The organism is Enterobacter cloacae (genome assembly GCF_011078175.1).
GTDB lineage: Bacteria > Pseudomonadota > Gammaproteobacteria > Enterobacterales > Enterobacteriaceae > Enterobacter > Enterobacter cloacae_Q.
The window spans coordinates 1-57671 of sequence record NZ_JAALCJ010000011.1; the positions used below are offsets into that span (position 1 = coordinate 1).

At 52.1% G+C, this 57671-nt stretch carries 55 protein-coding genes and 1 pseudogene (1 of these 56 running past the window's edge); 48 read left to right on the top strand and 8 right to left on the bottom strand.

Features of this window, described 5'->3' with window-relative positions:
• The first annotated feature begins 60 nt into the window (after positions 1 to 60).
• Positions 61 to 1617, top strand: a complete 1557-nt coding sequence (locus G6Q29_RS19365) for a methyl-accepting chemotaxis protein (protein ID WP_053897648.1) — start codon at positions 61 to 63, stop codon at positions 1615 to 1617.
• A gap of 147 nt (positions 1618 to 1764) precedes the next feature.
• On the opposite strand, the gene G6Q29_RS19370 is transcribed toward G6Q29_RS19365, so the two are convergent.
• From G6Q29_RS19370 to repA, 4 genes are all read right to left on the bottom strand, one after another.
• Entirely contained in the window at positions 1765 to 2544 is a 780-nt protein-coding gene (locus G6Q29_RS19370) for a Y-family DNA polymerase (protein WP_108970993.1), read from the bottom strand.
• Positions 2544 to 2969: a translesion error-prone DNA polymerase V autoproteolytic subunit gene (gene umuD / locus G6Q29_RS19375; protein ID WP_045325066.1), complete on the bottom strand. Its 426-nt coding sequence runs from the start codon at positions 2967 to 2969 to the stop codon at positions 2544 to 2546. Before umuD ends, G6Q29_RS19370 begins: the two co-directional genes overlap by 1 nt.
• 69 nt (positions 2970 to 3038) lie before the next feature.
• Positions 3039 to 3653 carry a DUF2913 family protein gene (locus G6Q29_RS19380; RefSeq protein WP_032440595.1) on the bottom strand — a complete coding sequence of 205 codons (615 nt, stop codon included), beginning with the start codon at positions 3651 to 3653 and terminating at the stop codon, positions 3039 to 3041.
• Positions 3654 to 4743: 1090 nt separating this feature from the next.
• On the bottom strand, positions 4744 to 5610 hold the full coding sequence (gene repA / locus G6Q29_RS19385; protein ID WP_022650061.1) for a plasmid replication initiator RepA: 867 nt from the start codon (positions 5608 to 5610) through the stop codon (positions 4744 to 4746).
• 762 nt (positions 5611 to 6372) lie between these two features.
• Here repA and G6Q29_RS21900 point away from each other — a divergent pair.
• From G6Q29_RS21900 to G6Q29_RS19615, 46 genes and pseudogenes are all read left to right on the top strand, one after another.
• On the top strand, positions 6373 to 7056 hold the full coding sequence (locus G6Q29_RS21900) for a helix-turn-helix transcriptional regulator (RefSeq protein ID WP_265937801.1): 684 nt from the start codon (positions 6373 to 6375) through the stop codon (positions 7054 to 7056).
• Positions 7057 to 7508: 452 nt separating this feature from the next.
• Entirely contained in the window at positions 7509 to 7769 is a 261-nt protein-coding gene (locus G6Q29_RS19395; protein ID WP_022650064.1) for a helix-turn-helix transcriptional regulator, read from the top strand.
• A gap of 285 nt (positions 7770 to 8054) precedes the next feature.
• A complete protein-coding gene (locus G6Q29_RS19400) occupies positions 8055 to 8564 on the top strand; it encodes a transcription termination/antitermination NusG family protein (RefSeq protein WP_032623570.1) in 510 nt (169 codons plus the stop codon).
• 234 nt (positions 8565 to 8798) lie between these two features.
• The gene (locus G6Q29_RS19405; RefSeq protein WP_022650066.1) at positions 8799 to 9470 is read left to right on the top strand and encodes a hypothetical protein; all 672 of its coding nucleotides are present in this window, start codon (positions 8799 to 8801) and stop codon (positions 9468 to 9470) included.
• 21 nt (positions 9471 to 9491) lie between these two features.
• The gene (locus tag G6Q29_RS19410; protein WP_022650067.1) at positions 9492 to 10118 is read left to right on the top strand and encodes a hypothetical protein; all 627 of its coding nucleotides are present in this window, start codon (positions 9492 to 9494) and stop codon (positions 10116 to 10118) included.
• 73 nt (positions 10119 to 10191) lie between these two features.
• Positions 10192 to 10698, top strand: coding sequence for a hypothetical protein (locus G6Q29_RS19415; protein WP_022650068.1), 507 nt, complete (start codon positions 10192 to 10194; stop codon positions 10696 to 10698).
• Positions 10699 to 10712: 14 nt separating this feature from the next.
• On the top strand, positions 10713 to 11810 hold the full coding sequence (locus G6Q29_RS19420; protein ID WP_032623573.1) for a toxin co-regulated pilus biosynthesis Q family protein: 1098 nt from the start codon (positions 10713 to 10715) through the stop codon (positions 11808 to 11810).
• Positions 11810 to 12247 carry a type IV pilus biogenesis protein PilM gene (gene pilM, locus G6Q29_RS19425; RefSeq protein ID WP_022649971.1) on the top strand — a complete coding sequence of 146 codons (438 nt, stop codon included), beginning with the start codon at positions 11810 to 11812 and terminating at the stop codon, positions 12245 to 12247. Before G6Q29_RS19420 ends, pilM begins: the two co-directional genes overlap by 1 nt.
• Positions 12248 to 12261: 14 nt before the next feature.
• Positions 12262 to 13938 (top strand): PilN family type IVB pilus formation outer membrane protein, encoded by a 1677-nt coding sequence (locus tag G6Q29_RS19430; RefSeq protein WP_022649972.1) that lies wholly within the window; start codon positions 12262 to 12264, stop codon positions 13936 to 13938.
• Position 13939: 1 nt separating this feature from the next.
• Complete coding sequence (pilO2, locus tag G6Q29_RS19435; protein ID WP_022649973.1) at positions 13940 to 15244, top strand: type 4b pilus protein PilO2; 1305 nt, start codon at positions 13940 to 13942, stop codon at positions 15242 to 15244.
• The gene (gene pilP, locus G6Q29_RS19440; RefSeq protein WP_022649974.1) at positions 15228 to 15743 is read left to right on the top strand and encodes a type IV pilus biogenesis protein PilP; all 516 of its coding nucleotides are present in this window, start codon (positions 15228 to 15230) and stop codon (positions 15741 to 15743) included. The genes pilO2 and pilP overlap by 17 nt, the downstream gene beginning before the upstream one ends.
• Positions 15744 to 15745: 2 nt before the next feature.
• Complete coding sequence (locus tag G6Q29_RS19445; RefSeq protein WP_022649975.1) at positions 15746 to 17305, top strand: GspE/PulE family protein; 1560 nt, start codon at positions 15746 to 15748, stop codon at positions 17303 to 17305.
• On the top strand, positions 17298 to 18392 hold the full coding sequence (locus G6Q29_RS19450; protein WP_032623575.1) for a type II secretion system F family protein: 1095 nt from the start codon (positions 17298 to 17300) through the stop codon (positions 18390 to 18392). The genes G6Q29_RS19445 and G6Q29_RS19450 overlap by 8 nt, the downstream gene beginning before the upstream one ends.
• Positions 18393 to 18405: 13 nt before the next feature.
• Entirely contained in the window at positions 18406 to 19020 is a 615-nt protein-coding gene (locus G6Q29_RS19455) for a type 4 pilus major pilin (RefSeq protein WP_022649977.1), read from the top strand.
• An 84-nt stretch (positions 19021 to 19104) separates the two neighbouring features.
• Positions 19105 to 19587, top strand: coding sequence for a lytic transglycosylase domain-containing protein (locus G6Q29_RS19460; protein ID WP_045261878.1), 483 nt, complete (start codon positions 19105 to 19107; stop codon positions 19585 to 19587).
• The gene (locus G6Q29_RS19465) at positions 19572 to 20246 is read left to right on the top strand and encodes a prepilin peptidase (protein WP_022649979.1); all 675 of its coding nucleotides are present in this window, start codon (positions 19572 to 19574) and stop codon (positions 20244 to 20246) included. The genes G6Q29_RS19460 and G6Q29_RS19465 overlap by 16 nt, the downstream gene beginning before the upstream one ends.
• On the top strand, positions 20243 to 21577 hold the full coding sequence (gene pilV, locus G6Q29_RS19470; protein ID WP_032627586.1) for a shufflon system plasmid conjugative transfer pilus tip adhesin PilV: 1335 nt from the start codon (positions 20243 to 20245) through the stop codon (positions 21575 to 21577). The genes G6Q29_RS19465 and pilV overlap by 4 nt, the downstream gene beginning before the upstream one ends.
• A 577-nt stretch (positions 21578 to 22154) precedes the next feature.
• A complete protein-coding gene (locus G6Q29_RS19475; RefSeq protein ID WP_301741653.1) occupies positions 22155 to 23318 on the top strand; it encodes a site-specific integrase in 1164 nt (387 codons plus the stop codon).
• A gap of 19 nt (positions 23319 to 23337) precedes the next feature.
• Positions 23338 to 23814, top strand: a complete 477-nt coding sequence (locus G6Q29_RS19480) for a hypothetical protein (protein ID WP_022649982.1) — start codon at positions 23338 to 23340, stop codon at positions 23812 to 23814.
• A gap of 146 nt (positions 23815 to 23960) precedes the next feature.
• Positions 23961 to 24797, top strand: coding sequence for a hypothetical protein (locus G6Q29_RS19485; RefSeq protein ID WP_022649983.1), 837 nt, complete (start codon positions 23961 to 23963; stop codon positions 24795 to 24797).
• A gap of 105 nt (positions 24798 to 24902) precedes the next feature.
• Entirely contained in the window at positions 24903 to 26108 is a 1206-nt protein-coding gene (locus G6Q29_RS19490) for a conjugal transfer protein TraF (RefSeq protein WP_022649984.1), read from the top strand.
• Between the two features lie 108 nt (positions 26109 to 26216).
• Positions 26217 to 26633 (top strand): hypothetical protein, encoded by a 417-nt coding sequence (locus tag G6Q29_RS19495; protein WP_123839394.1) that lies wholly within the window; start codon positions 26217 to 26219, stop codon positions 26631 to 26633.
• Positions 26634 to 26703: 70 nt separating this feature from the next.
• A complete protein-coding gene (locus tag G6Q29_RS19500) occupies positions 26704 to 27177 on the top strand; it encodes a DotD/TraH family lipoprotein (RefSeq protein ID WP_022649985.1) in 474 nt (157 codons plus the stop codon).
• On the top strand, positions 27174 to 27980 hold the full coding sequence (locus G6Q29_RS19505) for a type IV secretory system conjugative DNA transfer family protein (RefSeq protein WP_022649986.1): 807 nt from the start codon (positions 27174 to 27176) through the stop codon (positions 27978 to 27980). Before G6Q29_RS19500 ends, G6Q29_RS19505 begins: the two co-directional genes overlap by 4 nt.
• A gap of 12 nt (positions 27981 to 27992) precedes the next feature.
• Positions 27993 to 29153 (top strand): plasmid transfer ATPase TraJ, encoded by a 1161-nt coding sequence (gene traJ, locus G6Q29_RS19510; RefSeq protein ID WP_022649987.1) that lies wholly within the window; start codon positions 27993 to 27995, stop codon positions 29151 to 29153.
• Positions 29150 to 29437, top strand: a complete 288-nt coding sequence (locus tag G6Q29_RS19515) for a hypothetical protein (protein ID WP_022649988.1) — start codon at positions 29150 to 29152, stop codon at positions 29435 to 29437. Before traJ ends, G6Q29_RS19515 begins: the two co-directional genes overlap by 4 nt.
• A 71-nt stretch (positions 29438 to 29508) precedes the next feature.
• A pseudogene (locus tag G6Q29_RS21905) lies at positions 29509 to 31779 on the top strand (LPD7 domain-containing protein); the annotation flags it as partial.
• A 1289-nt stretch (positions 31780 to 33068) separates the two neighbouring features.
• Positions 33069 to 33419 (top strand): hypothetical protein, encoded by a 351-nt coding sequence (locus G6Q29_RS19525; RefSeq protein WP_022649990.1) that lies wholly within the window; start codon positions 33069 to 33071, stop codon positions 33417 to 33419.
• 89 nt (positions 33420 to 33508) lie between these two features.
• A complete protein-coding gene (locus G6Q29_RS19530) occupies positions 33509 to 34126 on the top strand; it encodes a DotI/IcmL family type IV secretion protein (protein WP_179297403.1) in 618 nt (205 codons plus the stop codon).
• Positions 34127 to 34136: 10 nt separating this feature from the next.
• On the top strand, positions 34137 to 35117 hold the full coding sequence (locus tag G6Q29_RS19535; protein ID WP_022649992.1) for a DotH/IcmK family type IV secretion protein: 981 nt from the start codon (positions 34137 to 34139) through the stop codon (positions 35115 to 35117).
• Entirely contained in the window at positions 35117 to 36424 is a 1308-nt protein-coding gene (traO, locus tag G6Q29_RS19540) for a conjugal transfer protein TraO (RefSeq protein WP_022649993.1), read from the top strand. Before G6Q29_RS19535 ends, traO begins: the two co-directional genes overlap by 1 nt.
• The gene (traP, locus tag G6Q29_RS19545; RefSeq protein ID WP_022649994.1) at positions 36408 to 37178 is read left to right on the top strand and encodes a conjugal transfer protein TraP; all 771 of its coding nucleotides are present in this window, start codon (positions 36408 to 36410) and stop codon (positions 37176 to 37178) included. Before traO ends, traP begins: the two co-directional genes overlap by 17 nt.
• Entirely contained in the window at positions 37178 to 37702 is a 525-nt protein-coding gene (traQ, locus tag G6Q29_RS19550; protein ID WP_022649995.1) for a conjugal transfer protein TraQ, read from the top strand. The genes traP and traQ overlap by 1 nt, the downstream gene beginning before the upstream one ends.
• A gap of 34 nt (positions 37703 to 37736) precedes the next feature.
• Entirely contained in the window at positions 37737 to 38141 is a 405-nt protein-coding gene (locus tag G6Q29_RS19555; protein WP_022649996.1) for a DUF6750 family protein, read from the top strand.
• A gap of 183 nt (positions 38142 to 38324) precedes the next feature.
• Positions 38325 to 39050: a hypothetical protein gene (locus tag G6Q29_RS19560; RefSeq protein WP_063864836.1), complete on the top strand. Its 726-nt coding sequence runs from the start codon at positions 38325 to 38327 to the stop codon at positions 39048 to 39050.
• A gap of 86 nt (positions 39051 to 39136) precedes the next feature.
• On the top strand, positions 39137 to 42190 hold the full coding sequence (locus tag G6Q29_RS19565; RefSeq protein ID WP_022649998.1) for a hypothetical protein: 3054 nt from the start codon (positions 39137 to 39139) through the stop codon (positions 42188 to 42190).
• Positions 42187 to 42759, top strand: a complete 573-nt coding sequence (locus G6Q29_RS19570; protein ID WP_154590113.1) for a conjugal transfer protein TraV — start codon at positions 42187 to 42189, stop codon at positions 42757 to 42759. Before G6Q29_RS19565 ends, G6Q29_RS19570 begins: the two co-directional genes overlap by 4 nt.
• Before the next feature lie 12 nt (positions 42760 to 42771).
• The gene (traW, locus tag G6Q29_RS19575) at positions 42772 to 43974 is read left to right on the top strand and encodes a conjugal transfer protein TraW (RefSeq protein WP_022650000.1); all 1203 of its coding nucleotides are present in this window, start codon (positions 42772 to 42774) and stop codon (positions 43972 to 43974) included.
• Entirely contained in the window at positions 43971 to 44513 is a 543-nt protein-coding gene (gene traX, locus G6Q29_RS19580; RefSeq protein WP_022650001.1) for a conjugal transfer protein TraX, read from the top strand. Before traW ends, traX begins: the two co-directional genes overlap by 4 nt.
• 57 nt (positions 44514 to 44570) lie before the next feature.
• Positions 44571 to 46730 (top strand): DotA/TraY family protein, encoded by a 2160-nt coding sequence (locus G6Q29_RS19585; protein ID WP_022650002.1) that lies wholly within the window; start codon positions 44571 to 44573, stop codon positions 46728 to 46730.
• Positions 46731 to 46791: 61 nt separating this feature from the next.
• The gene (gene excA / locus G6Q29_RS19590) at positions 46792 to 47424 is read left to right on the top strand and encodes a plasmid IncI1-type surface exclusion protein ExcA (RefSeq protein WP_022650003.1); all 633 of its coding nucleotides are present in this window, start codon (positions 46792 to 46794) and stop codon (positions 47422 to 47424) included.
• Between the two features lie 320 nt (positions 47425 to 47744).
• Positions 47745 to 48953, top strand: coding sequence for a hypothetical protein (locus tag G6Q29_RS19595; protein ID WP_022650004.1), 1209 nt, complete (start codon positions 47745 to 47747; stop codon positions 48951 to 48953).
• On the top strand, positions 48934 to 50190 hold the full coding sequence (locus G6Q29_RS19600) for a hypothetical protein (RefSeq protein ID WP_126530067.1): 1257 nt from the start codon (positions 48934 to 48936) through the stop codon (positions 50188 to 50190). Before G6Q29_RS19595 ends, G6Q29_RS19600 begins: the two co-directional genes overlap by 20 nt.
• Positions 50191 to 50193: 3 nt before the next feature.
• Positions 50194 to 52494, top strand: coding sequence for an F-type conjugative transfer protein TrbC (gene trbC, locus G6Q29_RS19605; protein WP_022650006.1), 2301 nt, complete (start codon positions 50194 to 50196; stop codon positions 52492 to 52494).
• A gap of 73 nt (positions 52495 to 52567) precedes the next feature.
• A complete protein-coding gene (locus G6Q29_RS19610) occupies positions 52568 to 52837 on the top strand; it encodes a hypothetical protein (RefSeq protein ID WP_022650007.1) in 270 nt (89 codons plus the stop codon).
• A 133-nt stretch (positions 52838 to 52970) separates the two neighbouring features.
• Positions 52971 to 53174 (top strand): hypothetical protein, encoded by a 204-nt coding sequence (locus G6Q29_RS19615; RefSeq protein WP_123839396.1) that lies wholly within the window; start codon positions 52971 to 52973, stop codon positions 53172 to 53174.
• A gap of 66 nt (positions 53175 to 53240) precedes the next feature.
• On the opposite strand, the gene G6Q29_RS19620 is transcribed toward G6Q29_RS19615, so the two are convergent.
• Together G6Q29_RS19620 and mobA are read right to left on the bottom strand one after the other, a co-directional pair.
• Entirely contained in the window at positions 53241 to 55940 is a 2700-nt protein-coding gene (locus tag G6Q29_RS19620) for a relaxase/mobilization nuclease domain-containing protein (RefSeq protein ID WP_022650008.1), read from the bottom strand.
• A gap of 21 nt (positions 55941 to 55961) precedes the next feature.
• Complete coding sequence (mobA, locus tag G6Q29_RS19625; RefSeq protein ID WP_022650009.1) at positions 55962 to 56297, bottom strand: plasmid mobilization protein MobA; 336 nt, start codon at positions 56295 to 56297, stop codon at positions 55962 to 55964.
• 230 nt (positions 56298 to 56527) lie between these two features.
• Here mobA and G6Q29_RS19630 point away from each other — a divergent pair, with 230 nt between their 5' ends.
• Positions 56528 to 56836, top strand: a complete 309-nt coding sequence (locus tag G6Q29_RS19630) for a hypothetical protein (protein ID WP_022650010.1) — start codon at positions 56528 to 56530, stop codon at positions 56834 to 56836.
• Between the two features lie 91 nt (positions 56837 to 56927).
• Here G6Q29_RS19630 and G6Q29_RS19635 read toward each other — a convergent pair whose 3' ends face one another.
• Both G6Q29_RS19635 and G6Q29_RS19640 read right to left on the bottom strand, forming a co-directional pair.
• Positions 56928 to 57494 carry a DUF5983 family protein gene (locus tag G6Q29_RS19635; RefSeq protein ID WP_022650011.1) on the bottom strand — a complete coding sequence of 189 codons (567 nt, stop codon included), beginning with the start codon at positions 57492 to 57494 and terminating at the stop codon, positions 56928 to 56930.
• A gap of 82 nt (positions 57495 to 57576) precedes the next feature.
• Positions 57577 to 57671, bottom strand: partial view of a hypothetical protein gene (locus G6Q29_RS19640; RefSeq protein ID WP_022650012.1) — the 3' portion only. The gene runs 148 nt beyond the window's last position; 95 of the gene's 243 nt are visible here — the last part of the coding sequence; the start codon falls outside the window, past its right edge; the stop codon is at positions 57577 to 57579.

Genomic DNA, 57671 nt, shown 5'->3' on the forward strand with positions numbered 1-57671 from the left:
GTCACGCTGAAAATGCCGGCCTTTGAATGGGTTCATGTGCAGCTCCATCAGCAAAAGGGGATGATAAGTTTATCACCACCGACTATTTGCAACAGTGCCCTTTCGACTACCTCCCCTCAAAGCCATATCACGTACGTTAATCCTGACTTCATTAAAATCAGTGGTTTCACTGAGGAAGAACTATTAGGCCAGCCTCACAACATCGTAAGACACCCAGATATGCCGCCTGCTGCATTTGAGCATATGTGGAGTACATTAAAATCTGGCCGCTCATGGATGGGGCTAGTAAAAAATCGCTGTAAAAATGGCGACCACTATTGGGTAAGTGCTTATGTAACGCCAATAGCTAAGAATGGTTCGATTGTTGAATACCAGTCTGTAAGGACCAAGCCTGAACCTGAGCAGGTTTTGGCTGCGGAAAAATTATATGCTCAATTGAGAAGCGGGAAGGCCGCGAGGCCGAAATTGGCTGCTAGCTTTTCCGTGAAAATACTCTTGCTCATATGGGGTAGTATTATATCAAGCGCAATGGCTGCCGGCATGCTTACTGATACATCAATAAGCAGCTTATTGTTAGCCACTTTAATGTCAGGAAGCTTAAGCTCTGTTAGTGTTTTGGCTATTCTCTCTCCTCTTGGAAGACTGGTTGAAAGAGCCAGGAATATTTCCAATAACCCATTAAGTCAATCCCTCTACACTGGGCGCACCGATGAGTTTGGCCAAATAGAGTTTGCTTTACGAATGATGCAAGCTGAAACAGGCGCCATAGTAGGTCGCATAGGTGATGCATCAAATCGGCTTAGCGAACACACCCGAGGCCTACTAAAGGATATTGAGTCAAGCAATGTACTTACAGTTGAGCAGCAGGCAGAGACAGATCAAATAGCAACGGCAGTAAACCAAATGGTGGCAAGCATTCAAGAGGTTGCGAGCAATGCACAGCATGCTGCAGATGCGGCCGGAAGAGCAGACACTGAGACGGCATCTGGCCAGCGTCTGGTAGCCCACACAAGCCAGTCAATCACTGCCCTTGAAGGTGAAATTAGGCAAGCCACTCAGGTTATTCATGAGCTTGAAGGTCAAAGTAACGAGATATCAAAAGTTCTTGACGTTATACGAGGGATCGCCGAGCAAACGAATTTGTTGGCACTCAACGCAGCAATTGAGGCCGCGCGTGCTGGTGAGCAGGGGCGTGGTTTTGCTGTTGTCGCCGATGAGGTTCGCAGTCTTGCTGCTCGCACACAGCAATCGACAACGGATATTCAAAGCATGATCAGCGCTCTACAAGAGCGAGCGCAATCCGCTGTTACAGTCATGGAGCAAAGTAGTCGGCAAGCGCACACGAGTGTAGCTCACGCAGAGGAAGCAGCTACAGCTCTTGATGGAATTGGCCAACGCGTTAACGAAATTACCGACATGAACGCGCAAATAGCGACTGCGGTCGAGCAGCAGGGAGCAGTAAGTGAAGACATAAACCGCAGTATTATCAATATACGCGATGCTGCTGATACCAATGTACAGACCGGGCAGAATAATTTGCAAAGTGCGAAATCTGTCGCTCAGTTAACTAGCGCTCTGAGCGAACTGGCAAAACAGTTTTGGGAAAAACGAGGATAACGCTTTTCAGTATCTCGACAGGGATAACTTACTTTACCATCGGTTATCCCTTTTAGCCGCACAAATTTTAGCCATGGCTTTTCAGGAAGTCAGGGCTATCAGAATGGCCTTAGAAAGCCTAGTCAAAGAGCTGTCACGAGAACACCGTTAGCTTAGCGTACGATTTTTTCCGAATTCTGCGGTTCCCCCAATTTGCTGTTTGGTTGCCGGGTTTTCATCGAGGCCAAAGCAGATTTCGCCACGTAACTCCCGCACCGTTCTTTCCAGCGTCACACTGAAATTACTCCGGATAAACCGGGTATCAGCCCGCATCAGATCCAGCGCCGTTCTGATCCCCATCGTTTCAAGCCGCGCTGATATGCGCCTTCCCACTCCCCAGACTTCGGCCGCAGGCAGAATGGCCATCAGTTTATGCAGTCTGCGCTCGTCAGTCAGGGCAACCACGCCCCTGGTGGCTGGCCAGGTCTTGGCGGCGTGATTACACAGTTTTGCCAGCGTTTTGGTAAAACTGACGCCCACTCCACAGGTCAGCGTCGTATGACGTTGCACTTCACGCCGCAGCTGATGCCCGAATGCCTCCAGGTTCATTGCCGTTTCCATCCCACGACAGTCCACAAAGAGTTCGTCAATTGAATACTGCTCCACACGGGAAGACAGCGATTCCACTACCGCCGCAAAACGCGCTGACATGGAGGCATACAGGGTGTAGTTTGAACTGAATACGGCCACGTTATGCGCTTCAATAAGCGGCCTCGCTTTGAAATAGGGTTCCCCCATTTTCAGTCCTGCCAGTTTTGCAAGCCGGTTCCGGGCCACGATCGCCCCGTCGTTGTTGCTGAGGCAACATACCGCACGGCTGGCCAGGTCAGGCCGGAAGGCACTCTCACAGGCGGCATACATGCCGTTTACATCAATGAGGGCAAACACTACAGATGTCTCATCACAGAATGGCTGACAACGCCCCACAGCTGCACGGTGTCACTGTCAGGATCGAAATAGAGCGGGCTGTAGGCAGGATTCATTGGCATCAGGCAGGGGCGGGGGTGCAGCAGCAGTCGCTTCACGGTAAATTCATTGTCCACGGCGGCAATCACAATACTGCCGTGCTCAGGCTCCAGGGCGCGATCGACAACCAGTACGTCGCCATCGTGAATCCGGGCGTCTTCCATGCTGTTGCCTTCCACACGCAGAAAATAGGTTGCAGAGGGATGTCTGACGCAATATTCATGCAGGTTCAGATCCTGCTTTTCATATCCAGCTGCAGGAGATGGAAAACCTGCAGGAATGCGTTCTGTATAGATCGGCCGGCCCGGCAGCAGCGTGTCGGGTCGGGGCTCAATGATAGTAAGCATGTCATACACCCTCCTCTTTACTGTACATATAAACAGTATATACAGTTTTAGCGAAGGGGGAAGGTGGGGCTAAGGTGCGCTGTCGCGCGGCTTAGCCGATCGGGCCAACAATCGGTGCAGATAAGTCAGGGAGGCATCACCTTCAGGCTGCACCTGCCAGTCACTGCGGATAAACAGCGTCACCAGTCCCGGTACATTCCCTGTCAGACGCACCAACAAAGGATTTATCTGTCGGCCGTCGTCGTCAAATGCGGCATCGAGACTGGAGCGTGAAAGATAAATGCCGTTCACGCCGGCATTCAGGGTTACGGCATTCCGGCCGGACCATTCCCGGTCGCTTAACACACGGTAATTCCAGTTCATAGCCTTCGCTGCCTCCAGCGCATGGTTCAGCCGGAACAGATCATTTTGCTCAGACAACTCGCCGGTACAGGAATGCCACAGGTAATTCAGCTTACTGGCCAGCTGCGCATTGACGCCCAGCTGACGGCCCTGTTTAAGCAGCCACTCAATGTCGGAAGCGACATCGCGCGAAAAACGACGTTGTCTCAGCGCGGTCGCCAGCCAGCGGGTGAGAAAGAGATTTTCCTGTGCCGGTGACACCACGTCACCGTTCTGCCTGGCTAAGGCCAGCGCCACCAGGGCACACCACGCCAGATGGGCCGATTTTCCTGACTGATTCACCGCGGGCTTTTTTCCTTTGTTCAGGGGAATGAATATATCTTAACCGGAAGCGGGTCTTATCCGGAACCGTTGACCCCGGATTGAACATCAGGCCCGGACTGGCGAGCAGTGCGCAGCCAGTCTTCTGAATGCCGCTTTGCGGCATGGAGGCGCCAGATGAATTTAAGCAGGGCTCAGTCGGTTAGTGGCGCCGTCGCCCGGCGAAGCCGGTTACCGTTTTGAAAGGTTCTACCTATCCCATCCCTCGCCCTGTTAAGCCATACCCGCTAAATACGGCATAGAGGCTTCTGTGCGCGGTCGGAGTGGTCACGACAAGGCGAAGCCGCAGTCGGGGCGTATCTCCGCGTTAGCGGGCCGTCAGGGCCGCTTACGAGCGTGTATTCCTGGCTTACCGCAGTCGAACTTACAGCGGTCCAGGAATCTAGTTACAACATCCATCATTAAAAGCGATGTTGTTCCGGGCCTTCGGCCCGGGCGGCGGCGCTTTTCAGTGGTGGGTTTTTTGTGGGGAGCTGAGGATCCTAGGAGTAAGTGGTCGACTGTTGCTGTTGTAACGTTCTGAACCCTGCCCGCCATTTTTGGCGGGTGCTAACTCTAGGCGCAAAGCGCCTGAACCGAACCGGCGCGGACTTTGTCCGCTGCAAGGGCGGGCGTTATACACATGTCCACAGGACAGGTGGCGAATAGGTTTTATTTTTAAATGTAAGTAATGACTGAAGTTTAAAAGATAGGAGATCAGAAGTTTAAAAGGATCATCGCGGTTTGTAGAAATTCCTTATTGTGGTTTAAAAAGCATCCATCCAGTAGCTTATCACTTTAGCCTCTTGTGGTTTATGTGGATAACTGGATGAAAACCTAAAAGCGGTGAAATATTGGGCGTTCGGTCACAGAAATATGCGGGCAACAAAAGAAGAATTTTGGTTAAGTTTAGAAAACCCGGCATCAGCAGGACATGTTTGTCATTCAGGTCCCCGACGGGGGCCTGAAACAGGGGCTGAAGAAGGTTAACACGGCAATAAAAGCCGAAAAGTGGGCAGGCGTAAACCGATGCCAGGGCACCAGATTCAAAAAGGCAGCGTATTAGCTGGCGTTAGGTTGTGACCAGCAATGCATCACCAAGTCGTGCGTAATGGCCACGCGAAAGCTTCATTCGCTCCGAGACACGGCGTTCTATCTCTGCCCGAACCGCATCAAGATTACCGAAGAAGCGGCCTTTCCTGATTTCTTTTTGGATTTGCTGGCGAACCAGCAGCTCGATCTCTTTGCGCGTTCGCGGAGCGTCCTTACGCGCCCTGTGACGTTTCATGCCGTGTTCATAGCGTGACTTGTGGTACTGACGGAAGCGTTCACGAACGAATGACCAGGCCGCACTGATAAGTTCATCAGCACCGGCGCGAGGAAGCCCTTTCTTCTCACGCTGCTTATTTTCCCACTCAATACGGCTGCGGCGCGCAGCAGCAACGGCTTCTTCAGACACCCCAAGCACCTGCCACATCAACGGTGTGAAAGTGATGTCTGTGGGGATATTACAGCCAATTTCTTTATCGTATTCGGTGTTATAGGTAATGAGGTTCAGCTGAGCGAGAAACTTCAGGGCACCCGTCAGACGGGTGATCGACAGACGTTTTTTTTCTGTGGCCAGTCCGCAGCGAATGCTCATGGTAGTGAGCGATGAACCAACGCGATTAGCAAGGGGATTAAAATAGTGACACATTGCCTGTACGGATGCTTCCAGTGCCCGTATGCGTAACACTGGCGGGCGCTTTTTGCGCTCACCACGGGCGATCAGCATAGCAACCAGTGCCTGGAACTCTGCACGCTCAGTGAAGCCAACAGCTTTCTCGCGAATTTTTTCACAGAACGGAAGGGTTTTCTTTCCCTTTTCAGGAATGAAAACTGGATTCGGATTTTTTACCTGACGGTAAAGTGTAGTGGTTTCGGAATTCTGCTTACTCACCACTTCCTGCGCTTATGTTGCACAGAAGGAGTAAGTACGGAATCTCTTGTCTTTTTTCGCGCACGGGTTATACTCCCATACAGAAGCAACAACTTCTGCATGATTTGTTAAGGACCCCGTTAATCTCGCGATGCCGCCAAGTATCTAAGATTATCGGGGTTTTTGCTTTTCTGGGCTTTGCTAACTAACCACCCAGAACCTGCCACCTTCTTCGGCGTGACAACCTAATAAATTCATTTAGAACAATAAGTTCTCCGACTTTATCACCACAACAATGCAGGATCAATTTTTAGGATCTATCCGGCAGCAGGATCAAACATCACCTCTGGAGCGATGCGCTTCTGCGTCTCGTTTTAAGCTTTCGAACAGCTCAAGTGGTACAAGATAAAATGCCGGCGCGCTACGGTTCAGAATAGCAATAGCATCACCCTCTGCTGACTCGACAGTCCCTAACGGATCCCTTTTGAACTCCGTGATACCAGCGACTTTCGTGCAATGTATCGGATGTGCCATAACTCCTCCTGATTTACAGATAGCACCTACGAATTATTGTATCGTAGCATACAATCAGACACTTAAAAGCATCATTAACTAATATTATGATCGCAGATCAAATCCAGTTAAGTGTCGCCTTACATGATATAGTACATCAACACACAGAATATATCTCTAAATTTCAAATACATACGGCTCTTAGTGGATGATGTCTAAACTCGTTTCTTCAAAAAAAAATTCCAACTCGCTCCCCAGGTTTTAAACCTGATATCCAACAGCAGAGAACCGATGACAATCAAGAACGGCAATCTGCAGTATGTAGCGGTAAACCAAGCTTTTCTTCGATTATTAAAACTCCCCAACGATTATCCGATTGTAGGAAAAACGTTGGACCAGCTCCCTACCTCCTTAGCTTACCTCTCACAACGAATACATAAGCAGGAGGAACTCGTTATGGAACATGAAGATAAGTTTTCTTCAATCGTTACGCATCCAATAGGTGAGAGCAACTCCATACATGCCCTATGCTTCGAATCTAGACCCTATTACGACGATGACGGGATCTGCTCAGGAACGATGCTTCAAGTTAGGCCTGTTGATATTTTTGGGCCAGACAGCTTGCTATCGGGAGACGTTCCCAAATCGTTGGTATACAGGGTACCGTCTGAGATATTCACAAATGCTGAATGGGAGGCCATCTTCTTAATCTCTCTAAAATACAGCAGGAAAATGATGTCTCGAATATTAGGAACCTCTCTTAAAGCGGTAGAACACAGAATCAGCCGATGCCTGCAGAAAACCGGGACCTCGTCTGGAGCCGAACTATTAGACTTTTGCAAAAAGAATAACTGGGATGCATATGTTCCCCCTCGTTTTTTAAAGCCTCGGTTTCGACTATTCAGAGCTGCTCCTGATGCGTATCTAGTTGACTCATCACTAAGCAGACAGTAGTCTTCAAAGGTCACAGTAAATCCTGTGATCGGGCGTGAGAACCCGTATCTACACGTGCACATAGACACGCACAAGCGTGTTTTTTTGTGTACTGAACCAGCACATCTTCGTAATGGCGGTTCAGGTAGGGCAACCGTAAGGTTGGCCGGTACCGTGTAGGCCGGTTTCTCACCCCTGCCTGGGCTGCCACCAGAGCGTGAGAACTCCTTGGTAGCCGACATAGTATCTACACGGGAGCTTCATCTATGATGTGCAAGAACCTATCAAAAATTTCTATATCCCCCTTAGCAAATGAACATGCCTTTATAGGCCTAGCTGCTAAAGCTCACCCTCATCAGAAATCCTTCGCCCATACCACATGTCGCGACAAGGTCCATGGGGTTTCTCCCCATTAAAGGGGATGCATATTGCGCGTAAATTTACTACGTATAGATTTGCTAGGGGACTTAACGATGATTAATGAAAACACTATTAACGCCCTGCATAGCGTATTTCCTGAGCTTTCCAGAAAACAGTTAGAAATCGTTACTCTGTATGCTCACGGTAATGCATATGAGACAATCGCTGACATTTGCAATATTTCTGTTGAGACAGTCCGCTCGCATCTGAAGCGAAGTACTAAAGCTCTGAACTTAAAAAGTAACGATGCAATGCGTGCAGTTATATTGTCACGCTCATACTTTTTCATGATTTCATTGATGATCACAAATTAATCAAAAAATGCACCCTTGAGGGTGCATTTTTAGGATTCAGCCTATTTACACTTTACTTCATTATACAGAGAAACAAAAATACGCACAGTTCCTTAAGTATTGCCGCCAATTTTACTTAAGGGACTAACCTACAAGAGCATCCTGAGCCATGAAGGCGCTCGAACTACAGCATGCAAACTTAAGTGTTTGTTAGTAAGACTGTTTCGCCTTCATGGTTGAGTATGTTCGACCCCATTGAACTTGAATTATCCTTTCATGGATCAATTCTGCGCGAAGCGTTCAAAAATGAATATTGAGACTGTATGTAACCAACAATGGTATCTTGCTCTCTATATTACCGGGGGCAAAAACCGCGAGAACTTATTCGACTGGCTACACGACAGGAGAATAACTCCATGGACACCTTTATCCTTAACGCAAATACGGCGTGCGGATGCCCCGCATGTTTTCAGAAAAAGGATCTCGGCCGTTTTCCCAGGATATTTCTTCCTTAAGGCAGATTTCGAATCACAGAAAATAGATATGATTCGGGCGCACTCTGCATTCTGCGACTTTGTGAAATTCGGCAGTAAAATTGCCCCTGTGAATACAAGGGTAGTCGAAGCATTAATGAAGAAATACCCCGACCCGACTCATCACCCTGCTGCAAGAGCTGAACTCGAAGCGGCATCAGATATCTGGCTGACAAAAAGCCAATACAAACGCCTTACGCAGTTAGATAAAACGGATCATCCCATATCCCGGACTGCAATGCTGTTCGATATGATCACCCATGCTGATGCGTGGGGATTTTAAAATGTACTTAACCGAGCCTCTTAAGCTGGTTCAAACCAGTTTTACACCATCCCTTTAGTTTCCCCCGTTCACGGGGGCTTTTTTTCACCGTTTTCCGGCAATGACGTCTGGGCTGGCCCTGCCCAATGAACACCCTCTGTTCCTGTAGCCAGCCTGCTTTCAGGCTTCTTTCATTCTGGCGGAATGAAGGTACAGACGTCATTGCCAGAAACCGGAACCAGAGAGAGACAAACCATGCAATCCACCCAGGAACAGGTCAGCCATCTCTTGTGGTGCATTCTCGTAGCCTTACGTACGGCAGTCGAAAACCATCACATAACCTCAGAGCGTGGCAAACGTAGATTCATCACAGAATGGCTAAGCGGAGCACGAAGAATACCAACATTCAAAGGGATGAGTAGCGAGTTTATGACTATCCGGCAGTTGCTCGAAAACGAACGAAATCGTCCCATTGATGACGTCCTGACTGCGCTCTGGACCAACGCTGTTTCAACCGGGAACTGTGATCTGTTTCGTTTTCGGGCAGTTCTTAATTCACTTCTCGGCCTTGGCTGGAAGCACTGCCTTTGCCCCTGGCCTGAGCAGGTTGTAACTGAAATCATGGAACGCCAGCGAAATCGTAAGAACCACATCCTACAGTTCACCCGTATGGAAGAAGCATTTACCGCGACAGGCTCAATGGCTTCCCCCGTCACGCTTCAACTCCTCCTGAAAAAAAATGAAGATGATGAGGTAGAAAAGTCTTTCTATCTCGATCGTTTCTCTGTTGTCCGTGGCCGCGATATCTCACTACCCAAAGCCACTCTTCGCACACTCTATATCGGACATCACACACTGCCGGAGTCAGCATGGGGTGCCCGTGAAGGCGTCCGCTACGGAGATGTATGGCGCCCTGACCTTCATTAATCTTTTTGCCGAGGCTTAATCATGAAAACGCATACATTGGGCGTGCTATGTTCCCTGCTGGCGTTATATGGCTGCAACGGAGCTACTACTTCAAACCAGGCTCATCACCGTAATGAAATCGGGCAGTATCAGAAAAACGAAACTGCATACATTCCTGTCAGAGCCAGTATTTACGAGCTTTCCACTCCCGTAACGCCTGAACTAAAGGAATTGCTTGAACAGCCAGGTGCAAAAATATCTTTAAGACCGGTCAGCGCTTCACTGGGAGACGAACTCACGGAACTGGTCGCTAAAGGGGACGTCAGACTGCTCTACGATATGTCAGGAGTCACAACCAACAACAAGGCATTACTTTTCTCTGTTTCAAATTACTCCGCTCAACAACACGCAACGACAGGGGAGAAGAAGAAAGAAAATGTCGTGGATGATCTCTCATTAGTGATAACGCCGGCTCTTTCCGCAGACTCTGCATTAATGCAGATGACCGTAGAGCTTTCCCGGACCACTGGCAGCTCAAAAAATGAATATTCCCGTTACGCTATCAACTTCCGACAACTTCTCAGATTAAAAGGTGGACAGAAGCTCAGTGTTGCTCTTCCCCTCAATGACGAAACGAACCGCCTCATTATCATCTCTCAAAAAACATAACCGTCCCGACTCGTCACTTCCTGCTCCCTTTCATACCTGTATTTCACTAACAACTAACTCCGGAGTAAAAAACATGAAACATATTACCCTTGCCGTATTGCCGCTTATCCTGAGCGCCTGCTCATCCTCACAGCCCGATCAGCGTATTGACATTACTCACGGCAAACCAGCCTCTGTCCAAAAAGTGGTTTCTCTCAGGATGGATGCGCCGCTCAGCCAACCTGTTACTTTCGACAACTCAGACAGCGTACGCTATGTAAATTCGGTCACTACGGAAGATGGGAAAATCGTCAGTAAGGAATACCGCACTCTCTCTTATGGAACCACGGTCAGGGCTGTCGTCAGCGATGCAGGGGATGACAAACAACTCGTTTCACTGGCGGTACGACACGCCTGCCATCCCGAATTATCAAAACTCTCAGCTGGCTCAGCCGAGGAAGGGATAGACCTGCCCTCGCAAAATTACATAACTCAACAGCAAAAAATTCTGATAGCGCGCGGAGACGATGTTCTGATCAGCGGTATCGGTTTTGACGCGAACTGTGCTTTTCCACGTATTACCGTTCACCCCACCGAATAACCCCGGGGATCATCATGAAAAAACTTGCCCTGCCCCTGTTAATACCGTCGCTGTTAAGCAGTTGCGCGGGATTTAATAACCGTAACATTGCTCCTGACACACCTGCGCTCGTGTTTGTCGACGGCCAGATCAGCGATAGTGCCGATATCATTACACAGACACAGCGGCGAATTGCGCCTCCGGCGGCCACTCCCGTTCCCGTACGCCAGCCGACATCTGTAGCGGTAACATCGCAGACCTCCCCGCTGCCGCAACCAACAATGATGGCCTCCTCCGCAAAACAAGTCAGCTCAGTGAGCCCCATCATGAATCCAGCGCTGCCGGCACTCACATTTACCGGCACACCAGGTCCCGTTGCCGTTCTGTCATTATCACAGGTGCGTAACCTCACTTTCGAACAGTGGGTCAGGCGCATCATTCCGACTGGCTGGACGCTGAACTATGAGAATGCCCTGCGACCTGTACTGAATACCCGTATCGTCTCGGTCGACACCAATGACCAGTGGACCAGGGTGCTCAACCGTCTGCTGACAGAGCAATCCATCCAGGGTCAGCTGGACTGGGATCGTCATGCCGTCACATTGCAGCGAAAGGGGCAAACCGCTCAGATGACCGTCCCTGCACTGTCCACTGGAAACCTCCCTGCGCCGCCACAGGCGTCTGGCGCGCCGAGAAATCCGTTCAGCGGACCGGAGGTGACCCAACCCATACCGACGGCAGCGGTTAAAACCAGCACATCCTCTGTAACAACAAAACCGATGAAGGCACCAACAGCGGTAGTTAAAGCACAACCAGCCACCGGGGAACCAGTCGCACCTGTGGTTCAGGGTAAAACCTGGCTGGCGCCATCGGGAACGACTCTTCGGGAAATGTTGATGAAATGGGCGCAGGATACCCGCTGTGAATCAGGCGCATCATCGCACTGGACGGTTATCTGGCCAGTATCCGTGACGGATTATCGGCTTGACGCACCACTGACCTTCCGCGGCTCATTTGAAACCATGCTCGGTCAGATGTTCGACCTTTACCGTTCAGCACAGAAACCGCTTTATGCTGAAGCTTCCCGCATGCAGTGCGTGGTATCTGTCACAGACACTCCGGCAGGTCGGTGATGGGCTGGGTCATACTGGCAATCAGCATGATATTTTTCCTGATTGTCGGTGATATAGATTCGCAACAAAATCAGACCAGCCGGACTGCAATACAGACGCAGAGCGGCCAGCTTTATGCCTCCCAGATCCTGACTATCGCCAACCGCGTTAACGACTGGCGTTACAAAACTGGCCAAACGAATGGCACAGTTCCAGTTGACCAGCTGGGTCTTCCCTTTACTCCCGACGCCCGGATCCAGTACCGGTTACTTCAGAGTAGATTGTGGGTCTGGATGCCGGAACAAGCTGGACTCGTTGATGCCTTACGGGCACAGAGTCGCGGTTCGGCACTCATCGGCACCATGAGAAGCGGCCAGTTAATCTGGCTTTCCGGTCTGGCCACCGGGCTCACGGCTCCACAGGGCGTTCCTGAAGGCGCTGTGGTTTACCTCAACTAATCCGGATTTCCCCCATGAAGAAAACCCTTTTGCGGCGCCTGCTGATGGCGTCCTGCTTTGCCATGCTCGCAGGTTGTACCTTCTCTGAAATCAACAAAATGCAGACTAAGGCACAATCTGACGCCACGGTAGCCCGCGCACAGGCACAGCTCCCGCGAACACAACATCAACAACCACTGACCTGGACGGAGCGTCAGTGGATTAATCCGAGTCCTATCCCGGTCGCCGTTCGTGAACGGAACCACCAGGCTCCGTCATGTAATATCACCCAGGCAAAAAATACTATTACGCTACAGGAACTGGCACAACGCATCACCGCGCTGTGTGGAACCCCCGTTATTTTTACTCCTGACGCCCTTGATATCAGCCAGAGCAGCGTCAGTACCGGCGTCACACGCCAGATGAGTGGCACACTACCACCACCTGATGACAGCGGTCGGACGCCACTGGCCAGTCTGGGGGGCGTAACTTCTTTGCCGACTGGAGGAACCAGCCAGCCCCTGAACCTTACCGGACTGATGTGGCAGGGAGACCTGGGCGGACTTCTGGATCTGATGGCCAGCCGTAGCGGTCTCTACTGGCGAATGGATAATGGAACTATCGTGTTCTATCTGATGGAAACCCGGACCTATTCGCTGGCCATGCTGAACACTAAAACGTCCAGCACGTCGAGCGTCAGCTCAGGGACGACCAGCAGTATGGGAGCCACCAGTGGTACAGATAACTCCGCCTCCGGCGAATCCACAACCTCCCAGAGCACAACCACGGGGCAGGAATACGATTTGTATGCTGATCTGCGAAAAGCTGTGGAGTCGATGCTGACCCCGAACAAAGGTCGCTACTGGCTGTCCTCCTCCAGCTCATCACTGATTGTGACAGACACGCCGTCAGTACAGGCCGCTGTGGCCCGTTATGTGAACGAGCAAAATCTCATCATGAACAGACAGGTAGCCCTGAATGTTGAAGTCCTGAGCGTCGGTAACTCACGAAACGAAGATTTCCGGATTGACTGGAACCTGGTGTACAAGTCACTGCACTCTGCTGGCGCCACGCTTAACAACGCGACAGGGGATCTCACTGGTGGTATTTCTGCCGGCGCGTCCATTCTTGATACCGCTACTGGTAATGCCGCGAAGTTTGCTGGCTCCAGCCTTCTGCTGAAAGCATTGTCAGAACAGGGCGATGTCAGCGTCGTCACTTCTCAGTCCAGTACCGTGACTAACCTGACGCCCGTGCCTATTCAGATGGCAGATCAGACGGTCTATGTAGCGCAGTCGGCTACAACGACAACCACCGATGTCGGCGCCACCACAACGCTGACGCCTGGGATGATCACCACCGGTTTCAACATGACCCTGTTACCGTTGATTCAGGAAACAGGTAACGTTCAGCTACAGGTAAACTTCAACCTGTCAGATCCACCGACCATCCGTAACTTCACGTCAAAAGACGGGAACTCTTACATCGAGATGCCATATACCAAACTGCGCTCTCTGAGCCAGAAGGCAAATCTCCGGGCCGGGCAATCGCTGATCCTCACTGGTTTTGATCAGAACAATACCTCCGTCAATAAATCCGGCACCTTTACGCCAGGGAACCCGCTCCTGGGCGGAAGTCAGTCAGGTAAAAACGAACGGACCACTCTGGTCATCGTGATCACACCGACATTCCCGCAAAGTTCCGGAGGCTGAAATGAAGGATGAGGATTACCTGTTTACAATCCGGGATGGAAAATCCCGCAGCCGTTACTGGCTGGCGGGGATGGACTGGGCGCCAACGGAAAGACAAAAATTTCGGCTGCCGCCATTTCAACCAATAAAATCACGTTCCGGAAGAACAGACGGCATCGGCGTCCACACCTCAACAGGACAGTTCAATAAACGGGACACAGGGCAATCAGTCGCTGGGAGTGGCAGATTGCCCGTCCGTCATCGCCGTCACCAGCTCTTTTCGCTGGCACTCGCGTTCTGTGCCAGCACACGAAATGGATACGGCATTTATCGGTTGAGTAGTACCGACTTCGTGTTTCTGGCCAGTATTAATGGTGTGCCTGCCGTCACTGCCGATAAAACAGGGAGTGCGGACAAAATGCAGGGGCTGCTGACACTGTTCCTGAGCATGAACGAACCGCCCCCAGAAGGCTGGGTCTGTCTGGCATCAGTGGAAAACCCCCTTGATGCTAACAGCCTCTTTGCCGGACTATCTGCACGCAGGCGACAGCAATGCCGTGTGCATGTAGATGGACTCCGGAGGCAGCGCTGGTTACTGGCTTGCGCGATACTGCTGCTCAGCACAGGCGCCATTGCCTGGTGGCAGACGGCCACACCACCGGAGGAACCGGTACTCACCGCTGAAGAAATACAGGCCAGGGCGCGCGCAATGTTCGCCAGTCAGGCAAAACCTAAGGTTTTGCCTCATCCCTGGGCACGCGAGGTAACAGCCCAGGCTCTGATTGATGATTGTCAGAGAAAGACCGATCCGGCGCTACATGTTCTGGGGAGCTGGAAACTGGCATCCGGGACCTGTTCTCCTGACGGTATAACCCTTTTGTACCAGATTATGCCCGGTGGCACAGTCGAGGGGTTTCTCGCTCGCAGTCAGGAAGTCTTCGGTGTCACGCCAGTATTCAATCTTAAGGAGGGGGGGCGGGAAGCCCGAATTTCATTACCGCCCCCGGACAGACCACTCAGGGATGAAGCAGTGCCTGACAGTTCATTGCAGCTCATCCGCATCCTATCCTGGTTCCAGCGTCAGCAAATCACACTCAACATCACCGATGTAGCCATGCCTCCAGTCCTGCCGGGGTCGAACGGAGAACCGCCTCCTGTGCAGGACTGGCAGGAATACGCGTTTAGTTTTTCCGCGCCCCTCCCCGCCATCATCTTATTCGACGGTCTGGATGAAACTGGTATCCGACTTACCCGTTTAACATTCGAGCTGAACGGAAGTGCGTTCAGCTATACCACTGAAGGTAAAATTTATGCGTCAGCAAAGTAAATTTCTTCGGCAGGCGACACTCTGGCTCCTGCTGCCAATATTCGGGCCTTTACCCGTTCAGGCCTCTCAGTCCACGAACCAGCAGGTATCACCGCCAGCAGGGAACGTGATACCCGGTGTGACAAAGGGACAGCTTGAACAGCTGCATATCCGAAACGTCATTCTTCAGGCAGAAGTTCAGGGCGCGCAACTGCAGCGCCAGCTTGAGGAAAATCAATCCAGCGTCGGCACTCCTGCCACCGCTCTTCCCGGTGCCTCCTTCGGCGATACTTCACTGCCTGGCCAGCCTGCACGTCCGGTTACTGTGAGTAATCGCCCTGTCGTGCTGGAGATTAACGGCCGCGATAAAAACCTCCGCGCCACACTACAACTGCAATCAGGACTGTCATTGGTCGTATCACCCGGAAGCCGTATTCCAGGAATGGAGAGCACAGTCAAAAGCATTACCTTAGCCGGAGTCACACTCAGCGATGGCACACTGCTTGCCTTTGGGGACTAACCATGAGCGCTATTACTGCAGAATCTCTTCTGCTGTTTGATGACGGTGACAGGAAAGAAATCCTCATTGATACCAACCAGCGAGTCGACCCAGGTGTACAGGCCGCGCTGATGGACTTAATGAACAAACATCCGGGGATCAAACATCGGTTTGTCACTCTCTCAGACTTACGAGAGGCGCGAAAAAAGCAGGAAGCTCAACCTCAGGCCAGCGATAAGACAGGATTAACTCTGGCAGACCTGGATGGAGACAGCAGCCAAAGTGAACAACGGATCCTGAACTATTTTTCAGTGGCCAAAAAGCTCGGTTCCTCAGATATTCACTTTCTCATTTCAGATTCACTCTTCCAGGTCAAAATGCGCGTCCACGGCTATTTGCATGTGGTGGATGAACGTCGGCGGGAGGAAGGTATATCCCTCTGTGCCACCTGTATTCTCTCGATGTCGGATGTGTCAGAAACCAGCTTCTACCCACACCGGGAACAGGATGCACGACTCTCCCCGGCAATGATGCGGAAAATAGGTCTGTTTGGTGCCCGCTACAGTCACCGCCCAACTGGCGATGGGCTGATTGCGGTTATGCGACTTATTCCGGATGACGGTAACAACGTACCTGACTTCCTGCAACTGGGTTATCTACCCGAACAAATCAAGCTGCTTAAACGCATGATTGACCGACCTGAAGGTAAGATCATCCTCTCGGGGCCAACTGGTTCCGGTAAATCCACCACGCTCCGTACCGCCTGCCGTGAATATCTGGATACCAACCCCGGGCAACACCTTCTGACCATCGAAGACCCACTTGAGGGGCAGGTCGTGGGAGCTGTTCAGACGCCAATCATCTGCGACAAATCAGATGAGGAAGCAGTACGTATCGCCTGGGGAAAAGCTATCTCGTCAGCGCTGCGACTGGATCCGGACGCCATTATGGAGGGTGAAATGCGTGACCTTGTCTCGATGCTGGCCACCATTTATGCCGCCCAGACCGGACACCTGGTGATGACAACCCTGCACACAAACTCAGCACTCGGCATCCCGGAGCGTATGGTTACGCTCGGTGTTAACGAAAATCTGTTGTGTGATGCCCAGCTTTTAATCGGATTAATCAGTCAGCGTCTGGTACCCACACTATGTCCGGAATGCCGTATATCCTGGCAGGATAAGGTCAACACCTTAAGTGACGAGGAAAAGAACTGGCTGGAGAAATACTGCAATATTGAAGGCGTCTGCTCGACCGACAGGCTCTATTTCCATAACCCGGACGGGTGTGAAGCATGCACACAGGTAGTGGAGATCAACGGCCAGGTGCGTGGCAAAGTCGGTCAGGGTATCAGGGGACGTACCGTCATTGCCGAGGTTATCGAGACCAATAACCGTCTTTTTAAGCTGCTGAAAACTGACGGCAAGGTTGCGGCTCGCCAGTTCTGGATAAACAACATGCAGGGGATCAGCCGTGTCCGGCACGTTCTGCATAAAATCAACGAGGGGCTGGTCGACCCGCTGATGGCCAACCGGATCATTCCACTCGATGAAGATGAACGTCTGGAGGTGGATGATGCGTGAAATGCACTTCCTGAAACGACTCCGATATAACCTGGTCCGTAAGACGTTCAGCGGTCAGTATCGTGTTCAGTTCTATGATGCGCTGCGGTTTCTGATTGAAAACCGACAGAAACTAAAGCCTTCACTGGAGAAAATGCGCAATGCATGGACGAACTTCGGCCAGAACTGGCATCCCTACGTTGAGCTGACGGACGACTGTATTGATGCGTTAAGGGAAAACAGCGGCGAAAAAACGCTGGAGCGCACCCTCACCCGGTGGCTACCTGCCGCAGAAGCTTCCGTTATAAGCGCCGGCATACGCAGTGAGTCACTTCCACGCTCACTAAGATACGCCTGTGCCCTGACCCACGCGGGTAAGCGTATTCGCGCAGCTGTATGGCAGATGGCCATCTATCCGATTGGTTTTGCCATCATGTTGTCCAGTTCCATCTATGTACTGAATGCCGAACTACTTCCTACGCTGACAGAAATCAGCCCGCCAGAGAACTGGACCGGGGCGCTAGGGTTTCTTTACGGGATCTCAGTGTATTTCAGTGAGTATGGAGTGATAACCGGCATCGCCGCCACCGCTTTAATTATCTGGACGGTCTGGTCACTCCCGCGCTGGCATCGCCCTGACAGGCTTCGTCGTATATTCGACGGGCTGATGCCATGGTCGGTTTATAAGGATATTCAGGGCGCGACCTTCCTGTTGAATATCGGTGCACTGCTACAGTCCGGCGTAAGAACCAAAGACGCGCTGGAGATCCTGCTGGAAACGGCATCCCCCTGGCTTGCTGTGCGTATTGATGCGATTACCGAACATGTGCGTGAAGGTAAACATTTCGGACTGGCCCTGAAGGACTGTGGTTACGATTTTCCGTCGCAGGAAGCGGCCAACTTCCTCTCCCTTTTGCAGGGTGATGGAGACGATGAAATCATCATTAACTACGGACAGCGCTGGCTTGAACAAACCCTGGAGCGCGTAGCAAAGCGCGCTGTTGTAATCCGCGGACTCATGTTCCTGGCAATGATCCTGATGCTTCTGCTTCTGGTCCTTGTCGTTATGGATATTAATGCCCTTAACAGCTCGTCGGGCTCTTTTTAAATGAGGAAACATCATGCAATTTAATTCTGAACCAACTTCTCAGCCATACAAACCAACTAAGGCGCTTTCGCAACACCGCGGCTGGGGCTTCCTGGAGCAGGGCAGCATCGCGCTAATCGTACTGGTCGTCATCGGGATCGTCCTGGCGGGATACTTCGCCCTCAAAAATAACGTCAACGTAGGTAAGGAGTCGTCGAACATTCAGTCGCTCATCACAAGCACCCAGAACATGATGAAAGGAGGAGATGGATACACATTCACTTCCGGTGCCAAAATGATGGGCTCGCTTATCCAGATGAAACTTCAGCCTAAAAGTATGACTGTACGTGGTACCCCCTCTTCCGGCACCGCCACGCTTTATAATGGATGGGGTGGAGCCGTGACACTGTCACCTGTCACAGTCTCCGGGTTCTCAAATGGATTCTCTTTGACCTACGAAATGGTTCCTCAGGGTGCCTGCGTCTCGCTCGTCACAGCACTCAGTCGCGCCAAAATTGCTGATGCGATCACCATCAACTCCACGGCGCACAGTGATGGGGTTGTGACAACTGAAGAAGCCAGCGCGCAATGCACAGCTGACAATGGCAGCACAGGTACCAACAAGCTGATCTTCACGATGAACAGCTAAGGAGACAACATGCGGAGAGAACGCATTCTCTCCTGCCGCCTGGTAATGACGCTGCTCATTCTGTCCTTTTCCTCCGGCCCATTGATGGCCAGCACGAACTCCCCGCCTGCGACTTTTGATGCCTGCTTTAACAATGCCGGTGCCCGATACCAGATCGAGCCACTGCTGCTTAAGGCAGTGGCCAAAGGGGAGTCTTCGTTCCGTCCATGGGTCACAAACACCAACCGGGATAAAAAGGGTAATCCGGTCAGCACGGACTATGGGTTGATGCAGATTAACTCAACCCATGTTCCTAAGCTCGTCCGGATGGGTGTCATCCAGGGGGCAGAAGACCTGCTGAAGCGCCCCTGTCTGAACATTCAGATAGGGGCGTGGATCCTGGCCAGCCACTTTCAGGTATGTGGTGTGACCTGGAATTGCCTCGGGTCTTACAACGCTGGATTCCGTAAGGATCGGCACGAAACCCGTGAGCAATATGCCAACCGTATCTGGGGGTTCTATCTGGAGCTGAAAGGTCTTCGAGTCTGTCGACAGGTGAAAGGAAAGCGAATATGCGAACCATCATAGTTACGAGTCTGACGACAGCATGGAGTCTGCCGTTACTACTGGGGTTCGCAATCATTGGCAGAGTCCTGATGTGCCGCGTGCTCGAATTTCTGGAGGAGCACCCGATAAACGTTAAGGAACAGAAAACAACCTTGACGGCAGGGATTTGGTTCTTCGCTACTTTCAGTATGATCGCTGCCCTTGCACCGGTTCCTGTTGCTGATCGGGCAGCTGCCATAGTGATGATGGCCTTCCTTCTTCAGGCCGGGAGCACAGACGCAGTCAGTGGATATCTGCCACGAACCTTCACAGTACGGCTGTTACTTGGGGGATTGCTCTGGGGAGCAGCATCAGACGTTTCAGTTGAAAGTATATCTACACAACTGGCGGAGATCGCAGCAACAGTCAGTCTGATGGCACTACTGAGTGTCCTGGTAAACCGGGGCACTCAGCGTCTGGGTCAGGGGGATTTATGGCTGATAACTGGCCTGACTGCCTGGATGGGTGGGAAAGATGCTGCACTGGTCACTCTGTTTGGAGCAGCAGCCTTTGTTCTCTGGCTGCTAACCTGGAATGTATCGGGGAAAAAAGAGGGACCGCTGGGACCCTGGCTTTGTCTTAGCGGGAGTATTTTCCAGCTCACTCTTCTGTATCAACCTGTATGGATATCGATTCTATGAAAAAGCATGATCGTGGCTGGGCAAATCTTGATGTCGCTCTGTCGCTCCTTGTTGTGATGGCAATGGCCGTCTTTGGACTCACTAAATACAAGGACTGGCAACAGGAGAAAAACTGGCAGGTTGAAGCAGCCCATATCAGTACCTACGCAGCAGCTGCGCGTGGCTACGTCGGGCGAAACTATGCCACGCTGTTAAGTGCAACCAGCACTACCGCGCCGACAGTGATCACCACAGCCATGCTTAAAAATACCGGTTTTCTGCCGTCCGGTTTTACCGAAACAAACAGCCAGGGTCAGCGTATGAACACGTACCTGGTCAGAAACGGGCAAAACACGGAATTGTTGCAGGGAATGGTGGTATCAAGCGGTGGAAGTGTATATCCGGCCAAAGCATTGAGGCTGATATCGAGGGACATCAAAACCGGATTCGGAGGATACATCGATGACGGTAAAACTGCCACCGGTGCCTTGCGGACTTGGAAAATCCCGCTGAGTAGCTACGGAGCTACTTCCGGAAATGGACATATCGTCGTGCTCCTCTCAACAGATGAGTTATCTGGTGCACAGGAGGATAACGACAGGTTGTACCGTTTTCAGGTTAATGGCCGCCCCGACCTGAATAAAATGCACACAGCAATAGACATGGGGGGAAATAATCTGAACAGCGTCGGTACCATTAATGGTAAGACAGGAACATTCAGCGGAAATGTGAGTGGTTTAAATGGTATTTTTTCCCAGAATATTACAGCGGGAGCACAGGTAAAAGGAGCTACAGTCCGTGCTGACAGTGACATCAGCGCCGGACGCAATATTACGGCAACAAACGAGGTCTCTGGTGCCACAGTTAAAGCAACAGGCAACCTTTCAGCTGGCGGTGTTTTGCAACTGGGTCAGGTAAACGTTGCAGGTATAGCCTGTTATCCGAATGGGCTGATAAGCCGTGATGCCAGTGGTGGCGTACTTTCCTGTCAATCCGGTGTGTGGATTTCCGGCTCCATTTATAACGGTAGTTACTCTTCGCTAGGGGCATTTGTTTCCACTTACACATCGGTTAACGATACTGGCCGCCCGATGACGGTTTACGCTTCCGGCGGCGTTTCCACTATAGATAGAGGAATTAAAGACGGTGACAATTGCCGTAATACATGGGATCTTAAAGGTATGGTTGACGGACGTATCATTACATCGGCTGGTACCGCTAACTCAGATTGGAGTAAATCCGGAACTATAAACTTCATTATCCCAGCGGGATCGACGTTTAGTGTAACGTCAAACCCCTTACCCTCTTACGGATGCTCACCTGGGAGTTTCAATCTCGTCACCTACCACTGATCAAAAGGCTGCTTAACTGCCGTTATTTATCGCTAAATCCCACTAACATTCAGAGTTGTGGAGTTTGACTGTTGGTAAGCTAAGACGACAGAGTACAGGTAAATAATCTGCAACACGTTACACAACCAGCACATTTCTCATATCAGACTGTCAAGGTTATTGGAAACGAAAGACAGTGAACGATCCGTAGTCACAGCCGTAAGACATCATTCCATTTGAGACAATAGAAAATGAAGACCCATCCGGGACTTCAAAGTTCACTGTCCCTGATTTTTGCCACTGAGAGTTGCCATTTAAATCTCTTGCAACGTACAGCCCCCCAACTTCAGCGACGAGCGAGTATGTATTAACGCAGTTATCAGCATCTCCATAGTTGATTTTTTTGCTAGGTGGATTGCCGCCTGTTACGTACAGGCGATATTGCTTTCCTGTATTATTCGTACCGGAGTAAGAACCTTTAAATGTCCCGAGAACAGTGTAATTACCCTCGGTTATGCCTGTACCCTTCCACACACCGGATTGACAGTGTTATTGCATTTTTCGCACAAGGCTTTATTTTCTTCGCCTTTTGGGAGTAATGATGTCTTCTGTTGCGCGTATTAGAAAAATGTCTCTCAGTCGGGGCCTCGATAAGTATTACGAGTCGGTATCAGTTCACAAAAAGGGACATCTTCAGGAATTTTACCGGGTCAACGTCATTAAGCGTCACCCACTGGCTAACCGGAACATGGATGAGATCACCACAGTTGATATTGCAGCCTACCGTGATGAAAGGCTGATGCAGTTCAACCCAAGGACTGGGAACCCTATCACTGGCAATACAGTAAGGCTTGAACTGGCGCTTTTATCATCTCTATTCGGGATCGCTCGCGTGGAATGGGGAACCTGTCGAAGCAACCCAGTCGAACTGGTACGTAAACCTAAAGTATCCAAAGGTCGTGATCGCCGCCTGACATCCAGTGAAGAGCGCAGACTGTCCCGTTATTTCCGGGAACGAAACTTAATGCTGTATATAATTTTTCATCTCGCGCTTGAGACAGCCATGCGGCAGGGTGAAATCCTTAACCTGCAATGGGAATACATCGACCTGCAGCACGGCGTAGCACATCTGCCCGATACCAAGAATGGCTCATCACGAGATGTTCCTCTCTCACGTAAGGCTCGTAACCTGCTTCAGATGATGCCGGCCCAGCTAAAAGGTAAGTTGTTTTCCTATACGTCATCCGGTTTCAAAAGCGCCTGGCGGAATGCCCTCAAGGAACTCTCTATCGAGAATCTGCATTTTCATGATCTACGGCACGAGGCCATCAGCCGTTTCTTCGAACTCGGTACGCTGAACGTTATGGAGGTCGCAGCTATATCAGGCCATCGCTCGATGAATATGCTAAAACGCTACACCCATCTGAGAGCTTACCAGCTGGTCAGCAAGCTGGACGCGCGACGGCGCCAGACTCAAAAGATCGCCCCCTACTTCGTGCCCTATCCTGCCCAGGTCGAGCAGGACAGCGAAGAATCAGGTGACATCAAGGTAATGCTATGCGATTTCGAAAATCTGACAGTATCAGCGCCGACTCGCGAACTTGCTTTGGCCCGCGCCAGCGAACTGCTACTGCGGACACTGGCTCTTGCAGCCCAGCGCGGCGAACGAGTCCCCGCGCCGGGAGAGCTTCCTGTCAGGACAAACAATCACATCATGATATGTCCGCTTAACCCCGACCTGGCACTGTCGGCCCAGGTATAACTTTTCTTCTGGAGGGGCTGTGTTTCTGATTTTCCTTTCAGCAGTACCACTAACGCTACTGCTGTATTGCCCGATAATGACAATCGTCAGTGCCGTGACGCCCTGGAAAGGGTTCCGAACGGCCTTGGTTCGACATCGTAAGAAGCATTACACAACCCTGCATCTGTCGACATTTGACCGGGTTGGCCATCTTAATCTCCGGCGTGCGGCACGCTTTCACCGGAGCTTTCTGGTCACGTTGCAGCTGGCGCTACAAAGAGACAGCTCGCCGGTGTACTTCACATCCCATCTGATGCGACCGGCACACCTGAAAAGCATGACTATCCTGATGTCAAAAATGGGGGAAACGCACCGCTGGCGCTGCACCACAGTCACGATACCTCCAGCCATCAGAAACGGGATACGGCTGCAAACATTTTTACAGGAATGGCGCTGGATAACCGTACCTGAAACCGGCGTGCTTGTACTCATTCGGCCGCGCCGGAAAGCTCGCTAAAAAAGCAAATACACAAACGTAATTAAAACGAACACGCAAACGCAGTCGATCTACACGATCGAATTAACTCGTTATACATACGCGTCACGATTAATTATTCTTTAACCCACTGAGTAACAAAGTTTAATTTCACTTAAGGGGGCCATGTGGCAAACAGTCTCACAGCAATTTTCACCTCGCTTCTGGCGCTCCCCGACCTTGATCGGAACAGGATTGCAGAACTGCTTCAGCGCAATGATAAGAAGCCCATGCAGACCACATCACTTCGGTTGCGACCTGGTACCCGTCAACTGATTGATGAGCTGTCAGGCAAAATTGGAATTTCTCAGTCAGAGTTGCTGAGTATGGTAATTGAAGGCTCTTTTCGCGATATCTTCCTGCCATTCAGTAATACTGCAATCAGCGTTATAGACCGCTTTGAGCTACTGATGCAGTCACACGAGCTTAGCCCGACAGACATCGCAGAACTGCTGTCGTCATGGAATGTTCGGGTTAGTGTGCTACAGGACAGGGAACGTACAATGGACTATCTGTCCACCCCGCTTCTCCAGGCGCTCGCTGACTGGTTTTTCGTTTCTCCTGGCTGGTTGCTTGGAAGCAACGTTCCCCCTGTCGACACAGGCAGCGCGAGTCATCAATGGCCACAAACGGAAGAAAATTTCCGGGAGGTAATTATTCCTTCAGCCGAAAATAATAATGACAGCATTATTTTCTGGAAGACTGAAAATACAACTGAGGATAAAGATCAGGAACGAAACGGCATATTAATTAAGAAGAAAATATCTTCATCTCAGCTGACATATTTTCCGGTGCTATCCATTATTACGCGCACCCTGAATACAGAGCAGGAATGCTGGAAAGAGCGACTCCTCAGGGAACACGCAGCAACAGGTACTATCCGCCTCGTCACCTTAGGTGCAGGGCTGGCAACAGCACTTGAACACGGAACAACGTTACCCGTACTTATATTCAGACAGCTTTAAACCACGCTGAAAATCTGAATTAAAAAAGAAAAAGGAAATTTTGATACTGCCGCATCAGGACCTACTTTTGCCCTAAATCCAGACAGGACTACAGGAAATTTACTTATGAAAAAGACTCACATTGCAAAAACACTGATATCTTTCGCCGTCATGATGGCATTTCATGCGGGAGCTGCAACCTCTTATATGGAAGCCCGCAGCGATGCGATGGGCGGGACTGGCGTAGCTTCCGCACATTACGGTACAGCTGCCTTATCCAACCCGGCACTCCTGACGAAATTTGGCGCGAACGATGACTTCAGCCTGGTGCTGCCGTCCGTAGGTGTCCAGGTAGCAGACCCAGATAATGCCATCGATAATACCGATGACGTAAAGGATCTGTGGAACAATTTTGACAATGCAGTTGACCGCCAGAGCGGTGTCAGCGAAAGTGCAGCCGCATTACGCAACAAGTTGGAAGACCTGAAGGACGTAAAAGCAAACGGACAGGTCGGGGCATCTGTCATTGCTACCACTCCTAATAAAGTGCTTCCATTTGCGGTTGTCGTGAAGTCCTGGGGCACCGTTTCCGTAAACGGCAAGGTCAGTGATCACGATCTACAGTATCTCGATAATATCGCCAGCGGCGCCATCCCGTCAGATACGGTAGACAAGGATGCACTAACGTCCCGCGCTTATGGTCGGGCTGCCGTTATCACCGATGTCGGTGTGGCTATGGCGCACGAATTTGAAACAGCGGGACATAGCTGGTCACTGGGGATCACGCCCAAGTATCAACGCATCGATCTTTTCAACTACAGCGCAAAGGTAAACGACTTCGACAAAAATGACCTGAATTCGGATGACTACCGCAATACTAAAACCGGATTTAACGCCGACATCGGTCTGGCAACAAACCTCGGCGACAACTGGATGCTGGGTCTCGCGGTACAGAACATCATCGCCCGCACCGTTGACACTAAAGCAGTGAATGGTGAGAAAGAAACATTCAAAGTAAAACCACAGGCCACTGCAGGCGTGGCATGGAGTAACAGTATCCTGACCACCGCTCTCGATGTGGATCTGACCGAAGCAAGCCGCTTTGAGCGGGATGACAAACGCCAGTTCGCCAGTGTGGGTGCCGAACTGAATGCCTGGAACTGGATGCAGGTACGCGCGGGTTATCGTCAGAACATGGTCTCCAGCGAGGGCAACGCTTTCACTGCGGGTCTGGGCTTCTCTCCTTTCGACGTAGTACATCTGGACCTGACCGGTATTGCAGGAACCGATCGTACCTACGGTGCGGTCGCACAGTTGCAGTTCACGTTCTGATAGTTTAGGGGAAGCCCGCAATGGGCTTCCTCTGCCGTTTCTTTGTGTGTTATCCCCTGTGCACTGGCTGTAATCCCCCCGAACTTTCTCCCGCTGAGACCGTTGAAGATGAAATCTTTCCGATATGTACATGTATTGCATCAGATCAGCAGTGTTGCTTTCAGCAGCCTGATAACTGCGCCAGCCACCGGTTTTTTTATTCTGTTCATGTTATTTGGATTCAACCACTCGCTCGCCGACACCTTCCTTGAACAGGCCCGATCACTTACCGGTGATGCACCACCAGGCATGGTAAGAGAATGTAAACAATCAAACGATAGCGGCCCGCCATCTCCTCTTGTAATGCCTCAGGTATGCAAAACGGTATTAATTGATGAGGATGACTGGAAAGAGCGTGTTGACGATACCATCAGGCAGTTTTATCTCACTTTCTCTGTATTCGGACTTTTATTCTGGATGACCGCAAATAATCAACCATCTGAATTAATTAGCTGGATACGCAGGAAAAGTAAACATCAAAATTAACGGCATCATAAGCCTCGCCCACTGAATCTTCTGGCTTTAATCTCCGTCGCCCCCCGGCAAGGTAACTACCATGAATTGTTTAATGCTTCCCGGCGTGTTGGCCATCTCCCTGCTCGCCGGCTGCCAGTCCTGGACTACGCCATCAACGTCTCCAGTTTCTCCTTCCCCCGACCGTTACGGCGCGGCCTCATCCGTTTCCGTTACCCGTCACACACAGTATCAGATGTGGAATAACGGTGTCTGGTCCGGTTCGAAAACCGCGCCATCATCCATGGAGATCGTTCGCTCCAACAGCGCTGACGTCTCTTTCGACTGGGAAGGTGATGCTGTGGAGCTACTGGATGAACTGGCGCGGGCACGTGGCCTGCAGTTCAACTACAGCGGCGTTCGCCTGCCCTTGCCCGTAACATTGCACGTTCGTGGCATGACGTTCAGCAATGTGTTGCGCGTTATCGAAGCGCAGACCGCATGGCGCGCAACCCTGAATCAGTACCCTGGGCTGCTCCAGCTCAACTTCATGCAACCGGAGACCAGAAAGAAATGAAATGCTTTCTCTTGTTACTATTCCCTGCTCTGCTCCTGACTGGGTGTGCAGGAGAGCGGCCGGCTTCACCGACAGATACAGGGGCACCACCTCCGGATATGCAGGCCTGGCTCAACCCGGAGCGACAAAGACCAGAAGGTCTGTCCGAAACGCGCTGGCAAATGCTTACTGATGCTGGCAGAACACTGGGATTCCGGGGAGGAAAATCCCAGCGGGCATGGGAGTTAACCCAGGCACTCAACGCCCGCGAATCCACCCTCAATGCCCTTTACGATTTCCGTCCACTTATCAGCCCTGAAGGCTGGCTTCCTCCGGTTATTGATGAAGCGCAGGACGTAGCACACATCACTCCTGATCAAATTCGCACAGCCTCAAAAGTCTGGACCATCATCCGACCGGAGCGATTCGTCAGTAACCCGCCCAGCTGGCGCAGCTGGTTACTACGCGGTCTGGCCACCACGGCAACCCCTGGCACAGAAGGTCTGGTTGTGCCGGAAGACAGCGCCCAGAGAAAGGTCTGGGAAGACGCACTGAAAAAAGGCTGGCAGGAAGGTCGCGAAAATGCCGATCTGACCTTTGAGGCCAGCATGAATCAACTCACCCGGGACTATCGCGGCATGATGCTTTATTCCCTGCTCTGGCGACGGGGCATGATTTCCCGGCCGGAAGTCACCGAGCAGCAGCAGACTGTTACTGGCAGTGGTCAGAAGCTCGTTACCGGCGATCGTGTTCGCCGACTCAAATCACATGCATCGTTTGAGCTACAGAAATCACGCTGGCGCCCGTCCGTTACCATCCAGTAAGGAGTTTTCCTCGTGAACATATCAGCTATCCCTGACTCGTTCGGGCTTTTCCCGTTCAGCGGTGCCTATACCGCCGACGAGTTCAGGACATTTTTTGCCTGGTGTTCGGCACATGGAGTCAGTGATGTGGATCTGGTTGGCGGCTCACCAGTTTCAGTGAGTCGTTATGGCCGACGTGAGAGAGTCTCAGACACCATACTGCCGAATATCATGCTGGGAAATATGCTTGACGACCTGCTGGGGCCAGAAGTGCGCCCCCGAGTGCAGGGTGGAAGACCGCTGGACAGAGCCATTCAAATCGACGGCGACATGCATGGGCGATATGGCCTGGAAAGGGGGGAACGCGTGCGGCTACGCGCGCACATCATCCAGGGGACATCTGCCCGGGAAGAAAAGGCTCTCTCCGTCACTCTGCGTGTGATCCCCCACATCATTCCCGATTTTCTGAAGCTGGGTATCGAGCCCGATCTGGCGGCGGCAATGCTGCCAAAAACCGGGCTGGGTCTTATTTGCGGTGAAACGGGTTCGGGTAAATCAACGTTGCAGGCGTCGTTGTATCGCCACTGCCAGGACACACAGCCCGATCGCAAAATTGTGACCTACGAAGATCCAGTAGAGTACATTCTCGGCCGCCCCGACGACCTTCTGCCGCCGCATCAGGCTCAGGTAAGACGTGACGTCGCAAGTTTTGCAGATGGGCTTCGCTCCGCAATGCGCCGAAACCCGGAGGTCATCGGTATCGGGGAAATTCGTGACACGGAAACAGCAGAGGCTTCTGTCCAGGCTGGTGAAAGCGGACATTTAACCATCGGTACACTGCACTCTAAATCACCAGGTGAAACCCTGAACCGACTGCTTGGTCTGTTTCCGCCTCAGATTCGTGATGCACGCGCCTGGGAGATGCTTGGGATGTTACGGTTTATCGTAGTCCAGGTACTTGTCAGAACGACAGACGGCAAACGCCGGGCTCTCCGGGAATACATCGTCTTCGACGATGAGCTACGCGATGCACTACAGAATCTCCCGTCAGAGAAGTGGCCGGCCCACATCGATAACATCCTGAGACTGGAGAAAAGGCGCATTATCGATCAAGTGCGTGAAGGTTACGTAACGGGTGATATAGACAGACACGAAGCGGCACTCTACCTACCGACACAGGAGCTTAGACATTGAAACGAGAAGGATTCTGGCGCTATGCCACACCGCCTGTCACCTTTTTTGGTATCCCGCTGCCGTTCCTTTTGCTGTATCTGGTCTGGTTTCGCTGGCCGTCCATGAAGACGCTGTATATCTGTTCCGCCATTCTGGGATTCTTTGTTGCCCTGAATTTCTTTGGCTGGAGTGTACGGGCTATCTGCCTGCGCGTAATAAGTACCTTCAGGGGAAAGATTGCCTCCGGTCGCCCCTGGTGGTACCGGCATTTTGTTGAAAAACCACGAGACTGGACTGGTCTCTGAACCCGATGTAACCCGTTCGTTCCCCATAGCGCTCCCGCGCTACTCCCTCAATATCTTCCAGGAATGTGACCATGCAAAAAAGTCACCGCGTATGGCTTGCCGTACCTCACGAAGAGAAGGACGACGCCATCAACGCCCACCCGCGTCTCAGCGATGGGCAGAAAGCCCTTAAATGGGACGATGAGCACCGCCTCTGGTATGCCCGACCAGGAGCCGACCTGACCAGGTTCGAGCGATGGATGCCCCGCCCCCATGAACTGTCGATGAATGCGGACGATCCGGTAACAGAGTTTGCTCAAAAACTTGAAGAAGCAGGGCTGCTAGTTAAGGGGCTCCCCGTGATGGATGGAAGCCTTCAGCGCGTACCGACGAAACAGGACAAGAAAGGTTCGAAAAGCGGAGCTTACAAGGCTTACCTGGACGGGCGCCCTGCCGGATGGTACCGCGATTATCGCAGCGCCGACGCTAAACCGACGCAGTGGGTGTTTTCAGGTGGTGGCGAGATGGATCCGCTTGCGCGTCTTCATCTCCGTGCACACGCCCAGCAAACGCGTGAAGACAATGCCCGTGCTCTGGAGCAACAGTACAACCGGCAGGCGGAGTACGCCGCCCGATATGTTGACCGCTACCCGCAGGCTACAACGAACGCCTATCTGACCCGTAAGGGTGTGGAGGCTGCGCCGGGTATAAGAATCAACGATAAGCAAGAACTTGTGATCCCCTTCAGCAATGCGCATGGCGACATACGCTCTTACCAGCGTATTCCGCTCACCGGCGGAAAAGACGCCCGCATCCTTAAAGACAGTGAAAAAACAGGTAACTGGTTTGCACTGGGGACGCCACAGAATGGCCTGCCTTTGCTGTTTGCTGAAGGATATGCCACAGCAGCCTCTCTGCATGAGGCATCAGGTCTGCCGGTACTGATGACGGTTGATGCGGGAAACATGATTGCCGTTGGCCAGAATGCTCGTGCCGTTTGGCCTGACAGTCCTTTTATTTTCTGTGCAGACAATGATCATCAGCTGAAGAATGCGCAGACAGGACAACCTGAAAATAAGGGCATCCTGAGCGCTGAGAAAGCGGCAGAACTCACGGGCGGCAGAGTCATCGCCCCTGATTTCACCGAAGAAGAAAAAGCACGCTTGCTGACGGACTTCAACGATCTCGATATCAGCAGGGGCAGAGAAGCCTTCCGTGAGCACATCAGCGACCGCCTCAGGTCTGCCGGCATCGATATCCGGACAGACTACGCACCCAACGATGCACAATTTCTCTCACAACAGGACCCAAAAATGGAAAATCTGGAAAGTCAGGAATCCGGCCAGTCTTCGATTGCCCCGGATGAACCTGTCGTTATTCCGTCTGAAAGCCACAGGCAGGATGAGTCAGTAAACCCAGCGCCTCCCGCCCCGCCTGAACCTGAAATAATCTCTCCGGCAGCGGTGATGCCGCCCGATGAAGCCAGTATCAGTGCGGCACCGGTTGAGAATAAGGCTGAACACGATGAACCCGCCCCCACGTCCCTGCGAGACGCTGATGTTTTAATTCCTGATACGCAGAGCACCACGGACGTGACGATCGCGACATCTTCTGCGGATGCCGGTCAGCGTAGTCATAGTGCCATCGAATCAGGATCGAATATACCGGTCCCTGGCCTCGATGATTATGCAGACATACGCGCGCAGATGGACGACCCACAATTTGCTGAATGGGTGAACAGTCAGTCTGATGACATTCCCCATATGCCTGCTCAGGAACGACAGACAGACCATGAACTGTCAGAAACGGGCAAACAAACCCTGAAGCCTGAGGCTGCGTCACATGAAACAGACGCTGAGTCTCCGGAGCCGATCGTTCCTGAATTACCAATCCCTCCACAGTCCCCCGGAGCAACATCAACCGGGCAAAAACAGGAGCAGACGCAAACTGCCGATGTGGATCCAAACACGTCAGAGCCCTCCCCGGGCAGGAAGGAAACGGCAGAGAGTGAGATGCATGAAGCGGATGGGCTTGTCTACGGACCGCGAAGGCCGGAACCGCTTCAGCGAGAAGATCTCGATGAAATCATTAAAGCCCTGTCAACGGAAGAACAGCGTGACAATAAGGTGCTTTACCGTCTCGACGGGGAAGATGCGTTTCACGATCTCGGCAACCGTCTCGAAATGTGTAACGGTGCGAGTGAGGACAAGCGCAAGGTGCTCGCCGCGCTGGCCGTGGCATCACGCTATTACGGCGGTGTGGTGGAGCTCACCGGCAGTACGCAGTTTAAAGAGCAGGCCATGCGGCTCATTATTGAATATGACCTCGATATCCGAATGAAGCTGCCTGCGCAGCGCGCGCAGCTTGAGACTATGCGGCAACAGTTTGGGGCAACCAGGGATTCAGTCACAACACATATTCCTACGCCGGATCTGAACCGACAGACTCCATCACCTGATGCCGCATCGCCAGTGTCACCGGCAACAGCCGCCCCCGAAGCTGTTACCCCTGACGCTCCGGGCATACCCGTGCCCCCCGTATCACCCACGCCGTCAGCACAGGCAACTGCCGCAAAGCAGCCTGCCGTTTCACCCTCAACAGAGCCTGTAGCGCCTAAGCAGGCCGACAGCATCCGGGTCCCTGATATGCCCGCTGAGCCCGCCCCCTCTGCACTGAAACCAGGCCAGAGCGTCACGGCGGTCCTCAAGAACTTTGGTGAAGCGATGTACGAAAATAAAGAGCAAAAGGGCAAGAGCTTCTTTATCGAGCTACAGAACCGCGGTGGAAGTCATACCTACTGGGGGCAGGATTTACGGGAGTTGATCGCGCACCACAAAACCGGCGATGTGGTCACGCTGACGCTCAATTCCCGTGACAGCTGGCAGGTACCTGGTGAGGAAAAAGAGCGCGTAAAAAATAACTGGTCATTGACGTCCGCCTCAACAGGTCTTGCCGTGGCACATGATCGACCGGAGCAGGGACAGCCTCTTCAGGCTTTCCCGGTCGATACGTTTGGCCGCCTCACACAGCAAATCCGACAGGCTTGGCCTGAGTACACCACAGACCTGAAGCTGCCACCTCGCCTGGAAGAGCGTCAGTTTTATCTGGGCGAAGACAGGCATCCTGTAAAGTCACCGGTAGCCGCGGCCAGCATTTCGCCACCGTCCACGGAAGCACCAGACAGGCTGGTACCCGTCATGGCCTCTATGGACACACAGTCAAACCAGTTAGATCTGCTGCTTGTCCAGTCTGCGGGGGAACACCTGCAGGGGATGGTTCGTCTGGATGGCACGCTGTATCCGGCACTGGCCACGCCAACCACAGACAACAGTCAGCTGGTTATTAATGCCATCACCGATGACGGTCCCCGCTTTGTAGGCTACGGACAGGCGGTGAATTTCGAACCCGACGGCACCACCCGTGCCGCACCTCAGCTGATGACGTTCCACCTGAAAGGTCGGGAAGAGGATACACCGCTTCCCGCCCGGCTCTACACACCGGAAAAACAGGCAGATACCTTGTTCCAGCGCCTCGGTTTTGAACAGACCTGGAAACAATGGGATGACGCCCGAAAGCCGGAGGGCAGACAGGAAAAAGCGCTTCATCAGGAACACTCCCACAGCCCCGGCCGCTAAGCCGATAAGGAGAGAGAATGCGATATCACATGCTTAAAGCCGGACTTTTGTCCGGCTTCATGCTTTTTTCTGCCGCCGCTGCGGCGGCAACCTGCCGAGCAGGAAGTGCTGCTGAAGCGGGTAGCCAGGCTGGTTATGAGCGAGCCAGGGCGGCCGCAACAGCCTGGGAACAGCGCGAAAGCAATGTCTCATCCTCCCTGCAGTCCTGTCTGTCCCGTATCAAGAACGTCAAGGTGACCCTGCCGCAATTCCCCGGGCTCGATGAAATCATTTCGCAACTGGAAAATAAGGTCTGCGAAGCGGCCCTGGATAAAGTCAACGAACAGATCCCAGACAACATCGATCCCTGGAAAAACTTCAACTCCTGAAACCTATGACAAAACAGACACAATCAGCCCCCCCTGCAAAGGGGCGGGCCCCCTCCCCTGCGGAGGATCCGCTGAAAAACGCCGTGAACATGATGAAAACGGCAGAAAAACGCCAGAAAATGGCACCAGAGCTGATGAAGAGTAACCTCCTGCTGGGGAGTGGCCTGCTTATCAGCATCATCCTCAATGCTGGCCTGACCTGGGCTCTGATACAACAGCCACGGGATTACTTTGCCACCGACAGTGGGCGCCTGGTTCGCCTGGCTCCCACTTCCGAACCAGCATGGAGCCAGGACGATGCCATCGCCTTTGGCAGCAAGGCTCTGATGCGGGCCTTTAACCTGGACTTCGTTCATTATCGTGAACAGGTATCCTCTACAGCATCGCTGTTCTCTGAAGCAGGACACGCCAGTTACATCCAGGCGCTAACCAACTCCAATATCTACGATGCCCTGAAACGCGAGCGTATGAATCTTACCGGTTCCGTAGGGGCTGGTGTCGTCATCCGGCGTGGGCGTCTGTCTGACGGAACCTGGTTCTGGACAATGCAGTATCCGGTACGTTTGCGCCTGGTTGGGCAGACGACCAGCAAGCCTGAACAACCGTTTGTTTTCGAAATTACCATCCAGCGCGTAGATCCACGACAGAAACCCGTCGGGATGGAAATCCGCCAGATGATCTCACGCAACGCTCCCCGCAATCTCTGAGGCTCCCGCCATGAAACTTCGTTATCTCATGACCACACTACTGCTGTGTGGTCCGGCCCTCGTAGCCGCCGCTGACAATACTGGCTGGCAGGATGCCAGGACGCCTGGTGCAACAACTGCCGCCGCTCCTCAGGGGGCAGAAGCGCAAACAACAGGTGTACCGGCAACCCGGATTAGTGGAGAGCTCCCGCCCCCGGAACAAAGCTCGCCGCTGGTAGATGAGGCAGCAGGTTTAGACTCGCCTCTGTCAGCGGATGAGATACGCGAATTGAGGCTTCGACTGACCGACAACGAGCGTTCTGTAAATGCCCCAATGATAAGCGTGGTTCCGCGTATCAGTTCATTAACCCTCAATCTTTCTCCAGGCGCCAGTATCCCGCTGGTACGCACGGCCATGAATAACCAGAGCGTCGTCACCCTGACGGACATCAATGGCGCACCGTGGCCACAGTCAGATCCGCCAATTAATGCCAGCCCGAAGAGTTTTGATGTGAAGTTCAATGCTGGAACCAACATGCTGGCCATAACACCACTGCGCCCGTGGGCTGCGGGGAATATTTCCGTATATCTGAAAGGGCTTGATGTTCCAATCATGATCAATGTGACAAGTGGTGAGACAGACACCCGTACTGCCAGTCAGGAGATCGACAGTCGGCTGGATTTACGCGTCCCGCGTCTGGGTCCTGGCTCAGCAGCCCCGGGCGTACCCGTCGATAAAATCGCACTCCACAGCGCCACGTTGCAGGCTTTTCTGGATGGCACACCACCAGAAGATGCCCGTCGCCTTAAATTCCAGGGCAACGTCCCTGACACTGCGATCTGGCAAAGCGGTGATGATCTGATGGTCCGTTCCCGCGCAATGCTGCGCGACGAGTTTGAACAGACACTCTCTTCAGCGGATGGTACGCATCTCTGGAAACTCCCCGTCACCCCGTTACTGACCTTCTCAGTAAACGGGAAATCCGTTCACGTCACGCCGGAGCTTCAGTAATGAGCGCAGAACAGGATGCCGGTAAGAACGGCAAAAAACTTTTTTCAATAATTGGATTTAGTGCCCTGGTTTTAGTGACCGCGGGTTATCTGGCCATGTCGTGGCTGACACATGACCCTTCAGGAACAGATTCTGCCGTCAACCTTAACGGTACGGCCTCAAGTGCCGTAACCACCACGACGGAGAGCCCGCGTTACCGTGAACTGCTTAAAGCCTCAAACGATTTAGGCGCGCAGGAAGCCGCACGGACCGATTCATCCTTCATCGCCAGTCTCCCGGTCGGCCTTGAAGTCACGGAACCCCCTCCGGATAAGGTGCCAGAAACAAAACCGGTGGACCTGCCACCTCCGCCGCCAGCAGCATCACGCCATGCGGAAAACCCGGCCGGAGAAGAGCAGGCAAACGAAAAGCGCCAGGCTCAACTGCAAAAACTGCTTAAGCGGATCAGTGACGCACAGACTGGCGGCGATGCACCGGTGCTGGCAACTGCCCTGGCAAGTGTTACGCAGACATCGCCAGCGACTGGCACAAGAAACCTGGCAGAGACAAAAACTGAAACAGAGAGTGCACAGGTCTTCATCCACGCACTTACGCGTGCGGCCGGTTATATGGAGACTGCCGTGGATTCAGATAACCCCAACTCAGAGGTTGTTGCGGTTATTCCTGCCGGGCCGCTGGCTGGCGCAAGACTTCACAGTTCGTCAGCAAAACTTGCCGGCAATGGACTGGATATCAGATTTACCAGTATGAGTTGGAACGGCATGGAGCTGAACGTCAATGCAAGCGCACAGAGTGAGAAAAACCTGATGTCTTCTGTGGCCTCCGATGTTAACCATCGATGGGGAACACACATCGTTCTGCCCGCTGTACTGGGAGGTCTTGGTGATCTTGGCGGTCTGTACAAGGATGCTAACACTCAGGTTATGCAGTCCAGTGTCGGTACCGTCACCGGACGAGTGGGTAAACCTGATGGCAGCACAGTGGCTGGTGTAATGGTTGGCGGCACAGCCCAGACCGGGGCGGAAGTCATCAAACAGGAGATGGCCCGTGAGCCGTTCCGCCAGGTCACCGTGAAGCAGAAAGAAGTTATCTCCATTCTCTTCGTTGACTCGGTTACTTCTGACGACATTGTCAGCAGTAATAAAGCGGCTCGTCCCGCAATCAATAGCACCTTATCAGCACCCGCTGCCGCAGAGCAGCAAACCGAAACCCGCCTGCAGGAAGCCATCGCGCGCCGCCAGGCTGAAATCCGTCGTCAGTATGGCGATACCGTACCCGTGAGGAACAATGATGAACCAGAAAATTGATATGCCTGAAGAAGAAACACTGGAAAGCGAGGATGATTTTGGCGCGCCAGATCCTCGCGAGAAACCGCCCTTCTGGAAGCGAGACCTGCTGTTTGGCTATTCTCTGCCGTGGCTTCTCGGGATAACGCTTCTGGCAGTGGCCAGCCTCTGGTACCTGTTCGGTCCATCACTGTCATTGACGAATAATACGCCGTCTGAAACCAGCTTCAGTGAAGTTGAAAATACACTCGACGGTGCACAGCATAGTACGGTTGAGTCTGTTCCGCAGCAGGCTGTCTCGCCAGCCGCGGCGCAACCGGCGGCACATACGTCCCTGCCAATGGCTCAGGACGACAGGGCGAGCATGATGACGGATATCCGTGACGAGCTGAACGATCGTGACCGCAAGATAAATGACTCTCTGACGTCGCTTAAAGACAGCGTTACGCGCCTGTCTGATGCTATCAAAAGGGATGAGGCTTACGCAGTAGAAACGCGTGCACAGCTTAATGAGCTGACACAGAAGCTGGCTGTTCTGGAAACCCGCGTAAGCACCTCTGATGCCTCAAAAACAGCTTCCCGGCCCCAAAAACGGCAGACAACCAGTGCTGTTGCAGGCATGAAAATCATGTCGCTGGAAGCAGGAATGGCGTGGATCAAATGGCAGGGCAGTACCTGGTCAGTCCGGGAGGGGGATACGCTGGGTAAAGTCACTATTCGTCAGATTGATCCTGCCACGCGCTCTGTGGTGACAACCGGAGGAACCCTGCGCTAATGGCACTGGATGCCGTCACGCTAATAGAGAATCTTGCTTCGGGCATCTTCACCGCTGGGCTGGATTTATTATTCAGCTGGTCCGAGATGATTGGTTTTTTTGGCCTCATCGCACTTCTGACCCGGCAACGTTCCAGTCGAAGTCCATTGTCCCCGGGCAAGTTTGCTATTGGCCTTTTTTCCTGCGCCGCGCTGGTATCTCTCCCCTCCATCATTAATGCCAGTGGTGCGCAGCTTGGCTTTGGCGCCACATCTTTTGATGCAATCGCGTATGTGCAACCCGCCACCTACGGCGTTGCTGCCGGGGCTGCTAACGCCGTACTTTCTCTGGTCCGGCTAGCAGGAGTGGGGTTTGTCTATGCGGCACTCGATATGTTTCGACGATCAGAGCTTGAGGGGCACACCGCACTCAGTTCAAGTGAAAGCATTCGCGCTGCGACAGTAAAACTGTTTGCAGGGACCGGTATGGTCTTTTCACCTCAGCTCATCGATGCCGCACTTGCCACTCTCGGCCTCTCTTTTTAACACACTTCGTTTTTTTATAACCCAAGGAGACACTATGTCACTTTTCCGTGCTATTTCCGCGCGTCTTTATGCCGTCGTTATTTTCTGCCAGCTGACCATGATGCAGTGCCGCGAGCGCATGATTCAGGGGCTGTGTGCTCTGGTCACGTTCCTGTTACCCGGCATGGCCTTCGCTGATGGCGATCTCGCCGATATGTTTGGTAGCGCCGCCTCTGGTGCCAAAAGCGGTAAAACTTCCGGCCTGGAAATTGCCCAGGCGATCGGTGTGTTCATCTTCATCGGTTCCCTGCTGTCCTTCAAAAAAGTGGGCACCAATCCGCAGATCACTGTGGGCCGCTGCTGTGCAGGTCTGGCCATCGGCGCACTACTGGCCGTAGTCCCTGAAATTATGGGACGAACCCAGAAACAGCTCGGTACCAGCTCTGTCAATATCAGCTAACCACAGGAAAGGGTCGGTGTTTACCGACCCTTTCAGGAGAAAACGATGAGCAAAAAGAAAAAGACACCTGACTGTCCATGGCTACATCCGCTTCCGGTTCCTGATGTTGTCCATTCCACAGCCCCTTTACTTCCTCCCCCCGAGAGCGTTTCTGGAGGGCGGTGTTATTGCTGTAGTGCTGACATGAAACATCTGTTTGTGTTACCGGAATCCCTGCCATTATCCCGACTTGCGGAAGACGCGCAGGATGCCAGGACCCGACTTGTCAGAGCGAAAGACACGCTGGCTCAGCTGGAGTCACGTCCCACCCCGCAGGTACCGGTTGAATATGAGAAACACGCCCGGGCTCTGAAAGCTGCCCGGACCGGGATGCAGCACGCATCACTTGCCGCCCGCCGGATTGCTTTGCGACACATCCCCAAAACACTGCTGACCGACACCAGTCTGCTGTCTGACATCGAACATGCTGAATTAGAACGGCTCACGACACCGTTTCACCTCTGTTACCTCTGCCATGCCTGGCATGCCCTCAACGGATTTGCTGCTGCTCAGGGGGTCATGGTCTGGCTACCGGACCTGCACCCACGTAATGTTGTTGCCCTGAACCGAAAAGCCCTGCAGGCCGTCTTCAGCACCAGACCAGGCGAGGTTCGGGAAGGCCGTCGGGTACTGTCGGAACTGACCCGCCATCGTCTTCCTCTGGAAGAACGTTTCGGGGGATGGCGACCAGCTGACTATGCAGATGCGCTTAAACGTTTCCCGCCAGTCATGCGCGATGAAATGCGACAAAAAATGAACGGAGTGGCGTTGATCCTGACACCTGATTCAGTGACGGACAGTGACGTTCTGTCAGGAGCCTCGCAGACAACAATATTATCCTCACAGTCATCTGGTACCACTGTCACGTAAACCTAACGCAAGCCTTATCCCGCAGATGCGCCCACAGAAGCGCCTCGCCCATCAATACACGCCATTCCGGTGGAGTCTTCGCAGCTATGAATATCAACCGCCTTGTCTTCACTATTGAAGACGTTATGAATACCTGTTCCCGTTTCGCCGTCTCTGCTGACTTTGTCGACTACTGCGACATTCGTACGGTGATCGGACTGGACAAACAAGATCTGGAGCTCAGACCCTGGCTGGAAGCCCCTTATATAGGTGTCACCCATCATGGCTATTTCCTTTCTGTATTCGAAATATCCGGGGCATTGCGTGAAATGTCGGAAACAGCCTCAGACGATCATCCGGATGCGTTTGAAGGAATGATCGCGCACCTCGCGTCCACGCTCAGCACCACCTGGAAAAATATCGGCCATAAACTGGCCTTCATTTTCGAACGTGACCCGGAAAAAGGGCGTGACGAAGTCAGCGCCATGATCGCCCCGCAAATGCGTTCAATTCAGCACATCGGCGTCCAGCTGGATGACCTGCTTAATGAGAAGATCAATGTCATTTCTCCGTGGCTTGTTCGTGAGCGCTGCTGGCTTGCCGTCTGGAGCTCTCCGACACTGGTGAGTCATCAGGAACGAACCGATTTTAACGCCACCGTTCGGGCCATTCAGGATAAAGCACCTGTCGCGCGCTTTGGTCAGGAGCCCTGGCGCTGGCAAATGTCTGGTCTGAAGATCCGGCACGACAGCTTTATCACCACTCTTGAAAAAGCACTCGTACGCGGTGGAGACGGCTTGCTTGTCCGCCTGCTTGATGTGCCTGAGTTCTGTAATGAAATCAGACGTGAAACAGCACGCAACAGCACATCGGCCGCATGGCGCCCGGCATTACCGGGGAAGGCTGCGCCAGCGGGTGCGCTTCAGGAGGGCGACGCTACAGCACTGCTAGCTCCCTTCCTGAATCTTCAGGTATTTGGTTGTACGCCAGAAACAGAAGGTAATCTGGTGCATGCAGGGGGGCTGTGGCACGGCATGGTGGCCATAACACTTCCGCCTCAGCATCCCCGCCCCTTCAATGAGCTTGTGAAATTGGTTCCACGTTCCGTTCCCTGGCGCATACGAATCGACATCATGCCTGGCGGGATGAAAGCGCTGGGCTGGAAAAAGACTATTTCATCATTTGGACAATTTATTCCCTCTATTCGCCCACTTTACGACGCTTTCACACAGCTGGCTGCAACGGATGAACGCGATCCGGTCTGCGTGATGACCATTGTGGCGTCCACCTGGGGGCATACCCGGGAAATATGCTCCCGTAATCAGATGCTGCTTGAATCAGCGTTGCAGGGTTGGGGAGTCTGTAACACGACCACCACATTCGGTGATCCTCGCAGGGGATGGGTCAACAGTATGCTGGCCGCGTCAGCGGGCTCCGGCCCTGTTCCGCTTTACCCGCCACTCTCCCATGCGCTATCGATGTTGCCCTTCAACCGACCAGGTACCGTCTGGCGAGGGGAAGGCAACCTGATGCTGCACACGGAAGACGGATGCGCCTGGGAAGTCGGGCTGGGGTCTTCTCGACAGAACAAGCATACCGAACTTGCCCCTGGCGATTCGGGTCTGGGTAAATCGGTACTGATTAATACCCTGACGGAAATACAGGTATCTTCCGCCCAGGTTTCGCTTCCTTATGTGGCTCACATTGATAAAGGATTCAGCGCGATGGGGTTAATCCAGCTGATACGTGACAGTCTGCCAGAAGAGAGAAAGGACGAAGCAGTCGGCATCATACTCAGCAACGACCCGTCTAAGTCACGCAATGTCTTCGACATCCTGTACGGCGCTCGTAAGCCAGTGACACCAGAGAAGCAATTTATCGCGTCCATGTTGACGGCCTTCTGTATCGAACCGGATAAAGGGACCCCGCCTAACCCTACAGATACCCGGCAAATAGTGAATCGCCTGATTGATCTGGCGTATGACATGCGTAGTGGTATTGAGCCAAACATGTTCCGTTCAAACGTAGAGCCAGAAGTGGATGCGGCACTGGAGTCATCCGGTTTGTGGGGTGAGCACGATCCGGAGTGGTGGACCGCGACACCATGGTACGAAGTACGTGACCTCCTGCATGAACGTGGACAGTTATCTGCAGCTCAGCGGGCACACTACCAGGCGGTACCAGAACTTGCTGATATGCCCGCGCTACTACGCAGTGAGGTTATTCAGGAGACTTTTGGCCGAATACAGCGTAACGGCTCACAGGAGCCCCTGGTGGAGTACATTGAGCGCTGCATGATTCAGGCCCGACAGGACTACCCGATGATGGCCAGTCGGACTCGTTTTGCGCTGAACCCGAACACACGCATTATTGCCGTAGACTTAAACAACGTAGCCGGCGATAAGACCCCGGCAGGCAGACTGAAAACCGGCATCATGTTCCTCTTTGCTGGCCACATCACTGCGGGTGATTTTTTGCTGCCGCAGTATCAGGATGAGGTAATGCAAATACTGCCGGAAGCCTACCTCCCGGGCATTATGCGACGCATCAACCAGCTCGATAGTGAAATGAAAACCAAAATCTATGACGAACTGCACAACGTCAAAGGCATTGATTTCATCTTCGAAGCACTGGATACGCAGGATCGTGAACAACGTAAGTTTGGTATCCGCACGGTGCTGAGTACCCAGTTCCTTACCGACTATCCGAAAAGCCTGCTCGACTCTGCCAACACCCTCTGGCTGCTGCGCTTCCGCCAGGAAGATATTCCACTTTTACGGGACAGTTTTAAGATCCCCGAACACAATCTTCATGCATTCCTGCGTATGCCAGCTGGTCCGGCTGCAGACGGTAGTGGCGTACCGATGCTATGTATGATGCGCACAACCCAGGGGACGCTGGCACGGATTGTCCGGTTTACGCTCGGACCGCTGGAGCTGTGGTCGCTTAACTCAGACAAAAAAGACGGCGCGCTACGCAGAAATCTCTCGGATACGATCGGTACTGCCCGTGCCCGTCAGTTACTGGCGGAGAAGTTCCCTCGCGGATCCGCAAAAAAACTCATTGAGTACAGGGAGCGTAACAGTGGCGCCCGTGGTGATAAGGGCGTCATCGAATTGATGGCAGACGAAATGATAAATGAGCTGGGGTATGACCTTTGATGTGTTCCATCCACCTGACGCCACGCTGTCGCCGCCCGGTAAAGGGCCAGGTCAGTCTTTCCCGCCTGGTGATCGATGCCGACGGCGTGGAGTTCGTCCTGCCGTCCCGGCACTTCCGTACAGACAGTGCAGTGAACTCCCGGGCGGTATACGCGACCGATCGCCGGGCAACGCAAGAGGCCTGTGGCGTGCTTCTTTCACTCAAAGCGCGACCACGCCAGCTGGTCACAACAGCCATCTGGCAGGTCAATGAGCCAGGCGAACCGGTGCGGGAATCGCGTCATGTGGTCCAGTGGTTGCTACCTGAAAATACAGGGGCGGTGTTAACTGATGATACCTGGTTATGGCCGGAGGGGGCAGATACCCCACAACTCAGCTCGGGAGACTGGCCGGTACTGGATATCACCCCTCCAGCTCATGCAAGAATCACGCGTCGTGGGCTGACAATCATAGACACCCGCAGCCGGGAAGGACGTATCAGCAGACGCTTTCAGACCTTCCCTCTGGTCGCCCTCGCCCCCGGCACACAGTCAACCCGCCTTCCCGGCGTGTTTACCCCGCTCAAATAAACGGAGAATCTCATGCTACAACGTCATCTCCCCGCGCTGGCGCTGGCCATCGCGTCCAGCCTTCCCACTGTTGCCAGTGCTTTAACGGTCAACGTGAACTCCAGCGTTCCGATCACGACTCAGGTTCTGCCTGAGATGGCCACCATCCAGGCAACTCTGGTCGAAATACTACAGATGCAACAGGCAACCGGCACAGCCATCACACAGAACGCCGACAAGCTCGGCGCCCTGATTAATCAGGATGGGCAGGCTACTCGTCAGCAAATGATTTTCAATAATGAAACCCAACGTCTGGAGGAGGCACGGCAGAGTTTTTCGGTACCGGATTCGATCTGTAGTGATTCCGCATCCGGTGTGGCAGCACAAAGTAAAAGTGCATCAGGCAGCGCCGCGTCAAAACTCTCATCAGGCAAAGGTGTTTCCAGTTCAGCGGTGCGGAAGAGGATTTCTACAGCATCGGAAGAACAGGCCCGCGACGCTTATGACGGTGCGAACGTACATGCCGCGTACTGTACGGCAGCAGAATATGAACGCTTTGGCGGAACCGGTATCTGCCCTGCCGTCAGTAATTTGCCCGGAGGTGACAGTCAGGTACGCTCCATCTATGGCGGCGCGGGACCTGAAGGGCAGGCACCGGCACTTTCCTGGTCACAGGAACAGATTGATGCCGCTATGGCCTACATGAAAAACACGGCTCGACCTTCAGCAGGCCGCACGCCAGGCAAAGGTGAAGTCAACACTGTTACCGGTCGTACGTATGTAGGGTTGCTCAACGAGTACAACGGTATCATCGATGCCGCGTCTGAACCTCAGCTCTCGCTGATTGCCGACAGTAAGACCAGTGAAACCACCCGTGATGCCCTGAAAGAAGCACTGCAGTCACCTTCCGCAGCGCAGTATTTTGACAATGTGGCTTCGCCGGAGGCGAAGGCGAAGGGCTACATGAGCCAGCGAGAATTTGAATCGTTTGAGGCCGGACGTCGATATGCCAACACAGCCTATCTCTCCGACCTGCAGCAAATGGACGGAGATAACCTTATGCGCGAACTCATCCGAACTACGGCACAGATGAACTGGCAACTTAACGACATTAAAGAGTTGCTGCGCAAAGGGAACGTGATCGACGGCCAGCTACTCGCCGCCTTTGCCCGCCAGTCCTACGCCCCACGTCTGAAACAACTCGAATCAGCCATGAACCAGGGAGCTGCCAAATGACACTGGAAAAAACAGTCGCACGGAAAAAAGGACTACCTGGACGTATTACCCGGGGACTGCTGAGCATATTTCTGCCATTGCAGGAAACGAAGTGGTATTTGCGGGCTGCCCGGCACATGACATCACGAAATATTGAGCGAATGCGTGATGCTTTTCCGGAGCTCATTACTGACGACAAACCGCCGGCTTCTCCTGACTGGGAAAAAGCCGTTGCGGAATCAGGTTGTACCCCCGCACAGTTGGATGAGGGGTATGTGAGCCAGCGCAGGCGCTGGCGAGTGCTGTTCTGGCTTATGGCCATACCGGTTCCGCTTGCAGCACTGACACCATTCATTATTGGTGGGAGTATCTCCGCGCACCAGATCAGCACCTGTGTGGTGCTGTTTTCCGGTGCTGGCGTGGCATGGTCAAAAGCGCTAATCGTAACCTACCGACTGTGGCAGTTACGCAACCGTCGCGTAAGTCTTGCTGAAAGAGGCACCTTTCAGCATTTCATGGCGGAAACCCATGCCGTACGAGATGCCATTCTCGGGAAATAGCTGCCCTTCTCTGCCTCCTGCCGACATCCCGGCATTCATGCATTATCCGGAGTTACCGTGAAAAATCTCATTCGTGCGCTTTGTGCAGGGCTGCTTATCTCTGTTACCCCGGCACGCGCAGGTGTCACTTACGATGACATAGTCTCTGCTGCAACCAATGCACAGGACCTCTCCCGACAGGCACTGGTCACTATCTTCGGCGATGTGGTGCTGGACCCTCTCGCCGCCGGCAATACCACGATGATCGGGAATCTGTTTGCTCTGTTTAACGGAATTATCGCCGTCCTTGCCGTCGTCTGGTTTGTATTTATTGGTCTGAAGCACATTAATAAAACGGGGCATCAGGGCAAGGTATTCAGCGGGGATCGCGATATCACCAGCACACTGAGCACAGTGTCAGGATTTTTGATGATTATCCCGACCGCCAATGGCTGGAGCATGTCCCAGCTCATAATTCTCTGGGGCGCGTCGATTATGGGCGTAGGTTCTGCCAACCTGATGGTGTCCAAAGCAGCCAGTGATATTGCCAGCGGCTACTCCCTGACTGTCCAGCCCACACAGGCTTCGACCCGAACTTCTGCACGCGGTATTTTTGAGATGCAGCTTTGTAAATATGCCATCAATACTGCGCTGGACGATTACAACAGCACGGCAAATTCGACCACAGCCAGAATGGCAGGGGTATCCGGTTCTTCTGGAGGGAATTATACCTACCGGGTCACCAACGGCAGCGGTGTGTGCGGCACGGCGACGATACCGGAACAACAGAAATCGGACTCCTCGTCTGGTTCCGGAAGCTTCTTTAACCCCTTCAGTAACCGCGATACAAGTGAAGTGGTGGATGCGCAAAACAAAGCTATGGAAGCAATGATCCAGGATATGGACAGCGCGGCCAGCGAGTTTATGGCAGGGTTTATGAATAAACGAACAACCGGCAACGGCACACTCCCGGATATTGAAACCCGCATTCAGAGAGCAGCCAGTACGTACGAACAAACTGTTCAGCACGCACTACCGGCGCAGAGTGAACAAAATGGCATACAGGATGCTGTCAGGAATTACCTCGACACTTATGGTTGGGCGGCTCTCGGTGCCTGGTACCAGACTTTTGCAACGGCCAATCAACGCCTGACAGAAGTTGCCAGTCGCGCGCCGGCAACCAGTGGGATGTCATCCCTTGGGGAAATTGGCAGCGGAGACCTGTTCAGTGCGGTAATGAGCGCCTACCGTACCCAGTTACAAAACTCTAATTATGCACCTCCAGCAGGTACAGCAACATCACAAAACGAGTTAAGTGCTTCTGAAGGTAATGACCCAAATAGCATATTAATGAACTCGTTCGCTCCATTTTTCGTCAGTTTAACCAGCAACATCGCAACAAATTATAGTGGGACAGGAACCTCAACAGGGCAGGTAAACCCATTAGTTAAAATGAAAAATGTTGGAGATTACACGCTGGTTGCAGCGGAGGGAACTTTAACAGCATACACGGTCATACGGGCTGCTGTTGCGGGTGGAGAGTCATCCCTTCTCGGGAAGGTTGTCAATATGACAGGAGCAATTAGCGCTGTAGATAAAGGGCTTGATGCCATTTCGCCAGCAGTATATTTCTTGTTACTACTTATGTTTAGCGCTGGATTTACACTTTCAATCTATTTGCCATTTATTCCGTTTATCTTCTGGATGACTGGTATTGGTAACTGGATTGTCAGTGTTCTAGTAGGTTGCGCTGCGGGACCTCTATGGGGGGCAACTCACCTAGGTACGTCTCAGGATCGAGGCAGTCGTGCGGCTTATGGTTACATTTACTTTATAGATACCATGATTCGTCCCGCACTTATGGTTTTTGGATTTTTCTTTGCATCTGTTGCGATTGTTGCTACTGGCACTATCCTTCATGCACTTTTTGGTGTCGCACTGGTCAATGTTCAAGCCAACTCGTTAACAGGTTTATTCAGCATGGCTGGTTTTTTAATGATCTATGCTCGAATTTGCACGACACTGGTATCTAGCATATTTGCCTTACAGGCATATTTACCTGACTACGTCATTTCGTTCCTTGGCGGTAGAGATGCAGCAAATACTCTTGGAAGCATGGCTGGTTCTGTCAAAGATATGTTCGTAGCCGGTGGGAGGAATATACGGCATACCCCTGGCGTTAATACGAAGGGTATGAATGGTCCAGGGGAAACAAATAATGATGGAATAAAAAGTTGAGATGTGGACATCTATCCAGTAGTGCTATAACATTGAGTGAAATACCTAAGGAGGGTTTACTGTGAAAGATAGATTCCCTAAGTGGTGGGTTTTATACTCTGTTGCAAAGTCTTTATTTTTAAAGTTCGGTATAATCTCTTTCTTGCTGATTTTTTTTCTATGCTCCATTTCAATCATCATGGATGAGTACGTACGCCCGGAGGCATATCTATACGCCATAACAAGTTGCTTACTGTTATTCGGTCCATTTGCCATCAATTATGTTATAGCCAAGAAACGCAAAAAAAAGATCCTTGCTGTTGTTGAGAAAATCAAGGAGACGGGTCATTTCAAACCGGAAAGCGGTTCTGAGGGCTGGCTCTTCTGGAAAAGTACCTACCTGGGTTTCGACTTTCAGCAAGGAACCTTTTTGTACGTCCGAATCTACCCGGGCAATGTCATGGATGTCATTGGCTTCGATGCTTACAGCCTGACACGTACAGAGGTTGAAGATTCAAAGTTGCGTCTCTTCACAAGGTTCACATCATTGCCGATGATTCCTATCGATACCGGTGCTGCATCCAGTATTGCTAACCATCTGCATGCAATGAACAACAAAGGATACACCTATAACTTCAACTTTAACGATGTCGTGAATAAAAAACGTGCCGAGATCGAATCTCTGACAGGGCTACCTGTTCCCGTTCTTGCCTGAAACACATCCAATACCCTCCAATAAATAGCCGGTTTAATTGCCGGCTATTTTCATTGATTTCATTAACGCAGATCATCGCTCTGAAAATTCACTTTAAAACAGATGATGATAATAAAAACCACAACCCATCTTATTAATGACCCTCACTAAAACAAAGGAGATCCGTATCAGATCCTCAACAATCTAATATTTGACCAATCAATATAATTTCACCTGCCGTTATCACCAGTAAATACGCTTGCTAACTTTTCGTAAGCTCGGGCTCTGCTGCCCTCTTTTATTCAGTTAGTCTTCATCGTTTTTATTTAGGGAGCTTTTCCATGACATCCGCTCGCGCGGGAACGACTGATCCGCTTGAATTTCTTGGAGCCCTCGCCATCCTGGGCATTATGCTTCTGCTTGTTGCATGGCTGTTCTTGCCTGAGTTTGTGTACTGGTCATGTTTCATTTTGCATACCCTGTGGGGCATGGCTGATTTTGGCCCCTTCCACACCTGGGCCGCACCGCGTTATAACCTGCTGGCCGTCACCGCCAACAATGCCGAAAACATCACTTACGATCAGTGGATCAACGTGATGAAGCAAACGACGGTGATCCTGATGATATTCCTCATTCCCCTGTCTACCGCTTCGCTGTGGAGCTGGTTATGCCATCCTGCACGAAACTGGCAAACGCGACGGGTACTCAATATCAGCACGCTGCCCTTCGCTATGGAAACCATTTCTCCTGCAATTGCCCCCATTCTTAATGAGGGGAATTCCAGTCGCCTGTTGCTTGATAAACGTCGTCAAGAAAGACGTCCGGCACAAAGCCCTGAGGGTTTCGCTGAAGAGCATGAACTCATCAGTAATATGCAGCTCGATGTTGCCCGCTGCAGGGCTGTTTTTATGGCCCAACTGGGGCGTCCACTTAATGGATGGAAAAGTCTCGCCCCTCATGAAAAGGCATTATTCGCAATATTCGGCCTTCAGTTTTTCCTGGACGACCGACCGGCCGCACGTCAATTAATGGATGCCCTGAACCGCTCCTGTCGGATAAAAAGCCGCCGTGATAAGGGGAAATTCTCAGTTCCGGTCTATGCGCTGGCGAGAACCGCTTTTAAGCGCGTCATCCAGAGCGAAGGCGCGAAACAGTGGTTGCGTGAGCACCGTTACGTCAGAAGTGGTCTGGTCTGGCTGTACGCACATGATTTACGGCTGACACCACCTAACTGGCTATGGCTAAAGGGGGTAGACCGCCCACTCTTCTATGCCCTGCACCGGGCAAACACCACCAAAGGATTTATTGAAGGTGCAGGTATCGTCGCCGTCGCCCGCACCGAGAGTGAGGCTATCCGACTTGGCCTCCCCTGCCCGCAAGCCTGCGTCGATGAAGCCATTGAGGGATTGCGCATCGATATGCTGTCCCTGGGGCTAATCTGGAACGAACCTCAGCCAGACCGCGACCGCAAGCGTCGCATCCGGACCAACTGGTCACTCACGGAAGACGTCATCACTCGCCCGGGTGACGATGACGATCTCATCTTCTGAAATTTCGCTCATTTCTGACGCTAATTATCTTACTGTCTACTGGAGTCTCATTATGTCGCTGGAAAGCACCTACACCACCTTTCGTTGTAACGACACCATTGTGGTTTTACATCAACACGGACATGGTGTTCCTCAGGCTCTGTTCACCTTTCGTGAGCCTCAGCGTATGGCCATCCACGATAAAAAGCTCATCGCTTTTTATCCATATTCAGCAGAAGCCGTGACACTTCTTGATGACCCGATGCACGATGCAGCGGAAGTCTTCAACACCATAGCGCGACACCTCAAAACCCAGAGTAAGGCAATAATGAAACGCCGTATGAAGTCCCTTGCCCTGTTTGTGAGCGGCGCGCTGATAGCATCTTCGTTATGGCTCCTGGGTACGGACAACCATTTCTCACTCAATGTGGGAAACCAGACACTGACTATCCCGGCAGAACCAGGCGCAATCGCACCGGCCCGGCCGCGGCAGACTGCCGCTGTTCAGGAGCCAGCCAACCCGGCGGCAGGCAATACAGTCATTCAGGCTGCCCAGGCTGAATCCGACAACATGCAGAATATTATGAAGGAAAGTCATAAATCCTTACCGGCTTCGCCTTCTGAAGCCCTGAAAACAGCACCGGCAGCGGTAACGTCAACCACATCAGTAAAAAAAGAAGCGACGGAACAGTCAGCGCGACAGAAGATGGTGGAAATACTGAAGCGCAGTACCGATCGAGGTCTGTTCACCATCCAGCTCTCAACCGGGCATGAGCGTACGCTGTATGCATTCCTCGATCCAACCTGTGCGGTCTGCAGAAGTATGGAGCCGGCAATCGAACAGCTGGCGCAGCGTTACAACGTTGTTGTATTCCCTGTATCAGTCGTGAATGACGGCGGCGATGCTGTAGAGAAGATCATTCCGGTTTTATGCGAGAAGGACCAGACAGCTCGTGCTGTTGCATGGAGTGTTCTTTTCCGACCGGACGCAGGTATGCTGGTTCCGGGACAGACAACACCTCCACAGGTGAGCTCAGACTGTTCCGCGTCGGCTCAGGCCGTAGTAGCCGTAAACGATACTGGCTTCCGCACCTTTGGTTTTTCAGGTACGCCGACAGTGCTGACTGACACGGGCATTCGCCTGGCAACGGGCATGCTGACCGCGCCGGATAAAATTGATCACTTCCTGAAAATTACAGATCCAATGTCACCAGAACAGGTCGACCGCTTTGTGAGTTCCCTCAGTATCCAGGAGTAAACCATGAATTATACGCCCGTTAACCAGGCGCTCATGAAGCGCAATGCCTGGAACTCCCCTGTTCTTGAGCTTTTGCGCGACCACCTGCTGTATGCCGGAATTATGGCAGGAAGTGTGGTGGCGGGGTTTATCTGGCCACTCGCCATACCGCTTTTGCTTTTGCTGGCCATCGTGGCCAGCATCAGCTTTGGAACACACCGCTGGCGTATGCCCATGCGAATGCCTGTCCACCTGAATAAAGTAGACCCCTCTGAAGACCGGAAGGTACGACGCAGCCTGTTCAGAAGGTTTCCCTCACTGTTTCAGTATGAAACAACGCAGGAAAGTAAAGGTAAGGGAATATTCTATCTCGGCTACAGGCGAATGAATGATATCGGTCGCGAACTCTGGCTCACCATTGATGACCTGACCCGTCATGTGATGTTCTTTGCCTCGACCGGTGGAGGGAAAACCGAAACCATCTATGCGTGGATGCTCAATTCATTTTGCTGGGGTCGGGGCTTCACCTTTGTTGACGGTAAGGCGCAGAACGACACGGCGCGCACCTGCTACTACCTGGCCCGCCGCTTTGGGCGTGAGGATGATGTGGAATACATCAACTTCATGAATAGCGGCATGTCCCGCAGTGAGATGATCCACAACGGTGATAAAAGTCGGCCACAGTCTCACCAGTGGAACCCCTTCTGCTATAGCACTGAGGCCTTTGTTGCTGAGACGATGCAATCAATGCTGCCGACCAACGTACAGGGGGGAGAATGGCAGTCCAGAGCAATTGCAATGAACAAGGCGCTGGTTTTTGGCACAAAGTTCTATTGCGTCCGTGAAAACAAAACCATGTCGTTGCAGCTGCTGCGCGAGTTTATGCCACTGGAGAAACTGGCAGAGCTTTACTGCCGTGCCATAGACGATCAATGGCCAGAGGAAGCTGTCTCTCCGCTCTATAATTATCTGGTAGACGTACCGGGTTTCGATATGGCCACCGTTCGCCAGCCTTCAGCCTGGACAGAAGAGCCGCGCAAGCAGCACAGCTACCTGACTGGGCAGTTTCTGGAAACCTTCAACACATTTACGGAAACGTTCGGTAATATCTTCGCTGAGGATGCCGGTGACATTGATATTCGCGACAGCATTCACAGCGACCGGATACTCCTGGTCCTTATCCCGGCAATGAACACCTCTCAGCACACAACCTCTGCACTGGGGAGAATGTTTGTTACCCAGCAGAGCATGATACTGGCCCGGGACCTGGGACATCGTCTGGAAGGGCTAGATTCCGAAGCTCTCGAAATCACCAAATACAAAGGCCCCTTCCCCTACATGAACTATCTCGACGAGGTGGGAGCCTATTATACCGAGCGTATTGCCGTTCAGGCCACACAGGTACGTTCCCTGGACTTTTCTATCGTCATGATGAGCCAGGACCAGGAGCGCATTGAAAGCCAGACCTCAGCCACAAACGTTGCCACCCTGATGCAAAACGCCGGCACTAAGGTTGCGGGTAAAATCGTAAGTGATGATAAAACGGCAAAGACAATCACTAATGCCGCAGGACAGGAAGCCCGGGCGAACATGGTCAGCCTGCAACGGCGTGACGGTATCATTGGTACCTCCTGGATCGATGGCGACCACATCAATATTCAGATGGAGAACAAAATCAATGTGCAGGATCTGATTAAATTGCAGCCAGGTGAGAACTACACGGTGTTTCAGGGCGATCCGGTTCCGGGAGCATCCTTCTACATCGAGCCGCAGGACAAAACGTGCAATGCACCCGTCATTATCAACCGATACATCACGATTAACCCACCGAACCTTAAGCAACTACGTAAACTTGTTCCACGAACAGCGCAGCGACGTCTTCCTGCTCCGGAGAACGTCAGCAAAATCATTGGTGTTCTGACAGAAAAGCCCTCGCGTCGGCGTAAAGCGGCAAAAGCTGAACCCTGGAAGATAATCGATACCTTTCAGCAGCGTCTGGCCAATCGCCAGGAAGCGCATAATCTGATGACTGAATATGATACGGACCACCGTGGACGGGAAGAAAACCTCTGGGAAGAAGCGCTGGAGGTAATCAGAACAACCACTATGGCAGAACGTACAATACGGTACATCACGCTTAATAAGCCTGAATCGGAACCGACGCAAGTAAGCGCTGAAGAAATTCAGCTCGCACCAGATGCGATACTGAGAACGCTGACACTCCCGCAGCCGGCTTATATTCCTCCTTCCAGATATCGAAACGAGCCATTTATCTCCCCGAAACTGCCTGATTCACCACATCCGGATATGGAGTGGCCAGAGTGATAGTTCAAAAAAATTGTCTTGTTTCAGGAACAGCTGCCGATAAACAAAATGATATAGAAATGAAGGAAATGAAATGAAGAAACTACTATTTGCCGCCCTCTTTGGTTTTTCATGCGTTGCCGCTGCAGCGCCCCAGCCCGTTATCGACACCGATGCCGTGGCGCAGCTGACTGAAATCCGTAACATCCTCCTCACGAACCAGCAGAAGGTGTACGCCTGCTCCGATGGCGAGAAGCTTTATACTGTTGGGTTGCAGATAAAACACGATGGTTCTGAATACAAATGTGTTTTAAAGAAAGACCATGCTGAATGGGAATTAGTCCCACGCATCGCATTCAACTAAATAAGGCCGCGAAAGCGGCCTTTTTTTTGACCTGATTATGCTACCCTCCGGATTGGGCACAGATTCACACTATCCCGTTCTGCTGGCAGTACGAGAAATTGATAAGTATGATTGATAAAACAGGGGGCAGAGAATGAACATTCCTAAACAGACACTGGTTTTATCTATTGCAGGTTGCTCACTTCAGTTATTCTTTATTTTCGCTTCTTTCATAGGTGCTGATGATAGTTTTGCTGTCTTCTGGACATCATGCGGCTTTGCCTATGTATTGCTTGCGTTCCATGTAGTCACGGGCGTTGTCGCTTGTTATGACATAAAACATCCTCTAAAAGTTTAAAAGGCCGCATTTGCGGCCTTTTTTATTTCTTATCTGCGGGCTAAATTCCATCTGGTCCCCGAATGCTTATAACGGTGAAGGTGGTTTCCAGTTTGGTCCTGACTCATTGCGCACAGCTTCTGTATTACTCCCCTGATTCGTCATTTCAGCAAAGCGCATCTCGCTTTCAACACGCACCTGGTCGACCTCCGGTCGCGAGATCTGGTATTCACCTTCATCACGGTGGTTCACATTGTGCCATGCCACCATTTTGGCAAAAGCTGTATTGAACTGTTCATTATTCCCTTCCGGAGCCATCGCGACGCTCGGAGAACGGCTGAAGAGAACCGGCGCGACTTTGACCATATCCCGCTTAAGCGCATCGTAATCGCCACTGTTCCGGAAAATAACCCTGTCGCCATAGTCGGTACAAATATGGCGGCCTGTCTCCGGATCGCGGAACTGGACGCGACCGTTCTTCTTCAGTGAAGCCCGCAGGCCAGGAACACCGGAATACATCGGCGTTCCGCCTGGCTCACAGATAACGACACATCGGTTGTCTGTTGTAGATTTCACCGCATTACCACGACGATCCCTGTAATCCCATCCTCTCAGCTGCGATATCGCAGCCTTGTCACCTTTCACCGCTTCAGCTTCAACCCACTGCCGGTAAGACGGCGGATACCATTTCCCCTGCCCGATAAGCTCAGCTCGTTCAGCCTTCATGGTTTCTTTCAGCGCAATCAGTGCCTGCATGCGCTGAAGCTCTGCAATATGATAATGCAGCTTCCTCACCAGAGGGTCACGATGTTCGATACGGATGCGCGCTTTACGTATCCTGCATTCGTCATGAATCGCCTGGTAACGTTCACGGCCATGCAAATCAGGGCGCTGCCAGTTAGCCCGCCAGGCTGCATAACGGGCTTTCAGATCTTCTCGCGCAGCTGCGCGCGCTTCGCGACGCTGGCGACGCAATTCAGGATCACGCTTCATACCCGGAATATCGCGGTCGCTCACGGCCAGTTCCGGATTGTAACGGCTGGCCGGCTTAACACGTTCAAAGATGTCTGCCGGCACCGAAACAAACGAACCAGCATGGGGTTCCGCACGCGCAAGCGTCAGATCAGGATGAACGTGGCTGGCCTTTACAGGGGTCTGTTCGTGATTGTAAGCGTCCATCACAACCAGGCCCTGCTGCTCGCGCATCAGCAACAGCCCCTGACGCGCCAGTAGCTCATGACAGCGTTCCCAGGTAAATTCACCACTACCGATAAGCGACTCAATGTCCTGACGGCAGTGTGAAACCGCATAGCCCCAGAGGCTTTCCTTATCAGAGAAAATCTCACGTTTCAGCGCCCCCTGCGGGCCCGAACCTGTTCGCAGTTTTCGCCATTCCCGGTCGGATACTGGGGTGGCTTCCAGACTGCCGCCGGTGAACTGTTCCGCAGGGGGAACCTGCTGGAAAATGTCTTTCGGTACCGGCTGCCAGCCTCCTTTATACGAGTCCAGAATAGCCTTCGTTAGCGCAGGCCACACACGTTCCGCCCTGACAGGTGTACGCGTTGAGTCATACCCGTCACAGATAACCAGACGGTCATGCTGTTCTTTCAGATACAGTCCAGACTGTGCCAGAAGCGTATGCACTGACTGTATGGTTCGCTGCGTTGGATCCTGATCAAGTGCAATCAGCGGCGCCCGTAAACGTGCGATCGCATAGTCCGATAAGGATTCTTTCTCTGTCATCCGTTCAGGGCGAGACGGCATAATAATCTTGTCTGGTTCATAGCGGCCGACAGCCGGAACTTGCGAGAAAATGTCCTGTACAGGAGGAACAAACTCACCCAGTTTACGAATAAGTTTATCGGTATCAAAGGCGTGTCCAAACGCAGAAAGCGTAACGCCAGGACGTTCACTGTCCCAGCCATCCTTCACTTTTAGCTCGCCGCTCTCCTTTGTCAGGAACAGGCCTTCTTTCGCAAAACGCTGATGGAGAGAAGACCAGTCGGTCACCGGTGACTCCCGTAAACCAGCTATTGCCGTGTCAGCGATATATTCTCTCAGGCTCTGATTACGGCCACGTTTCCAGGCACTTTGACGATCGCGTTCAACAGAGGTACGACGAACAATACGATTATCAGGGGCAATCACATAGCAGCCATTGTCAGGTGAAAACCCATGTTTGAGCTCCAGTTCACGACAGGCCTTACTCAGTTTTTCCTGGCTGTAAGCAAGACGGTTAAGATAACCAGTCTCCGGATGTACGCGATTTACAGCGATGTGAACGTGGAGGTTATCCGTGTCAGTGTGAACGGCAGCAACGAACTGATGGCCCGCTAAACCGAGACGGGAAAGTGTATGGCTGACCGAATCGTAAATCTGTTCAGGGCGCGGACTTTCGTGCGACTGCCAGCTCAGAATATAGTGGAATACAGGGTCGCTTTTGTTATGGGCAAACTTCGTTTTACGTGCGGAGAACTCCATTTCTTCAGCTGCACTTTCAATTGATGTGCAATTGTGGAAACAGGTCACACCGTAAAAATTCACCCATTCCCCGCCGTCAGGCATCACGTCAACCAGCGAGATAAACGACTCATCACGCAGTTTAGTAGCGTAGTCAACCAGACGGGAAAAGCGGCTGCTGTGCGGCATTTCTGGCTTTGTTCCGGAAGCTCTAACGGCTTCCATTAAATCATCATCGCGCGGCTCATCACGAACAGAAACGTACGAAACCAGGTCCCCAAAGGAGGACTTGCCGTCTTGTCGTTTCGGTGGAATAACCGGGATCATGATGTTGTTCTTCTCTCCGTGCTAACCGTTGTTCATGAGTTTATTTCTGAGCGTGGTCGACAGTTCTGTTATTGCGACAAGGACCGTGGAGTATTCCTTATCACCCACTCGTTTCCCTTCAACAAAGAGATGCTTTTGCAGTCTCCCCAGCCTTAAAAGCTCGGTCATAAAGCTGTCGTCGATGAGTGAAATCATCTTTCTGTTCATCGCTGCGTTACGGATATAAGCCGATACGCTTTGCCCCACTGCTTCCGCTTTCTGTTCAATCTCTTCGATTTCATCCGGCGTGAATCTCAGGGTCTTGATTACGGTTTTCTGCCGTTTATCACTTCCCCTTCGGGATGCTTTGTCGCTCATGTGTGCTCCTTACTCGGGTGTCGGGGCGGAGCCCTGACCAGGTGGCATTTGTGATATCGTGCGTGCGCGGTATTACAAATGCACATCCTGTCCCGTCTTTCGAGTCATTATACGCTTCGCTGGCTGTTTCGCCTAGTGGCGATTTGACGGCATAGGCAGTGCGGAGCACTGCCACTTTTGAGTGGTCAATGTTATGATTTGGATGACAATATTCTGAAAGGGGTAAGAAGATGAGTAAGAAGGCGTTTTATTCAGATGAAGATATCGAGCTAGCAAAGGTTACTCTGGCTGGTTTACCGGATCTGACACCTCAGCGCAAATCACAAAAGGAATTTCTGGATGCAATCCGTGATGACCTGTTAGCACTGGTAAAAACCAAAGGTTACACGGTCTCAGACATTAAAGAGACACTAAAAACCACGGGGTATGAAATCAGTGAGAGAGCACTTCGTGAAATCGTTCGTGATGCTGATAAAAACAAACCAGCCCGTAAAAATCGCAGGTCGACGGCAGAAAATTCGTCATCACCAACGAAATAATTCCTGCATCCTGAAGATGTGATGTACTGAAATTTTTCTTACCAGGATGAAATATTTTTTCAGCCTGGTAAGAAGGGAGATGATATAGAAATTACCATTCAAAGGTCGGAACGTCTGCCAGCATTTCTCCCCATGAAGTAAAATGAACCATGCTGATGTCAGCCTTTATCATGGCAGTGTAAATCACTATTCTCGCCGCTTTTGAAATACCATGATGTTTCAGAATGAGAAGCGGATAACTGACGGCATCAACACGAATGATGTAACCCAGATCGGATTCATGGATCCATTCGCTTTCATACTCGGCGTGACATAGTTCGCTCAGAATCTCGCTATCCCTCCGCGTAATATGGCTCAGACTACATTCCAGAACAGAACGCAAAACTTTGTGATTAAGTTCAGTACGCTGTCCCCATCCGAGCGATGCAGTAACATCCTCCCATGTCCATTTAGGGTTATCAGGAACCTGAGCAGTAAGCTGTTTAAATGGCAAGCTAAGTGCCGTCGACAGGTTCAACCCTGATGCAATAATACGCGGATAAAGTTCACTGGCTGTACATGAGGAAATCAGTTCTCCATTCACAAAGAGAGCTTCATCACCGTTATCAAGACGGATACAGGTGACGCCATGAGGCGCACGGGATATGTAGTGTGGCATGTTCCATTCCTTCCAAAAATGTGCCGGATAATACTCCGGCACTGTGTTATTAAATTACCGCCCCGTTGCAGGGCGGTGGTTATCAGGCGTACGCGCGGGAAAGCTCAAGCGTACTCAGGACGTGATCCCATTCAGCCCCGTTAAGTGCTGGAATATGGATCGGTTTATGAATACGCC

What these genes read in the sequence shown, in the direction of transcription:
- G6Q29_RS19365 (WP_053897648.1), top strand. Translation starts at nt 61, where the DNA reads ATGATAAGTTTATCACCACCGACTATTTGCAACAGTGCCCTTTCGACT.
- umuD (WP_045325066.1), bottom strand. Translation starts at nt 2,969, where the DNA reads ATGCTTACTATCATTGAGCCCCGACCCGACACGCTGCTGCCGGGCCGG.
- G6Q29_RS19395 (WP_022650064.1), top strand. Translation starts at nt 7,509, where the DNA reads ATGATTAATGAAAACACTATTAACGCCCTGCATAGCGTATTTCCTGAG.
- G6Q29_RS19400 (WP_032623570.1), top strand. Translation starts at nt 8,055, where the DNA reads ATGAATATTGAGACTGTATGTAACCAACAATGGTATCTTGCTCTCTAT.
- G6Q29_RS19405 (WP_022650066.1), top strand. Translation starts at nt 8,799, where the DNA reads ATGCAATCCACCCAGGAACAGGTCAGCCATCTCTTGTGGTGCATTCTC.
- G6Q29_RS19410 (WP_022650067.1), top strand. Translation starts at nt 9,492, where the DNA reads ATGAAAACGCATACATTGGGCGTGCTATGTTCCCTGCTGGCGTTATAT.
- G6Q29_RS19415 (WP_022650068.1), top strand. Translation starts at nt 10,192, where the DNA reads ATGAAACATATTACCCTTGCCGTATTGCCGCTTATCCTGAGCGCCTGC.
- G6Q29_RS19420 (WP_032623573.1), top strand. Translation starts at nt 10,713, where the DNA reads ATGAAAAAACTTGCCCTGCCCCTGTTAATACCGTCGCTGTTAAGCAGT.
- pilM (WP_022649971.1), top strand. Translation starts at nt 11,810, where the DNA reads ATGGGCTGGGTCATACTGGCAATCAGCATGATATTTTTCCTGATTGTC.
- G6Q29_RS19430 (WP_022649972.1), top strand. Translation starts at nt 12,262, where the DNA reads ATGAAGAAAACCCTTTTGCGGCGCCTGCTGATGGCGTCCTGCTTTGCC.
- pilO2 (WP_022649973.1), top strand. Translation starts at nt 13,940, where the DNA reads ATGAAGGATGAGGATTACCTGTTTACAATCCGGGATGGAAAATCCCGC.
- pilP (WP_022649974.1), top strand. Translation starts at nt 15,228, where the DNA reads ATGCGTCAGCAAAGTAAATTTCTTCGGCAGGCGACACTCTGGCTCCTG.
- G6Q29_RS19445 (WP_022649975.1), top strand. Translation starts at nt 15,746, where the DNA reads ATGAGCGCTATTACTGCAGAATCTCTTCTGCTGTTTGATGACGGTGAC.
- G6Q29_RS19450 (WP_032623575.1), top strand. Translation starts at nt 17,298, where the DNA reads ATGCGTGAAATGCACTTCCTGAAACGACTCCGATATAACCTGGTCCGT.
- G6Q29_RS19455 (WP_022649977.1), top strand. Translation starts at nt 18,406, where the DNA reads ATGCAATTTAATTCTGAACCAACTTCTCAGCCATACAAACCAACTAAG.
- G6Q29_RS19460 (WP_045261878.1), top strand. Translation starts at nt 19,105, where the DNA reads ATGGCCAGCACGAACTCCCCGCCTGCGACTTTTGATGCCTGCTTTAAC.
- G6Q29_RS19465 (WP_022649979.1), top strand. Translation starts at nt 19,572, where the DNA reads ATGCGAACCATCATAGTTACGAGTCTGACGACAGCATGGAGTCTGCCG.
- pilV (WP_032627586.1), top strand. Translation starts at nt 20,243, where the DNA reads ATGAAAAAGCATGATCGTGGCTGGGCAAATCTTGATGTCGCTCTGTCG.
- G6Q29_RS19475 (WP_301741653.1), top strand. Translation starts at nt 22,155, where the DNA reads ATGATGTCTTCTGTTGCGCGTATTAGAAAAATGTCTCTCAGTCGGGGC.
- G6Q29_RS19490 (WP_022649984.1), top strand. Translation starts at nt 24,903, where the DNA reads ATGAAAAAGACTCACATTGCAAAAACACTGATATCTTTCGCCGTCATG.
- G6Q29_RS19495 (WP_123839394.1), top strand. Translation starts at nt 26,217, where the DNA reads ATGAAATCTTTCCGATATGTACATGTATTGCATCAGATCAGCAGTGTT.
- G6Q29_RS19500 (WP_022649985.1), top strand. Translation starts at nt 26,704, where the DNA reads ATGAATTGTTTAATGCTTCCCGGCGTGTTGGCCATCTCCCTGCTCGCC.
- G6Q29_RS19505 (WP_022649986.1), top strand. Translation starts at nt 27,174, where the DNA reads ATGAAATGCTTTCTCTTGTTACTATTCCCTGCTCTGCTCCTGACTGGG.
- G6Q29_RS19525 (WP_022649990.1), top strand. Translation starts at nt 33,069, where the DNA reads ATGCGATATCACATGCTTAAAGCCGGACTTTTGTCCGGCTTCATGCTT.
- G6Q29_RS19530 (WP_179297403.1), top strand. Translation starts at nt 33,509, where the DNA reads ATGATGAAAACGGCAGAAAAACGCCAGAAAATGGCACCAGAGCTGATG.
- G6Q29_RS19535 (WP_022649992.1), top strand. Translation starts at nt 34,137, where the DNA reads ATGAAACTTCGTTATCTCATGACCACACTACTGCTGTGTGGTCCGGCC.
- traO (WP_022649993.1), top strand. Translation starts at nt 35,117, where the DNA reads ATGAGCGCAGAACAGGATGCCGGTAAGAACGGCAAAAAACTTTTTTCA.
- traP (WP_022649994.1), top strand. Translation starts at nt 36,408, where the DNA reads ATGAACCAGAAAATTGATATGCCTGAAGAAGAAACACTGGAAAGCGAG.
- traQ (WP_022649995.1), top strand. Translation starts at nt 37,178, where the DNA reads ATGGCACTGGATGCCGTCACGCTAATAGAGAATCTTGCTTCGGGCATC.
- G6Q29_RS19555 (WP_022649996.1), top strand. Translation starts at nt 37,737, where the DNA reads ATGTCACTTTTCCGTGCTATTTCCGCGCGTCTTTATGCCGTCGTTATT.
- G6Q29_RS19560 (WP_063864836.1), top strand. Translation starts at nt 38,325, where the DNA reads ATGAAACATCTGTTTGTGTTACCGGAATCCCTGCCATTATCCCGACTT.
- G6Q29_RS19565 (WP_022649998.1), top strand. Translation starts at nt 39,137, where the DNA reads ATGAATATCAACCGCCTTGTCTTCACTATTGAAGACGTTATGAATACC.
- traW (WP_022650000.1), top strand. Translation starts at nt 42,772, where the DNA reads ATGCTACAACGTCATCTCCCCGCGCTGGCGCTGGCCATCGCGTCCAGC.
- traX (WP_022650001.1), top strand. Translation starts at nt 43,971, where the DNA reads ATGACACTGGAAAAAACAGTCGCACGGAAAAAAGGACTACCTGGACGT.
- G6Q29_RS19595 (WP_022650004.1), top strand. Translation starts at nt 47,745, where the DNA reads ATGACATCCGCTCGCGCGGGAACGACTGATCCGCTTGAATTTCTTGGA.
- G6Q29_RS19600 (WP_126530067.1), top strand. Translation starts at nt 48,934, where the DNA reads ATGACGATCTCATCTTCTGAAATTTCGCTCATTTCTGACGCTAATTAT.
- trbC (WP_022650006.1), top strand. Translation starts at nt 50,194, where the DNA reads ATGAATTATACGCCCGTTAACCAGGCGCTCATGAAGCGCAATGCCTGG.
- G6Q29_RS19610 (WP_022650007.1), top strand. Translation starts at nt 52,568, where the DNA reads ATGAAGAAACTACTATTTGCCGCCCTCTTTGGTTTTTCATGCGTTGCC.
- G6Q29_RS19615 (WP_123839396.1), top strand. Translation starts at nt 52,971, where the DNA reads ATGAACATTCCTAAACAGACACTGGTTTTATCTATTGCAGGTTGCTCA.
- G6Q29_RS19620 (WP_022650008.1), bottom strand. Translation starts at nt 55,940, where the DNA reads ATGATCCCGGTTATTCCACCGAAACGACAAGACGGCAAGTCCTCCTTT.
- mobA (WP_022650009.1), bottom strand. Translation starts at nt 56,297, where the DNA reads ATGAGCGACAAAGCATCCCGAAGGGGAAGTGATAAACGGCAGAAAACC.
- G6Q29_RS19630 (WP_022650010.1), top strand. Translation starts at nt 56,528, where the DNA reads ATGAGTAAGAAGGCGTTTTATTCAGATGAAGATATCGAGCTAGCAAAG.
- G6Q29_RS19635 (WP_022650011.1), bottom strand. Translation starts at nt 57,494, where the DNA reads ATGCCACACTACATATCCCGTGCGCCTCATGGCGTCACCTGTATCCGT.